The following is a 57,671-nucleotide window of genomic DNA, read 5'->3' as shown; positions in this document are numbered from 1 at the left end:
GGCTTAACGCCTGTTGAATTGAGCGAGATACGCATGATCTCTATGCTGGAACGGATACCTGTTTTGTCAGGCGCAGTGTTTCTGCTGTGCGTTTTTTCGGCCCAGGCCAGCCCCGATCACCCTGATCAGGCCGCCATTGCCAGTCCGCACCCCATCGCGACGGCCGCCGGTCAGGAAATCCTGGTCGACGGCGGCAACGCATTCGATGCCGCAATCGCCATCAGCGCGACCCTCGCCGTCGTGGAGCCCTACGGGTCGGGCCTCGGCGGCGGCGGGTTTTTCCTGCTGCGCCAATCCGGCATCCCCGTTCAGTATCAATTTCTCGACGCGCGCGAAAAGGCGCCGCTCAAATCCAAACCCAAAATGTTCCACCGCAAAGGGATCCTCCAGCCGGACCTATCCCTCAACGGACCTCTGGCGGCCGCGATTCCCGGGCTTCCCGCTGCGCTGGTCGAACTCGCCGAACGCTATGGCCGATTGCCGCTTACGATTTCACTCGCGCCGGCAATCCGGGTCGCCTATCGCGGTTTCAAAGTGGACAGTGTTTATCGCGAACGCGCCAGTTGGCGGCTGTTCGCGCTGCGTAATGACAAGGAGAGTGCGCGCCTGTTTCTGCGCAACAACGATGTGCCAAATCTGGGTGACGTCATCACCCAGCCGGAACTGGCGCAGACGCTGGAGCGCCTTGCCGACAATGGCCGCGCAGGGTTCTACAGCGGTCTGGTGGCGCAGGCGATGGTCAGCGGCGTTCGCCGCGCAGGGGGCATCTGGAATTACCACGATTTCGAAGAATATGAAGTCGTCACGCGCACGCCTTTGCGCGTTCAGATGGCCGATCAACGGGAGCTGATCAGCGCACCTCCGCCCTCGGCAGGTGGCATCGCTCTGGCGCAAAGCCTGTTCATGCTGCAACAACTGCCGTGGCGGGAGTCAGGGAAAATCCAGCGGGCGCACTTGGTGATCGAGGCACTGCGCCGCGCTTACCGTGATCGCGTATTGCTGGGGGACCCTGACTTCGTGCCCAATCCGGTGGCTCAACTGCTCTCCCCCGACTACCTGCTGCAACTCACCACCAGCATCGACCCCCACCGCGCCACGCCCAACAACATCCTGCCACCCGCCCCGCGCTGGCGTGAGGGCGATAACACCAGCCATTTCGCGGTCCTGGATAACGAGGGCAACGCCGTCACGGCGACACTCTCGCTGAATCTGCCCTTCGGCTCCGCGTTCACCGTGCCTGGCACTGGGATCATCCTCAACGATGAAATGGACGACTTTGCCATCGACCCCAAAGGCCAAAGCACCTCGGCGGCGGCAGGCGGTCACGCCAACGCCATTGAGCCGGGCAAGCGGCCCCTCTCCAGCATGAGCCCGAGTTTCATAGAAGGCCCGCAGTCCCTCGCAGCCTTCGGCACCCCGGGCGGCAGCCGTATCCCCAGCATGGTGCTGCTGTCGATACTGCAATACCTTGATGATCAGCCGATTGCCAACTGGGCATCAACGCCGCGCTATCACCACCAGTACACGCCGGATGTGGTCGAGTACGAGCCGGGGACTTTCACTGAGCAGGAACTGGCTGACCTGCGCGAGCGCGGTTACACGCTGAAAGAGACGGCGAAGGATTTTGGCAACCAGCAGGTGTTGTTGTGGCACAAGAACAGTGCCCGGGTTGAAGCGGCCAGTGATCCACGCGGCATCGGCGTTTCGACGATATTCAAACCCGATGGCGCGCTGAAGCTGATGCGCGCCTGCGCCGATCAGTCCTGCTTGCCGTAACCATCGCCGGTGCAACCCAGGCAGCGGACAAATGCCGCCTTGCCCGGATCCACGACAAGGGCCTTGCCGGTGCGGCCAATGCCGCCACCGGCGGCGGTAAACGGCAATGCAACCACAAACAACCCGGCGCCAATGACGGTGGCAACGATGAGAATCGGCCGCGCAATCAGCAGGTCGCCGATCATCGCGTAGGCAGGAGGACTTTCGATTTCGTAGACGGGATCACCACTGCCTGTCGCGTCCTGAGCCAGCGCAGGCGTGAATTGCAAGCCGAAGAACACGGCCAACGTGGCAGCAAGCATGCGAAACGGGCTCATGGCATGGTCCTTCAGGCTAAGGCAGATATGAAGCTGTTCACTATAAACAGGGCGCGGGCTTACGCAAGGGGCGGCGTGTCTCACTGACGACACACGCCCTGTAGGAGACGTCGGATAAACCCTGGCGACCAAGCGGCGGTCAGTACTTCCTGTCGCTGTCGGGAATTATTTCTGGCACTTCGGGCAGTAAACGCTGGCCCGCTGACCCAGCTTCACTTCTCGCAGCGTGGTCCCGCAGACCTTGCACGGCTGCTCGCCGCGGCCGTACGCGAACAGTTCCTGCTGGAAGTAGCCGGGCTGGCCGTCGCCGCCGATGAAATCCCGCAGCGTCGTCCCGCCTCGCTCGATGGCGGCGGCCAGGATGCGTTTGATTTCAATGGCCAGCTTTATATAGCGCGCCTTGGAAACACTCCCGGCGGTACGGCGCGGATCGATTCCGGCGGCAAACAGGGCTTCGGTCGCATAGATGTTGCCGACGCCCACCACGATTGCGTTGTCCATGATGAAAGGCTTGACTGCCATCGCCCGGCCGCGAGAAAGCTCGAACAGACGCAAACCATCGAACACCTCGGTCAGCGGTTCCGGCCCCAGGCGCGCGAGCAGCTCGTGGTTGAGCGGATCAAGGCTCCAGAGCATGGCGCCGAAACGACGGGGGTCGGTGTAGCGCAAGGCCAGGCCGGACTCGAGTTCGATGTCGACGTGCTCATGCTTGAGCGGCGGCAGACCGGCATCCACCAGGCGAAGATTGCCCGACATGCCGAGGTGGCTGATCAAGGTGCCGACCTCCGCCTGGATCAGCAGATACTTGGCGCGGCGCTCGACGGCCACGATTTTCTGCCCAGACAGGCGCACGTCGAGGTCTTCGGGGATCGGCCAGCGCAGGCGACGATCGCGCACGATCACCCGGCTGACGCGCTGGCCCACCAGATGCGGTGCGATGCCCCGACGAGTGGTTTCGACTTCAGGTAATTCAGGCATGGGGCCGCTCGATGAAGGGTGAGGTCAGGTGCGCAGGGTCAGTGCGCACTCAGCTCACGAATACTTTCTTTGAGGTTTTCGAAGTCATAGTCAGAGAAGCCGACGTAGTCGAGCACCAGAGGACCAATGCTGTTCCACTCGTGGTCGACGGGCTCGTTGCCCAGGACGCGGTGAGATTCGCACACATGCTCGGCCATTTTCAGCACGGCCAGCATGTTTTTCAGTGGCGCGTTGCGACCCGAGTCGTCCTGAAAAATCGCCAGCGCGTTGTGGTGATTGGCAATGGCGTTGCTCACATGTTCAGGCAAACGCCAGGACTTGGCGGTGAAATAACCGACAACGGCGTGGTTGGTGTTCAGCAGCCTGTTCTCGGTGTCGACGACGCGGCACTCGGCGGTGGCGTTGGAATACGCTTCTTCGAGCACGCTCATGTAATCGGGGAAACGCTTGATCATTAGCGGCACGCCGCAGTCATGAAACAGACCCAGCGCGTAGGATTCGTCCACGGTTTGTGAGCCGATGCGCTTGGCGATCGTCAGACTGGTCATCGCAACGTCCTGGGCGGTGTCCCAGAAACGGTTGAGCACGACGATGGTTTCGTCGCTCATCTCGCCCTTGATCGACTGCGCGTTGATCAGGTTGATGACCGAGCGACTGCCGAGCAGATTCACCGCCCGCTGAATCGAAGCGATTTTATTGCTCAGGCCGTAATGGCTGGAATTGACGATTTTCAGCAGCGCGCCGGAAAGCCCCGGATCCTGGGCGATCAACCGGGCGATGGCACCCAGGTCAGGGTCGGGCATGTACTGCTCCATCTGCAAATCCACCATGATTTGCGGCTGGGGCGGGACGCTGATGCCTTGTAACGCCTGCTGGATCTGCTCGGACGTAAGCTCTTGGGACATAACTTCACACTCGGGGTCAGGCCACGATTCTAACCCCTCGCGGCCATGGGTCGACAACTGGATGACGATTCAACGGATCCGACGGACAGCCAGACGGTAACAGAGCACGGCGCGCCCGCCAGCCGACTGACGCGCTATACTCCCGCTCTTTTTTCCGGAGCGACGTCATGTCCCTGCCTAGCTTGCGCCTCAAGCCCAACGCCGATCGCCGCCTGCGCGCCGGTCATTTGTGGGTCTACAGCAACGAAATCGACGTCGCTGCCACCCCGCTCAACGGCTTTGCTCCTGGCGCTCAAGCCATTCTCGAAGCCGCGGGTGGCAAGCCGCTGGGCATCGTCGCGATGAGCCCGCAAAACCTGATCTGCGCACGGTTGCTGTCCCGCGACGTCAAGCTGCCACTGGACAAGTCGCTGCTCGTTCATCGCCTGAACGTCTGCCTGTCGCTGCGCGAGCGTCTGTTCGACAAGCCGTTTTATCGCCTGGTCTATGGCGACTCCGACCTGCTGCCGGGTCTGGTTGTAGATCGTTTCGGCGACATTCTGGTGGTGCAGCTGGCGTCAGCCGCCATGGAGCAACTGAAACACGACGTGCTGGCTGCGCTGATTCAAGTGATCAAACCGAGCGGCATTCTGCTCAAGAACGACTCCGCCGCGCGCGACGCCGAAGGGCTGAACCGCTACGTTGAAACCGCGTTCGGCCTGGTGCCGGAGTGGGTCGCGCTGGAAGAGAACGGCGTGAAATTCGAAGCGCCGGTGATGGAAGGCCAGAAGACCGGCTGGTTCTACGACCATCGCATGAACCGCGCGCGCCTGGCGCCTTACGCCAAGGGCAAGCGTGTGCTGGACCTGTTCAGTTATATCGGCGGCTGGGGCATCCAGGCCGGTGCGTTCGGCGCCAGCGAAGTGTTCTGCGTGGATGCGTCTGCCTTTGCGCTGGACGGTGTAGAGCGTAACGCGGCGCTGAATGGCTTCGCGGAGAAGGTCACCTGCATCGAAGGCGACGTGTTTGAAGCGCTGAAGGAGCTGAAAGCCGCTGAAGAGCGTTTCGACGTGATCATCGCCGACCCGCCTGCGTTCATCAAACGCAAGAAAGACATGAAAAACGGCGAAGGCGCCTACCGCCGCCTGAACGAGCAAGCCATGCGCCTGCTCAGCAAGGACGGCATTCTGGTCAGCGCTTCCTGCTCGATGCACCTGCCGGAAGACGACCTGCAAAACATCCTGCTGACCAGCGCCCGCCATCTGGACCGCAACATCCAGCTGCTCGAGCGCGGAGGCCAGGGCCCGGACCACCCGGTCCACCCTGCGATCCCAGAGACCCGCTACATCAAAAGCATAACCTGCCGGTTGCTGCCGAACAGCTGATGGCTGTGGCGTAACGAGATCGCCCATTTATGCAGATCCCGCGCGGATCTGAAGGCGATTGCTCCCTGTGGGAGTGAGCTTGCTCACGAAGACGGCGTTGCACCCGCTGAAGCTTTAGCGAATGTACCGCCACCTTCGTGAGCAAGCTCACTCCCACAGTTGCGTTTGTCTGCAGATACATCTGTGTTATCAGACCGATGAATCCGCAGCCCCACTTCCCGCCATTCCCTCCCGCCCTCACAGGTGTAGAATCAGCGCTATTCATCGCCAGTCATCCCCCGGCGGGTTTATGAGCTCAGGCTGGGCGTACGGTGATCCCGTATCGTTCGGTTTCTTCGCTGCATCCGGTCACTGCCTTTTGCACACGACGTCACTAGAAGCTCACTCCCTTCCTTATTCAGCCGATTAGCCGGAGTGTTCCAATGCCTGATTACCGTTCGAAAACGTCCACCCACGGCCGCAATATGGCCGGCGCCCGCGCCTTGTGGCGTGCCACGGGCATGAAGGACGACGATTTCAAGAAGCCGATCATCGCCATCGCCAACTCGTTCACCCAGTTCGTACCGGGCCACGTCCACTTGAAGGACATGGGTCAGCTGGTGGCGCGCGAGATCGAAAGAGCAGGCGGCGTGGCCAAGGAATTCAACACCATCGCGGTGGATGACGGCATCGCCATGGGCCATGACGGCATGCTGTATTCGCTGCCAAGCCGCGAGATCATTGCCGACTCGGTCGAGTACATGGTCAACGCCCACTGCGCCGATGCCATTGTCTGCATCTCCAACTGCGACAAGATCACCCCCGGCATGCTGATGGCTGCGTTGCGCCTGAACATCCCGGTGGTCTTCGTCTCCGGCGGTCCGATGGAAGCCGGCAAGACCAAGCTTGCCAGCCACGGCCTGGACCTGGTCGACGCCATGGTCATCGCTGCCGACTCCACCGCGTCCGACGAAAAAGTCGCTGAATACGAGCGCAGCGCCTGCCCGACGTGCGGTTCGTGCTCCGGGATGTTCACCGCCAACTCGATGAACTGCCTGACCGAAGCCCTGGGCCTTGCGCTGCCGGGCAACGGCTCGACGCTGGCGACCCACTCCGACCGCGAACAGCTGTTCCTGCAGGCCGGCCGCACCATCGTCGACCTGTGCAAAACCTATTACAAAGACAATGACGACTCGGTGCTGCCGCGCAACATCGCCAACTTCAAGGCCTTTGAAAACGCGATGACCCTCGACATTGCCATGGGCGGCTCGACCAACACCATCCTGCATTTGCTGGCCGCTGCCCAGGAAGCCGAGATTCCGTTCGACCTGCGCGACATCGATCGCCTGTCGCGCCGCGTGCCGCAACTGTGCAAGGTCGCGCCGAATATCCAGAAGTACCACATGGAAGACGTCCACCGCGCCGGCGGCATCTTCAGCATTCTGGGCTCGCTGGCCCGTGGCGGACTGCTGCACACCGACCTGCCGACCGTGCACAGCAAATCCATGGAAGAAGCCATCGCCAAGTGGGACATCACCCAGACTGACGACGAAGCGGTGCATCACTTCTTCAAAGCGGGCCCTGCCGGTATTCCGACCCAGACGGCCTTCAGCCAGTCGACCCGTTGGGAAACCCTGGACGACGACCGCGAGAACGGCTGCATCCGCAGCGTCGAGCACGCCTACTCGCAAGAAGGCGGCCTGGCCGTGCTGTACGGCAACATCGCGCTCGACGGCTGCGTGGTAAAAACCGCCGGCGTGGACGAATCGATTCATGTGTTCGAAGGCAACGCCAAGATTTTCGAAAGCCAGGACAGCGCCGTTCGCGGCATTCTGGCGGACGAGGTGAAGGCCGGGGACATCGTGATCATCCGTTACGAAGGTCCGAAAGGCGGCCCGGGCATGCAGGAAATGCTGTACCCGACGTCATACCTGAAATCCAAAGGCCTGGGCAAAGACTGTGCGCTGCTGACCGACGGACGTTTCTCGGGCGGGACCTCTGGCCTGTCCATCGGCCACGCTTCTCCTGAAGCCGCAGCCGGCGGCGCGATCGGTCTGGTTCGTGACGGCGACAAAGTGCTGATCGACATTCCGAATCGCTCGATCAACCTGATGATCGACGACGCGGAAATGGCCGAACGTCGCGCCGAGCAGGAAAAGAAAGGCTGGAAGCCGGTTGAGTCCCGCCCGCGCAAGGTGACCACCGCCCTCAAGGCCTACGCCCTGCTGGCGACCAGCGCCGACAAAGGTGCTGTGCGTGACAAGGCCCTGCTGGACAAGCTGGTGCCGTAAGCATCACCCCGCACTGAAAAACACCCCGCCTGTCGGGGTGTTCTTTTGTCTGCCGGCCGCTTTAAAGAGGCAAGGCTCGACCATCCGTCGAACATCCACCCGGGCCCATCAATTTCGCCGGCAACAGATCCAGACACCGGCGATTCATGAGCCAATGGCTACGGTGATCGCACCCAACAGCAGGCAAAGACTGGCGACCAACGTCAGACGCAGACGCATCGGCAAATACCAGGCGGGCAGTGTTGCCGTCTTCACCAGACGCCGGTCCTGCCAGTAATGCGTGACGAAACCTAAAATCAACAGCAAAAGCCCCAGCGGTGCCGGCAATAACAGAGCGGGCCAGGCGATCAGTGCCGGGATGACACTCCAGATGAACCGCTCGCGACATTGATCGGCACTCAACCCTTGCAGGGTCATGGCGAACCCCCAATGCAGCGCGCCCACAAAGCTCAGGATCACCGCCCCGTAAGCAACCAGCGCTTGCGTCAAGAAAGGGCGATATTCGACTGAAAAAAGAATCAGCAACAGCAGCCCAACGAACGGCAGCAACCCCCCATAGCCCAGCAGGGCGACATACCTTGGCGACGAAGACAGCGACAACGCTTTCATTTGAGCCCCTTCCAGTCATTTACTTGAAAGACTATCGCTCAAAAGCGCAATCCTGTTTAGCTTCTCTTCGCTCGAACGGAAAAAGGACCACGCCCTCAAACCAACTGATCAAGGCCTTGATCCCTAGACGCTGAGACCTTCATATGAATACGTTGATCTATTGGTTCCGTCAGGACCTGCGACTTGCCGACAACCCAGCGTTCACTCACGCATGTGAAATTGCTGACACGCTGCTGCCGGTTTACTGCGCACCCGTGACGACTTCGTCGCCATGGGGATTCGAGCGCATCGGCGCCCACCGCCAGTATTTCGAACAATCAGCGGTCAGCGCACTGGCCGAGCAGTTGCGGGCTCACGGCAGTGGGTTGATGCAGATCGAGGGTGATCCGGTGGAGCGGCTTGTCGCCCTGGCCCACGAATGGGGTATCGATACGGTCATCTGCGAACGCATCGCGGCGCCGGAAGAGGAAGCACAGGTGCAGGGCCTTCGCGCAGCGGGATTGACCGTGGAAGATCACTGGCAGTCGACGCTGTTTTCGCTGGATGAGTTGCCGATGGCGGTCGAGGAGTTGCCCGACGTATTCAGCAGCTTTCGTCGTCTTGTGGAAAAAGCCCACACTTCTGCACGCCCCGTCATACCGTCGCCAACGACAATTCCTGCACTGCCCCCAGGTTCGAGCATCAAGCCGGTCACGCTGCAGGCGCCTCCCGCTTTGGACTCCCGCTCGGCGTTTGCTTACCAACAGCAAGCGTTCCACGGTGGCGAGCAGGCAGCCATTGAGCATCTGCAGCAGTATTTCAGCCGCGGATTGGCGAACAGCTATAAAGCCACCCGCAATAACTTGAGCGCTGTGGACGACTCCACCAAGTTTTCGCCCTGGCTTGCACGGGGTTCGCTGTCAGCGCCGCAGATCGATCAGGCTTTGAAGGCTTTCGAGGCCGAACACGGCGCCAACGACAGCACGTACTGGATATATTTCGAATTGCTCTGGCGTGATTACTTTCGCTTGCTGCACCTCAAATACGGCCGGCTTCTCTACCGCGCCAGCGGCCTGAAAGGTGGCAGCGAGCCGGGCCACAACCCACAGGGGTTCGCGCGCTGGTGTCGGGGTGAAACCGGAGAGGCGCTGATTGACGCTGGCATGCGGGAATTGGCAGCAACCGGCTACTTATCCAACCGAATGCGCCAGATCGTCGCCAGTTACCTGATCTTTGACCTCAAGAGCGATTGGCGCGCCGGGGCCGCCTGGTTCGAAGCGCAGCTGGTGGATTACGACGTCTACAGCAATCAGGGCAATTGGCTGTACATCGCCGGCTACGGAACGGACCCCAGGGGCGGTCGGCGCTTCAACACCGCGAAGCAGGCCGACGAGCATGATGCCGACGGCGCCTACCGCAGGCTATGGGCCTGACAGTGCGCGGCACAGCATATCGCCGCGCCGCGCGATGAGACGGGTTACTGAATCTCGTCCGGTTTGACGATCACCCAGTTCTTGTCCGCCGTCACCGGCAATCCCTCTTTGGCCTGAGCTTCGGCGTTGGTCTTTATCATGCCGTTGAGCTGGGTCATGTACTTGTCCTTGCGATTGACCCACAGGTGAACGCCCCCTTTGCTGACGTCGACGCTGTGGAACAGCATGTAGCCGTCGCTGGTAGGGGTGTCGCCGCCGACCAGCACCGGTTTTTTCCACTGATCGATGTAGGTCAGGATCGCCGCCTGCTTGCCGGCCATCCACGTCGCCGGGGTCCACAGGTAAGGCGTCAGCTCAAGACCGAGGTTGGCTTTCTCATCGTACTTGCCGGCGGTGATCTGCTTGCGCGCGGTCGTCAATTCGCCTGTCTCGCGGTTCTTAAGCAGCGTGGTCACGCCGATGACATTCTGCGGCTTCACGTTGTAGCCGTACTTGGGATCGGCGGCGACCATGCGCACCAGCTCTTCGGAGGCCGCGGTCATGACATAGACCTCGATGCCGTTTTCCATCAGCTTGTTGTACAGCTCGGCCTGGCCGGTGAAGACCTTGGGCGGCTGCACTTCGATGGTCTTGACCACGTCGCCTTCGTAATAGGTGCTTGGTACGGGTTTACCCGAGGCCATCAGCTCGTCGACGTAGCCTTTGAGTTCTTTGAGGGTGAAGCCGGAAAACACTTGCGCGACCCATGGATAACAGACCATGTCGTCGATTTCGCAGAGTCGATAGTAGTAACTGAACAGGCTTTCCTTATGGTCAGCGGTGTCCTTGAACGGGATGAGCTTGAGAGAAGGATCGAGTTTGTCGCGGGTGATCAGCCCTTTGTTTTCCATGAACGGCAGCAGTGACTCTTCCAGATCGTAGCGGTAGCTGGTGTTGTCCATGTCGAAAACGGCGAAATTACCTTTGTTGGCGTTCGCCGCAATCATGGCGTTGAGCTGCTTGGCGGCAGGCGCAGGCCAGTGGGTCAGCTCGGTGGCGAGTGCCTGTCCGGCCAGGCCCAGGCACAGCGCGGTGGCCAATAATGTTGGTACGAATTTCATGGTGATCCCCTCCCCTTTTTTGGTTCGAGGAGGACCGTAACAAAAAGCCATGACTGTTTCGATGCGTCAGCGACAGCGTCCGTTCTCACCGCGTCACCTCAGGCGCCATTCGCGACAGATGACATGAAAACGACGTTTTTGTGACAACGCTTGAGCTGCTTAAACTTGTGGGAGCGAGCTTGCTCGCGAATAGGCCGGTACATCCCCTAAATCTTCACCGGCTGAAATGCCATCTTCGTGAGCAAGCTCACTCCCACCGTTGACCGCACTCCCCTGTAGGAGTGAGCTTGCTCGCGATAGCGATATCAGGCCCGCTCCCAAACCTCGAAACTGTACGCAGGCTTGTCATCCAGTGCCGGGTTTGGCGTGTCGGAAACCAGTTTCCACTGCGCCAGATCGAATTCCGGAAACCACGCATCGCCTTCGGGACTCAACGCAACGCGGGTGAGGTACAGGCGGTCAGCGTGCTCGAGGGCCTGGCCGTAAAGCTGGGCGCCGCCGATCAGCATCACTTCGCTGACACCTTGCTCGCGCGCCCACTCTTCCGCGCGATGCACCGCCGCGTCCAGAGAGGTAAATACTTCGGCGCCTTCAAGCTGCAAATCCTGCTGGCGCGTGACCACCAGATTCAACCGACCCGGCAGCGGACGGCCCAGGGAATCCCAGGTCTTGCGCCCCATGATGATCGGCTTGCCCAGCGTGGTCGCCTTAAAATATTTGAAATCGCCCGGGAGGTGCCAGGGCATAGAGTTATTCCAGCCGATAACGCGGTTTTCACCGATAGCTGCAATCAGGCTGAGTGGGAGAGAGTTTTTCATGGCGGCGAGGATACCAGAGGCGCCTGTTTTGCTGAACTGACAAAGTGAAAGGCGTTTCATAGCGGCAGTTTTCGTTTCGCTCTCTCCACCGGTTATGCTCACCCACGACTTTACCGACGAGACGCCGCGTGACTGCACTGACTCCCCTTGATGAACTCTGGCTGACCGAAGCCGTGCGCCTGCGTGAAGAACACGCTGGCGCGCTCGAAGATGAAGAAGCCAATCGCCGCGCTCGTGCCGCTGCGGGCGACCTGCAAACCCGGATCAAACACCGCGCCCTGTGGCTTGCCGAACGTGACGGCATGCGCAAGGCCCTGCACCACTGGAAACAAGGCGCGCGGCTGGCGCTGATCGTGCTGGCGGTGTTCACGGTGGTCAGCGGCGCCGGACTGGCTTTCGCCGCATTGGGCGACGGACAAACGCCTGTCAATGTGTTCTGGGCGCTGGGCAGCCTGCTCGGGCTTAACCTGATTCTGCTGACAAGCTGGGCGATGGGCCTGCTCTTCGTCGGGGAAAATACCGCCGGCCTCGGTCGCCTCTGGATGTGGCTCAGCGAGAAGCTGGCACGCGATGCCCAGGCCGCGCAGCTCGCGCCGGCGTTGATATTTCTGCTGCAACGCAAGCGTCTGAACCGATGGGTGCTGGGCATCTGCGTCAATGGCCTGTGGCTGCTCGCCCTGCTCAGCGCTCTGACGCTGCTGCTGTTACTGATGGCGACGCGGCGCTACGGCTTCGTCTGGGAAACGACCATTTTGGGCAGTGACACTTTTGTCAGCCTGACCCGAGGCCTGGGGGCGATTCCGTCGTTGCTGGGTTTCAGCGTGCCGACCGAATCGATGATTCGCGCCAGCGGCGACAACGCCCTCGCCATCGAAAACGCCCGTCAGGCCTGGGCCGGATGGCTGGTCGGCGTGCTGGTGGTGTTCGGTATTGTGCCGCGTCTTCTGCTGACGGTGCTGTGTTACCTGCGTTGGCGCGTGGGTCGACAAGGGTTGGCGCTGGATCTGAATCACCCCGGCTTCGTCGAACTGCGCGAGCGCTTGATGCCCAGCAGTGAACGGCTGGGCATCAACGATGCAGCGCCTCCTGAGCTTCACGCGGTAATCACCGGTCCTTCGGCGAGCGAAAGCCAAGGTGCGCTGCTCGTCGCCATCGAGCTGGACAATCAGCAGCCGTGGCCGCCCGAGCTTCCCGACAACGTAGTCAACGCCGGCGTTCTCGACTCCCGGGAATCACGGCGCACACTGCTTGACCAACTGACACGCTATCCGCCCGCGCGCCTTGCCATTGCCTGCGACCCACGTCGCTCGCCAGACCGCGGCAGCCTGGCGTTGATTGCAGAACTCGCGCGCTGCGCCACGGCGACGCGCATCTGGCTGTTGCCGGCCCCCACCGGACAGGCGCTGGACGCCGACCGACTGGAGGATTGGCACACGGCGTTGCAGCAGCTTGAACTGAACTGGACCGACAGCGCGCCAGTGAACTGGCTGGAGAGCGGACATGACTGACAAGGACGCAATTCGACCGCTGAAACTGGCCGTGGTTGGCCATACCAACGTCGGCAAAACCTCGCTGTTGCGCACGCTGACCCGCGATGTCGGCTTCGGCGAAGTCTCCCATCGTCCGAGCACCACCCGGCACGTCGAAGGCGCGCGGTTGTCGGTGGATGGCGAGGCGCTACTTGAGCTGTACGACACGCCTGGCCTGGAAGACGCCATCGCCCTGCTGGATTATCTCGAGCGGCTGGACAGACCCGGCGAACGGCTCGACGGCCCGGCGCGGCTCGGGCGCTTTCTGGAGGGCAGCGAGGCGCGCCAGCGTTTCGAACAGGAGGCAAAGGTGCTGCGTCAGTTGCTCGCCTCCGACGCCGGCTTGTACGTGATCGACGCGCGAGAGCCGGTGCTCGCCAAATATCGCGACGAGCTGGCGGTCCTCGCCAGTTGCGGCAAACCCTTGCTGCCCGTGCTCAATTTTGTCAGCAGTGCGCAGCAGCGCGAACCGGACTGGCGTGAAGCGCTGGCGCGTCTCGGACTGCATGCGCTGGTGCGTTTTGACAGCGTCGCCCCACCGGAAGATGGCGAACGCCGTCTGTATGAAAGCCTCGCCCTGCTGCTGGAAACATCACGGGGAAGACTTGAGCGTCTTATCGCAGACCAGCAGGCCCAGCGTGAAGCTCGCAAGCAGAGCGCAGCCAGGCTGATCGCCGAACTGTTGCTGGACTGCGCAGCCTGTCGCCGAAGTGTGGCAACGGATTCCGGTCAGGTGCAGGCGGCGATCGATGACCTGCGCAAGGCCGTGCGCCAGCGCGAACAACGTTGCGTCGAGTCGCTGCTCAAGCTCTACGCCTTTCGTCGCGAAGACGCCTCGGCCAGCGATTTACCCTTGATGGATGGCCGTTGGGGCGATGACCTGTTCAATCCCGAAACCCTGAAATTGCTGGGCGTGCGCGTGGGTGGCGGTATCGCTGCGGGCGCGGCCGCAGGTGCTGGCGTGGATTTGCTGGTTGGCGGCATCACGCTGGGTGCGGCGGCACTGGTCGGCGCGATTGCCGGCGGCGCCCTGCAAACAGCGCGCAGTTATGGCGGCCGGTTGATGGACAAATTCAAGGGGCAGCGCGAACTGACGGTCGACGATGCCGTGCTCCGGCTGCTGGCGCTGCGCCAACGGCAACTGCTGCAAGCCTTGGAGGTGCGGGGTCATGCCGCGATAGAGAGCATCAAATTGACAGCCCCTCTCGACAAAACCTGGCGCGAAGGCAAGCTGCCAGAGGCGCTGCATAAGGCGCGGGCGCACCCGCAATGGTCGTCGCTAAATCCGGGGGCGAAGCTGAATCAGAACGAGCGGCAGGAGCAAGTCGAGGCGTTGGCGAAGACCGTGCTCGTCTGAAATGAGCCACACGACTGATCGGGCGGCAAGCTGCCGACAGTCGCTTCAATCATTTTGCGGTAGGGGAATTGCGCGCGGACCGGTATGATCGCGCGCCCGATACACCCGGAAGCACACGCGCATGAAACCCACCTTGATCGCCGCTGCAGAACTCGACCGCATCGAGACCTGGCAGAAATACTCCAGCTATATGTGCGGGGGCTGCGTTTCCAGCTGCTGCACGCTGCCTGTGGAAGTGAAGATCAAGGACCTGATCCGCATCGGCATCGTTGACGAGTTCGAACAAGGGGATAACCCGAAGAACATCGCCAAGCGGTTGCAGAAGGACGGGATCGTCGAGCGCTTCAACCAGAAGTCCGGGATCTTCACCCTCCAGCGCATGAGCAACAACGATTGCCTGTACCTGGATCGCAAGAGCCGGCTGTGCACGATCTACGACAAGCGCCCCGACACCTGCCGCAATCACCCGAAGATCGGCCCTCGCCCGGGTTATTGCGCGTACAAGCCGAAAGAAGTCGTGCGTGAAAGCACCGGCACGCTGAACTCGAACTCCGGCCGTGTGCCGTTGAAGTTCTAAGCCCCTACAGAGTTCGCGCACGCGTTCCCGGCTAAAGCCGGTCCTACCAAAGGCGCGCGGGCTTTAGTGGGACCGGCTTTAGCCGGGAAGGGGCCGGATTGAGCAACATCGACCTCACATCGACACCGGCCAAACCAAACCCCAGACAAACAAAAACGCCCCCGGCCTTTCGACCGGGGGCGTTTTCGTTCAGCCGGGGCTAGTTACGCCTTGGCTTTCTTGGCAGCACGGGTACGCTCGCCTTCGTCGAGGATCTTCTTGCGAAGACGGATCGACTTAGGGGTAACTTCGCACAGCTCGTCGTCCTGGATGAATTCCAGAGCCTGTTCCAGGGTGAAGCGAACAGGTGGAACCAGAGCGATGGTCTCGTCCTTGCCCGAAGCACGCATGTTATCGAGCTTCTTGCCTTTGGTTGGGTTGACGCCCATGTCGTTGTCGCGGCTGTTCAAGCCAACGATCTGACCGTTGTAGATCTCCTGACCGTGCTCGACGAACAGCTTGCCGCGCGCCTGCAGGGTTTCCAGGGAGTAGGTCAGTGCCTTACCGGTTTCAACCGATACCAGAACGCCGTTCTGACGACCGGACATGTCGCCGGACTTCATGGTGTCGTAGCGGTCGAAGATCGAGGTCAGGATGCCAGCACCGTTGGTCAGGGTCAGGAACTGGTTACGGAAACCAATCAGGCCACGAGCAGGGATGTTGTATTCCAGACGCACACGGCCTTTGCCATCCGGCACCATGTTGGTCAGGTCGCCCTTACGCAGACCCATCTCTTCCATGACCTTGCCCTGGGATTCTTCCGGGGTATCGATGGTCACGTTTTCAAACGGTTCCTGCTTCACGCCGTCTACCTGACGGATGATCACTTCAGGACGACCGACACCCATTTCGAAGCCTTCGCGACGCATGGTTTCGATCAGTACCGACAAGTGCAGCTCACCACGGCCCGAGACCTTGAACTTGTCAGCCGAGTCGCCTTCTTCAACGCGCAGAGCAACGTTGTACAGCAGCTCTTTGTCCAGACGCTCCTTGATGTTACGGGAGGTCACGAACTTGCCTTCTTTACCGCAGAACGGCGAGTCGTTGACCTGGAAGGTCATCGAAACGGTCGGTTCGTCAACGGTCAGCGGCTTCATCGCTTCAACTGCGTCCGGGTGGCACAGAGTGTCGGAGATGAACAGCGAGTCCATACCGCTGATGCAGACGATGTCGCCAGCGGCAGCTTCTTCTACGTCGATGCGGTGCAGACCGTGGTGACCCATCAGTTTCAGGATACGGCCGTTGCGGCGCTTGCCGTCAGCACCGATCGCGACAACCGGGGTGTTCGGCTTGACGCGGCCACGAGCGATACGGCCAACACCGATGACGCCCAGAAAGCTGTTGTAGTCCAGTGCCGAGATTTGCATCTGGAACGGACCATCACGGTCGACTTTCGGCGCAGGTACGTTGTCGACGATCGACTGGTACAGCGGGGTCATGTCTTCAGCCATGTCGGTGTGATCCAGACCGGCAATGCCGTTCAGGGCCGAGGCGTAAACGACTTTGAAGTCCAGCTGTTCTTCGGTAGCACCGAGGTTGTCGAACAGGTCGAAGATCTGGTCCAGAACCCAGTCCGGACGCGCGCCTGGACGGTCAACCTTGTTGATGCACACGATCGGACGCAGGCCGGCTTCGAAAGCCTTCTTGGTCACGAAACGGGTTTGCGGCATAGGGCCGTCTTGAGCGTCGACCAGCAGCAGAACGGAGTCAACCATCGACATCACGCGCTCTACTTCACCACCGAAGTCGGCGTGGCCCGGGGTGTCAACGATGTTGATGTGGTAGCCATTCCAGTTGATCGCGGTGTTCTTCGCGAGAATGGTAATACCGCGCTCTTTTTCCTGGTCGTTGGAGTCCATCACGCGTTCGTCGTTGAGCTCGTTGCGCTCAAGGGTGCCGGACTGGCGCAGAAGCTTGTCGACGAGGGTAGTTTTACCGTGGTCAACGTGAGCAATGATGGCGATGTTGCGTAGATTTTCGATCACTTGTGTATCTCGATCAGAGGATTCGGTCAGCTGTCTGATTGTAGGCAGCTATGAACGGTGGAGCCGGCGAAAGCCGTTACGGCTGACGACTGGTGTCGGGGGGCCGGTGACGCAAGCCACAGGCAAACAGCCCCGGGCACTTAGCTCGGTCGATAAACGCGCACATTGGCATGCCCCTCACTGAGCAGATGATGAGCATGCAGGCGACTCATGACGCCTTTGTCGCAATAGAGCAGGTACTGGCGCGTGTCATCCAGTTCCTTGAAACGGCTGTTCAATGCAAAGAACGGCAGCGTTTGTACTTCGACGCCAGTCAGCGCCAGCGGGCGGTCTTCTGCTTCATCCGGGTGACGGATGTCGATGACCACTTGCCCCGCCAGCGCCTGACTGACTTCTTCAATCTGAACGTCCTGGCCCAATTCCTCGATCACGCGATCGATCGGTACCAGACGAGCGTTTTCCAGCGCACGTTCGAGCACGGCCATGTCGAACGATTTTTCTTCGTGCTCGACCCGATTGCGCTTGGCGGCGGTCTTCGGATTCACCGAAATCACACCGCAGTATTCGGGCATGTGCCGGGCAAAATCGCCGGTGCCGATCTGATCGGCCAGGTCGATGATGTCCTGCTTGTGACTGGCGATCAGCGGTCGCAGGACCAGCTTCTCCGTCACGCAATCAATGACCGAAAGGTTGGGCAGCGTCTGGCTGGACACCTGGGAAATCGCCTCGCCGGTCACCAGCGCGTCGATTTCCAGCCGGTCGGCAATGTTGGTCGCAGCGCGCAACATCATACGCTTCAATACTACGCCCATATGACTGTTATCGACTTTTCCGAGAATTTCTCCCAGAACTTCCTCGAACGGTACGCTCACGAACAGCACCCGCTGAGAGCTGCCGTACTTCTTCCAGATGAAGTGCGCGACTTCCATCACGCCCAGCTCGTGAGCACGTCCGCCCAGATTGAAGAAGCAGAAATGGCTCATCAGGCCGCGACGCATGATCTGGTACGCGGCCACGGTTGAGTCAAAGCCACCGGACATCAGGATCAGGGTCTGTTCAAGCGAACCCAGCGGATAACCGCCGATGCCGTTGTGCTGGCTGTGGATCACGAACAGGCGCTGGTCCCGAATCTCGATTCTGACCTCGACTTCCGGGGCTTTCAGCGAAATGCCGGCGGCGTTGCATTCACGACGCAGTTTGCTGCCGACGTACTTCTCGACGTCCATGGAGCTGAAGTCATGATGGCCCGCACGCTTGCAGCGCACCCCGAAAATCTTGCCGGGGAGCGCGTCGCCGAAGTGCAGCTTGCACTTCTCGTAGATGTCTTCCATGTCGCCCAGCGGATACTGGTCAACCTGCAGAAAGTGCGTGATGCCGGGCATGCAGCTGAGCCGCTCGGTCATCTCGCGCAGGACTTTGGCATCCTCGACCCTGGTTTCGACCTCAAGGTTGTCCCACACACCATCCACCACCAACGCCGGGTCCAGATCGCGGAGCACCGTACGGATGTTCTTGGCCAGCTGTTTGATGAAGCGCTTGCGCACAGGCCGGCTTTTGATAGTGATTTCTGGGAAGACTTTGACGATTAATTTCATGAAAACAGCGCGCTAGGTCCCGGTCGAAAAAGGGGGGCGCGGATTATAGCGGAAATTGCTCAAGGTTTAACCAGTTATCGTACGGCCAATCGTCCGCGCACCAAAACGGCCCTGTATACAATTACTTGGCACCATAAGGGTGCGCCGGTTTTCGAATATGCGACGTTTAACGCGCTTAAAGTCAGCTATTCCCGCGGAAAACCCAACACAGGGCACTGGCATGCAAATTGCTCCCTTGTGAGGCAGGTTGCCTTGGTCGAGTATCGCGCCCGGCATCACCCAAATTGAAGGGCCAACCACTACTCAGGCCCTAATCCACCCCGGAGGACAACATGTCGAAGTCGGTTCAACTCATCAAAGATCATGACGTTAAGTGGATTGATCTGCGCTTCACGGACACCAAAGGCACTCAGCACCACGTGACCATGCCGGCCCGCGATGCGCTGGAAGACGACTTCTTCGAAGTCGGCAAAATGTTCGACGGTTCCTCCATCTCGGGCTGGAAAGGTATTGAAGCCTCCGACATGATCCTGCTGCCGGACGACGAAACCGCCGTGCTGGATCCGTTCACCGAAGAGCCTACCCTGATCCTGGTTTGCGACATCATCGAACCTTCGACCATGCAAGGTTATGATCGCGACCCACGCGCCATTGCTCACCGCGCCGAGGAATACCTGAAGTCGACCGGTATCGGTGACACTGTATTCGCCGGCCCTGAGCCAGAATTCTTCATCTTCGACGAAGTGAAATTCAAGTCCGACATCTCCGGCTCCATGTTCAAAATCTACTCCGAACAAGGTTCGTGGATGTCCGACGCCGACATCGAAGGCGGTAACAAAGGTCACCGTCCAGGCATCAAAGGCGGCTACTTCCCGGTTCCACCGTTCGACCACGACCACGAAATCCGCACCGCAATGTGCAACGCCCTGGAAGAAATGGGCCAGGTCGTCGAAGTTCACCACCACGAAGTGGCAACCGCAGGCCAGAACGAAATCGGCGTGAAATTCAACACGCTGGTTAAAAAGGCTGACGAAGTTCAGACCCTGAAATACGTCGTGCACAACGTTGCCGACGCTTACGGCCGCACCGCTACCTTCATGCCCAAGCCTCTCTACGGCGATAACGGTTCGGGTATGCACGTTCACATGTCCATCTCCAAAGATGGCAAGAACACCTTCGCAGGCGAAGGTTATGCCGGCCTGTCCGACACCGCTCTGTACTTCATCGGCGGCATCATCAAACACGGCAAGGCCTTGAACGGCTTCACCAACCCGGCAACCAACTCGTACAAGCGTCTGGTTCCAGGCTTCGAAGCGCCGGTCATGCTGGCCTACTCGGCTCGTAACCGTTCGGCGTCGATCCGTATTCCTTACGTCAACAGCCCTAAGGGCCGTCGTATCGAAGCACGTTTCCCGGACCCGGCAGCCAACCCGTACCTGGCCTTCGCTGCCCTGTTGATGGCTGGCCTGGACGGCATCCAGAACAAGATCCACCCTGGCGATGCGGCTGACAAAAACCTGTACGACCTGCCGCCTGAAGAGGCGAAAGAGATCCCGCAAGTTTGCGGCAGCCTGAAGGAAGCCCTGGAAGAGCTGGACAAAGGTCGTGCGTTCCTGACCAAAGGCGGCGTATTCAGCGACGACTTCATCGACGCTTACATCGCGTTGAAATCCGAAGAAGAAATCAAAGTGCGCACGTTCGTACACCCACTGGAATACGAGCTGTACTACAGCTGCTGATCCAGTCGCGCCGGCGAGAGCCGCGTGAACAAGAGGCCTCCTTCGGGAGGCCTTTTTTGTGCTCGTCTTTCGCCGCGTTACGTACATACATATGTAACGCAGTTGAGATCACCCGTTGAGGCAATATAGTCAGCACTCCGACTTTTCCGAACACGTGCCTCGACGATCGCGAGCCAGAGTACTCATGCGAGAACACACCCTTATGCCCAAGCTGATTCAGATCACCCTCTTCGCGCTGGCCGTGTTTGCGCCAGGCCTTTATGCAGCGAACACTCAGCAGCCTCCCGCACAGCTTCAACCGCTCATCGCAGCCATGGAGCAACGCTTGGAAATCGCCAATGACGTGGCGCGCAGCAAATGGCACAGCGGCAAGCCGGTTCAGGACAGTGAGCGCGAGCGCCAGGTGATTCAGAACGCCGAGTCACGGGCGAGTGAATTCAAGCTGGGCGCCGACGACGTACGCGATTTCATGACCGCCCAGATGGAAGCCAACAAGATGGTGCAATACGCGCGTATCGAGCAGTGGCGCGAAACCGGCCACTCCCCGGAGAAGCCAGACGTCAACCTGACCGATGGCATCCGGGGTCGGCTGGATACGCTGCTGCCGGTGTTGATGCAAAGTTACTCGGCGTTTCAGCCTTACCGCAGCGATGCCAAATGCGCTGGCTGGGTGCAGTCGGAAATCCAGCGACAGGCAAGTGATCCCGTCATTGAGACCGCGCTGCAACGGGCGGGAGGCGACCTCTGCCGGACCACACCAAGCGCGTGAGCGGGTGCGCAGGTCCGCTTCTCGAATGACACCGTCGATCAGTATTCCTCTATGCTGACCCGTGCCGCGTCATGGATTTAGCGCGGCACCATTGTTGGTTGTCCTGATCGCTACACTGGAGTGTTCATGCGTCAATGTCTTGCCCTTCTGTTGCTGGTATTTGCGCTGCCCGCTGCCGCGCAGATTTACAAATACACCGATGCCTCCGGCAATACGGCGTACAGCAACCAGCCGCCGAACGGGACCAAAGCCGAAACCGTCGAGCTGCCGCCACTCAACAGTGTCGAGACCGTCGTCCCTGCACCGCCGCCGCCACTGCCCGCGACGCAGAACCAGAACCAGAACCAAACCCGGGACCAGCAAAGCGCCGCCGCCTATCAGGTGCTCGCGCTGAAAGACCTGCCCCAGGACGAAGCGCTTCGTGCCAATAACGGCTCGTTCACTGTTGGCGTGGCCATAGAGCCCCGTTTGCAGCCTGGGCATTTGTTGCAGTTGGTGGTGGACGGCGCACCCTATGGCCAGCCCACGAATATTCCTCGGCTGCAGGTCATGGAGCTTGATCGGGGCGAACACAGCTTTTCCGTTCAGGTGCTGGAAAATCAGCGTTCGATCCAGCAAAGCGAGACGGTCAATCTGACAGTGCAGCGAGTCCATGTTGGCCGGCCTTAAATACGTCTACCAGTTGGCCGTCGCTTTGTGCCTGCTGTCCAGCGTGAGCCAGGCCGTTTTGGCGGAGGTGTATACCTACGTCGATGCAGACGGCAATCGGGTCTTCACCGATCAGCCTCACCGCAATGCTAAGAAGGTCGACATAGCGCCGACCAACCGGGTCGATCAGCCCACGAAGGCGCCCAGTCGGGCATCCACACCGAAGCCAGCGGCGAGACCCATCTTCCATTATCAGTTGCTGCGCATTCTGGCGCCGGAACCCGACAGCACGATCCGCGACATTGAAGGCAATCTGAATGTCACCGTCAGCAATGATCCCGAGTTGCAGCCGGATCACTTGTACCGGTTACTGCTCGACAGCAAACCCTACGGCGAGCCGACGCGCAGCCCGGTTTTCCCGCTGACGAACATCGACCGTGGCACTCACCAGCTGTCCGTAGAGATCATTGATCAGTACGGGCGAGTGCTGGAGCGAACCCCCAATCAACCCTTTCACCTGATACGCATCTCTCTGGCCCAGAAGCGGCTCGCACAGCCCTGTAAAAACGATGATTACGGTGCGCGCCCCGAATGCCCTATCAAGGACAAGCCGGAAGAAGAATCGAGTTTCTTTTCGTTCTTCCGCTAAACCCTGCCCGACCGGCTATGCTCTATTATGGTGCACAACCTGAACGAGCTTTCGCGTAAAAAGCCCATTTTGGTTCGGCGCTCAGGAATCCATGCACTGTCGCCGGGCCAGCCGTCCAAAAAACGTTCGTAATTCCTCAATCCGCGCTTCTTTTCGGAGCCTTGGTTTGGTTTTTGCATTTTGTAATGAATGCGCGAGCACACCACACGTTCTAGCGGTTCCATACGCTGGCAAAGACCAATCAGAGCCTGCACTCACGGCCCAGCCCGAGTGCATAGAGCCAAAAGAGGTCACCGGGATTCATGACTATCAGCGATGCGTTGCATCGGTTGTTACTCGACAACCTGACCACTGCCACGATTCTGCTCAACTCGGACCTGCGCCTCGAGTACATGAATCCTGCCGCTGAAATGCTGCTGGCCATCAGTGGTCAGCGCAGCCACGGCCAATTCATCAGCGAGCTGTTCACCGAATCTGCCGAAGCGCTCAGTTCGCTTCGTCAGGCAGTGGAGCAGGCGCACCCGTTCACGAAACGTGAAGCGATGCTGACCGCATTGACCGGCCAGACGTTGACGGTCGACTACGCTGTCACGCCGATTCTTTCCCAGGCCGAGACCATGCTGCTGCTGGAAGTCCACCCCCGTGATCGCTTGCTGCGGATCACCAAGGAAGAGGCTCAGCTGTCCAAGCAGGAGACCACCAAAATGCTGGTGCGTGGCCTGGCCCATGAAATCAAGAACCCCCTTGGCGGGATTCGCGGCGCCGCGCAGTTGCTGGCACGCGAGCTGCCGGAGGAGAGCCTCAAGGACTACACCAACGTCATCATCGAAGAAGCCGACCGCCTGCGTAATCTGGTCGATCGCATGCTGGGCTCGAACAAGCTGCCGATGCTGGCGATGACCAACGTGCATGAAGTGCTCGAGCGCGTGTGCAGCCTGGTCGAAGCCGAAAGCCAGGGATGCATCACCATCGTGCGCGACTACGACCCGAGCATTCCCGATGTGCTGATTGACCGCGAGCAGATGATTCAGGCCGTGCTCAATATCGTGCGCAACGCCATGCAGGCCATCAGCAGCCAGAACGAGCTGCGTCTGGGCCGCATCAGCCTGCGCACCCGCGCCATGCGCCAGTTCACCATCGGCCATGTGCGCCATCGTCTGGTCAGCAAGATCGAAATCATCGACAACGGCCCCGGCATTCCGCCGGAGCTGCAAGAAACCATTTTTTACCCCATGGTCAGCGGCCGCCCGGATGGCACCGGGCTGGGCCTTGCCATTACCCAGAACATCATCAGTCAGCACCAGGGGCTGATCGAGTGTGATAGCCACCCTGGCCATACAACATTCTCGATCTTCCTGCCGCTGGAACAAGGAGCAGCGTCGACATGAGCCGTAGTGAAACTGTCTGGATCGTCGATGACGACCGTTCCATCCGCTGGGTACTGGAGAAAGCCCTGCAGCAAGAGGGCATGACCACGCAGAGTTTCGACAGCGCCGATGGCGTGATGAGCCGCCTGGCCCGTCAGCAACCGGACGTGATCATTTCCGACATCCGCATGCCCGGCGCCAGCGGCCTGGACTTGCTGGCGCGCATTCGCGAACAGCATCCACGCCTGCCGGTCATCATCATGACCGCTCACTCGGACCTCGACAGCGCCGTGGCGTCCTATCAGGGCGGTGCGTTCGAGTACCTGCCCAAGCCGTTCGACGTTGACGAAGCCGTTTCGCTGGTCAAACGCGCCAATCAGCACGCTCAGGAGCAGCAGGGCCTGGCCGTTCCGCCAACCTTGACCCGCACCCCGGAAATAATCGGCGAAGCGCCGGCGATGCAGGAGGTGTTTCGCGCCATCGGCCGTTTGAGCCACTCCAACATCACCGTGCTGATCAACGGCGAGTCCGGGACCGGTAAAGAGCTGGTTGCCCACGCCCTGCACCGCCACAGCCCACGCTCGGCTTCGCCGTTCATTGCGCTGAACATGGCAGCGATTCCGAAAGACTTGATGGAGTCCGAGCTGTTCGGCCACGAAAAAGGCGCGTTCACCGGCGCGGCGAACCTGCGTCGTGGGCGTTTCGAGCAAGCCGACGGCGGCACCCTGTTTCTCGATGAAATCGGCGACATGCCAGCCGATACCCAGACCCGACTGCTGCGCGTATTGGCTGACGGCGAGTTCTACCGGGTGGGCGGCCACGTGCCGGTCAAAGTCGACGTGCGCATCATTGCGGCGACCCACCAGAATCTGGAAACCCTGGTCCAGGCCGGCAAGTTCCGCGAGGACTTGTTCCACCGCCTGAACGTGATCCGCATCCATATTCCGCGCATGTCCGATCGTCGCGAAGACATCCCGACGCTGGCACGCCACTTCCTCAGCCGCGCTGCGCAGGAACTGGCTGTTGAGCCCAAGCTGCTGAAGGCGGAAACCGAGGAATACCTCAAGCACCTGCCGTGGCCGGGCAACGTCCGTCAGCTGGAAAACACCTGTCGCTGGATCACGGTAATGGCGTCGGGCCGCGAAGTGCATGTCAGCGATCTGCCACCTGAACTGCTGAGTCTGCCCCAGGACGCTGCCCCGGTGACCAACTGGGAACAAGCGCTGCGCCAATGGGCCGATCAGGCACTGGCCCGGGGTCAGTCCAGCCTGCTGGACAGTGCCGTGCCGACGTTCGAACGCATCATGATCGAGACCGCGCTCAAGCACACCGCCGGCCGTCGTCGCGACGCCGCCGTGCTGCTGGGCTGGGGCCGCAATACCTTGACCCGCAAGATCAAGGAGTTGGGCATGAAGATCGATGGCGGGGATGACGACGAGGGTGACGAGGGCTAAGCCCTGCGATAGGCAGCAGCGCCTGCCTGCGATGGCGTCAGTTGAAAGACGGATTCGCCGCAGGCAGGACGCCATCGCGGGCAAGAGCGCCCACGATGGCTGCGGGTTTACTCAGCCGAAGATGGCTTCTCCCACAGATTAATCCCGCCTTCCACCGCAAACCGGTCGATCTCGGCCAGTTCTTCCTGACTGAACTCAAGATTGTCGAGGGCGCCGACGTTCTCGATGATCTGCTCCGGACGGCTTGCGCCGATCAGTGCGGACGTGACGCGAGGATCGCGCAGTGTCCAGGCCAGTGCCATCTGCGCCAGGCTCTGACCGCGACGCTTGGCGATCTCGTTCAGCGCGCGCACGTGCTCGATGTTCTGCTCCGACAAATGCCCCGCCTGTAGCGACCCGCCACCGGGACGGTTGACCCGTGCGTCTTTTGGAATGCCGTTCAGGTATTTGTCCGACAGCAGCCCCTGGGCCAGCGCGGTGAATGCAATGACGCCCGAGCCGAGTTCTTCGGTGGTGTCCAGCAGGTCTTTTTCCACCCAGCGATTGAGCAGGTTATAGGCCGGCTGATGAATCAGCAGCGGCACTTTCCACTCTTTCAGCAGGCCTGCGATTTCGCGGGTTTTGGCGCCCGAATACGACGAAATCCCGATATACAGTGCTTTGCCCTGCTGCACAGCGGTGGCCAGTGCGCTCGCGGTTTCTTCCAGCGGGGTATCAGGGTCGAAGCGGTGGGAATAGAAAATATCGACGTAGTCCAGGCCCATGCGCTGCAGGCTCTGGTCGAGGCTGGCGAGCACGTATTTGCGCGATCCGCCGCCCTGACCGTAAGGCCCTGGCCACATGTCCCAGCCGGCTTTGCTGGAGATAATCAGTTCGTCGCGGTATTGCTTGAAGTCTTCCTTGAGCAGGCGACCGAAGTTGATTTCGGCACTGCCGTACGGCGGGCCATAGTTATTGGCGAGGTCGAAGTGGTTGATACCCAGATCGAAGGCCGTGCGCAGCATCGCACGCTGGGTGTCGATCGGCGTGCTGTCACCAAAGTTGTGCCACAGACCCATGGAGAGCGCTGGCAGCACCAGGCCACTGCGGCCTACGCGACGATAGGGAATGCGTTCATAACGGTTTTCGGCAGCGATGTAAGTCATCCAGTCCTCTCTTTCTTGTATGGAAGTCAGTCACAAAACGAACCTGCGAGATTACTCGGATTTCTCTGCGGCGAGGGGGTTCAAGAGAGTGGACGAACGCTACGCTCCAGCGCTGAAGGAAAGCGACGGCCATTGCATTGTTCGCTGCAGCAGAACAATGAAGGCGTTTCTGCGGCGTTTATCAGCGCGGTCTGCCATGTGAAGCTGCACTCACTTTCAAATGAATCGGAGCCTCACCATGACGCAGTCCACTCCACACATCCCCCGTCCGGTCGCCATCGTCACCGGCGCCTCCCGTGGTATCGGCGCGGAAATCGCCCGGCGCTTGAGCCACGATGGTTTCGCGGTGGTCGTGAATTACGCCAGCAGCGCGGCAGAAGCGGACGCCCTGGTTGCGCAGCTCAACGACGAGGGCGGTCAGGCCATCGCGATCAAAGCCGACGTTGCCAAGGCTGACGAGGTCCACGAACTGTTCGAGCAAACGGAAGCGAAGCTGGGCAAGGTCAATGTGCTGGTCAATAACGCCGGCGTCATGAAGGCACTGCCGCTGGCAGACACCAGCGATGAGCAATTCGATCAGGCGTTCAACATCAACACCCGAGGCACCTTCAACACGTTGCGCGAGGCCAGCGCGCGGATGAACGACGGCGGTCGCATCATCAACTTCTCCACCACTGCGCTGGCGCTGAACCTGCCGGGCTATGCCATCTATAACGCGACCAAGGCGGCCGTCGAAGCCTTCACCCATGTATTTGCCAAGGAGCTGCGCGGGCGGAATATCACGGTGAATGCCGTCGCGCCGGGGCCGGTGGCGACCGAGCTGTTCCTGCAAGGCAAAACCGAAGAGCAAATCCAGCAATTTGCCAACATGCCGCCGTTGCAGCGCCTGGGGCAGCCGGAAGATATCGCCAGCGTCGTGTCCTTTCTGGCCGGCCCGGATTCAGGCTGGGTGAATGGGCAGGTGCTGCGGGCCAATGGTGGCTTGGCTTAGGTAGAAATCGAAGGTGTAAAAGCAAGCGTGCCCGCAAGGGCGTCGTGTCCGTCCCCGGTGGGGTGACTGACACGACGCCCTTGCGGGCACGTGTTTTTTCTACAAAAGAAAGAGTCTTAACGCACCAGGTGCAGGAACTGCAGGTGGCGCTCGTACTGGTCGAGGATGTCGTTGATGACCTGTTCCTTGGTGTAGCCCACCAGGTCGTAGTCCTGACTGCCCTCGCTCAAGTGCACTTCGGCGCGGTAATAACGGCGGTTGTTCAGCTGTTTGGAGCCCATGCCGCCGCGTGCGAAGGACGGTGTGAAATAGCCACGCATGGTCACCTGGTACACAAACGGACGCTCTTCACCGTGGCCGATTTCCAGGCCCACCGTGTCGTTGGCCGGATCCGGCTGAGTCACGACGGTCAGGCCCTTCTCGACGAACACTGCCGTCACTTCTTCAATCGCCGGGCGTACGGTCTGGTCGAGGAAGCGGTAAACCTCATCACGGGACGGGAACGCCACGGCCTGAGTCAGACGCTGACGCCAGCCACCACGCCGGGATCCGGAGACCGGTGCCAGTGAATACAGCTGGGCGATCTGGCGCTGGGACTCCATGTAGAACGCCTTGTGCAGCCCCCACATCATCAGCAGCAGAATCAGCGAGAACGGCAACGAAGTCAGTACCACCGCCGACTTCAGCGCATCGATGCTGCCCGAGAACAGCAAGCCGCTGGTGATCAGCGCCGTCATCACGCCCCAGAACACACGCAGCCATTTCGGGCCATCTTCGTCCGGGCTGCCGCCTTTGGCAGAAAGCGTCGACAGCACCACGGTGCCGGAGTCGGCCGAAGTCACGAAGAACACGAAGCTGATGAACACCGTCACGGCAATGACCGTCCGGCTCCATGGGTACGTCTGCAGCATCAGGTAAAGGGTCATCGACGGATCGTCGATAGCCGATTGGCCCAACGCAGCCATGCCGTGGTTCAGCACCAGGTCGATGGCGCTGTTACCGAAAATCGACATCCACGCGAGGGTGAAGCCCAGCGGGATCAGCAGCACGCCGCAGACGAATTCACGAATGGTGCGACCACGGGAGATACGCGCGATGAACAGACCCACGAACGGCGACCAGGCAATCCACCACGCCCAATAGAACACGGTCCAGCCACCCAGCCAGTCGCTCGGGCCATCGTACGCATAGACGTCGAAGCTCTTGACCGGCAACGCGCCGAGGTAATCGCCGATGTTCTGCACCAGCGTATTGAGCAGGTGCTGAGTGGGTCCGGCAAACAACACGAACAGCAGCAGCGCGCAGGCCAGCAGCATGTTGATGTCGGACATGACCCGCACGCCCTTGTCGACGCCCGCAATGGCTACGAGGATTGCCGCGCCCATCATCAGAGTGATTAAACCGACCTGAATCCATTGGGTGTGCGGCACGTTGAACAGGTAGTCGAGCCCTGAATTCAGGTGCAGTACACCAAACCCCATGTCAGCACCGAGGCCGAAGATGGTGGCGATGATGCCGAAACCGTCGACTGCGTAACCGATCGGGCCGTTGATGCGCTTGCCGATCAACGGATACAGCGCCGAACGCAACGCCAGCGGCAGGTTATGGCGATAGGCGAAGTAGGCCAGCGCCATACCGACGAAGGCGAAAACGCCCCACCCATGCAGGCCCCAATGCAGAAACAGCAGCTGCATGGCCTGACGTGCCGATTGGGTGGTCCCGCCCTCACCCTGGGGCGGCTGCAGCATGTGGGTCAGCGGCTCGGACACGCAGAAGAAGAACAGCGTGATGCTGATCCCGGCGGCGAACAGCATGCCGGCCCAGGACAGATAGCTGAATTCGGGCTCGTCGTGGTCGGCGCCGAGCTTGATCTTGCCGTAGCCGGACAGCGCAGTGACCACAACGAACAGCAGATACAGGGTCATGGCCAGCATGTAGTACCAGCCAACGGTGTTGGCGGCCCAGTTCTGCGCGGCGAGCAACCAGGCCCCTGAGGCTTCCGGGAAGCCGATCACGACCAGTCCGAAGATGAGGATGAAGCTGGCAGCGAAGTAGAAAACAGGGCCGTTCATGCGAACAGGCGAGCTGTTCGAAGCGCTTGAATTATTCATATGAATACCGCCGCGCGGGCGAGGGGATCGATCATGCAACGTAGATGCGGCAAAGGTAGGCCTCCTGAGATCAGCGGGCAGCGAACCACCGGTTTAACTTGATTGAACGTTCAATTAAAGCACGAATAGACGGCCGGAGACTAATGCACGGTGGCGTGACGCTTAATCAGGCGAGGGTAGGACGGACGACGAAAGCCTTTCGTTCCGTGGGTTCGGTAGGGTTTTCAATGCGCTGGAAAATTATGGAGGCTTGGCGGTATGGCGACCGACGCCTTCCCGGCTAAAGCCGGTCCTACAAAAGCTATGCGGTCAATTAGTAGGACCGGCTTCAGCCGGGAAGAGGCCAGTGTGCTCACCCGAAGATTTGCGACATAACGACTGACGCCTTCCCGGCTAAAGCCGGTCCTACAAGAGCTATGCGGTCAATTAGTGGGGCCGGCTTCAGCCGGGAAGAGGCCAGTGTGCTCACCCTGAAATTTGCGATATGACGGGCTACTTCGGACAGCCATCCTCATGCTGCAGGCTCGCCTGATTGACGTTACTGCCCGCCGGGACGCCGCGCGTGAGCCACACGTTGCCGCCGATGGTCGAGCCCTTGCCGATGGTGATGCGCCCCAGAATCGTGGCGCCGGCATAGATCACTACATCGTCTTCGACGATCGGGTGACGGGCATGGCCCTTGAGCAATTGGCCGTCTTCATCGGAGGGGAAGCGTTTGGCACCGAGGGTAACGGCCTGATAGATGCGCACGCGCTCGCCGATGATCGCGGTCTCGCCGATGACCACGCCGGTCCCGTGATCGATAAAGAAGCTCGGGCCGATCTGCGCACCGGGATGGATATCGATGCCCGTGGCGGAATGGGCCAGTTCGGCGCTGATGCGCGCCAGCAGGGGCAAACCGTTGTGGTACAGATGATGGGCCAGACGATGGTGAATCACCGCCAAAATGCCCGGGTAGCACAACAACACCTCATCAACACTGCGCGCGGCAGGGTCACCGTGGTACGCCGCCAGCACGTCGGTGTCGAGGACGCGGCGAATCGTCGGCAGTGCGCTGGCGAAATCCTGAATCAGCCGTTCCGCATGCACATCCGCGCAGCTGGCATCCTGGCCTTTCTGGCGGGCGGCGTAGCGCAGTTCGAGCCGCGCCTGATCGAGCAGCGAATTCAATGCCACGTCGAGGGTGTAGCCGACGTAGAAGTCCTCGCTCTCTTCGCGCAGGTCCACCGGCCCCAGCCGCATTGGAAACAGCGCGCCGCAGAGCGCATCGAGAATGTCGCGCATGGCCTCGCGGGAAGGCAGCTCGCGGCCGCCCTTCTCCCCGCTGATTCGGCCGTTGCTGGTACGCCAGTCATCACGCGCGGCGCGCAATTCGCCCACAATCCGCTGCAGTTGCCAGTGGCCGGTCACGCCCTCGGCGCAGGATTCCGGGGACAGGTCGGGAATAGTGCTCACGCAGATTTCTCCTCAATTCAACGGCCAGTCAGGCTGTAACGGCCGAAGTGGAATCACTCTACGACATCCCTTCGCGGCAAAAAAATAACTATTTTCGTGGGGCTTCTGTGCAGGGGATGGAGGACGCCGGGCGGTTGCCCTGTGGGAAACGTCTGCCTATAGTCCTGCGACTCAATTGCAGACCTGTCGACGCCACCATGATCAAACAACAGCTCGCCCGTTTTAATCGTCTGGAATTGCTCGGCGGTCCGACGCCCTTTGAAAAGCTCGAACGCCTTTCGAACTGGGCCGGGCGCGACATTTACGTGAAACGCGACGACATCACCCCGCTGGCCATGGGCGGCAACAAGCTGCGCAAGCTGGAATACCTCGCGGCCGATGCCCTGGCTCAGGGCTGTGACACGCTGATCACTGCGGGCGCCATTCAGTCCAACCACGTGCGTCAGACGGCTGCCCTCGCCGCCCGCCTCGGCCTGGGTTGTGTGGCGCTGCTGGAAAACCCGATTGCAACCGACGACAGCAATTACCTGGGCAACGGCAATCGCCTGCTGCTGGATTTGTTCGATACCAAGGTCGAATTGGTCGAGAACCTCGACAACGCCGACGACCAGTTACAAGCCCTGGCCAGCCGACTTCGCCTCAGCGGCAAGAGGCCCTATCTGGTGCCAATCGGCGGTTCGAATGCCCTCGGCGCGCTGGGTTATGTGCAGGCCGGTTTTGAGCTGGCCGAGCAGATCAAGCAAAGCGGCCTGTCATTCGCGGCCGTCGTGCTCGCGTCGGGCAGTGCCGGCACCCACAGCGGCCTGGCGTTGGCGCTGGCGGAAGAACTGCCTGAGCTTCCGGTGATAGGCGTGACCGTATCGCGTCCGGAAGAAACCCAGGCGCCCAAGGTTCAGCGCCTGGCCGAGCAAACCGTCGAACTGCTGGGCGAATCATTGCCCGCCGCATTCAAGGTGCAGCTGTGGGATGAATACTTCGGCCCACGGTACGGCGAGCCGAATGCCGGGACGTTGGCGGCAATCCGGCTGGTGGCCAGCCATGAAGGGCTGTTGCTGGATCCGGTTTACACCGGCAAAGCCATGGCTGGACTGCTCGACGGCATTGGCCGGCAGCGCTTCGAAGACGGCCCGATCGTCTTTCTCCACACCGGCGGCGCGCCAGCTTTGTTTGCGTATCAAGACGTCTTTTCGGCGGGATAGGGCCTTCGTCCCGCTGCCACGCAAACCGTCGCGTGAACGCCATATTCCAGAAACTGATAACCGATCCGCTTTTTATTATTTTTCATCGTTGGGCTCGAGTCTTATGATCGCCGCCAGCCGGCGTGCAGAGCGTTGCAGGCGACTGAAAAAGCTGGATAAACGCGTGATGCCAACGTAGCTTCGTCGGGTCTGATACTTGCCTGACATTCCAATTAAAACAGGGGACTTTCATGAACATGTCTGCAATCCGCCGCACCTTTCTGTTGTCGGCCTTTAGCCTGGTGCTGGGCACGGGTCTGGTCAGCCAGGCTGTCGCTGGCGATCAACTGGCAACCATCAAAAAGAACGGAACCCTTAATGTCGGCCTGGAAGGCACTTATCCCCCGTTCAGCTTCGTGGGTGAAGACGGCAAGCTGACCGGTTTCGAAGTGGAGTTCTCCGAAGCACTGGCCAAGGAACTGGGCGTCAAGGTCAAGCTGCAAGCCACGCCGTGGGCCGGCATTCTGGCGGCATTGGAGTCCAAGCGTCTGGATGTCGTGGTCAATCAGGTGACCATCTCCGACGAGCGTAAAAAGAAGTACGACTTCTCCGAACCCTACACCGTGTCGGGCATTCAAGCGCTGGTGCAGACCAAAGACGTCGGCGTGATCAAAACGGCCGCAGACCTGAAAGGCAAGAAAGTGGGCGTCGGCCTGGGCACCAACTACGAAGAATGGCTGAAAGCCAACGTGCCTGATGCCATCGTCAAAACCTACGACGATGATCCGACCAAATACCAGGACCTGCGTGTCGGCCGTATCGACGCCATCCTCGTCGACCGTCTCGCTGCGCTGGAACTGGTCGCCAAGACCAAGGACAAGCTGGCCGTTTCCGGCGAACCGTTCTCCCGTCAGGAATCCGGTATCGCACTGCGCAAGGGCGAGCCTGAACTGCTGGACGCGATCAACAAGGCCATCGACAAGCTGCGCGCCGACGGCACCCTCGCCAAGCTGTCGGACAAGTACTTCAAGGCTGACGTGACCAAATGATTCCAGAGAGCCTTCAGCTCGCGCTGGACTCCGCGCCCTTCCTGCTCAAGGGCGCGTATTACACGGTGGGCTTGAGCCTGGGGTCGATGTTTTTCGGATTGGTGCTGGGCTTCGGCCTGGCACTGATGCGTTTGTCGAAGATCTGGGTCATCAGCGCCGTCGCCAGGGTTTACGTGTCGTTCTTCCGTGGCACGCCGCTGCTCGTCCAGCTGTTCATGATCTATTACGGCTTGCCGGACCTGGGCATTGAACTGGATGCGATCACCGCAGCGCTGATCGGCCTGTCGCTGAACATGGCCGCGTATGCCTGCGAAATCCTTCGGGCCGCGATCGGTTCGGTGGACCGAGGGCAGTGGGAAGCCGCTGCGAGCATTGGTATGACGCGCGCCCAGACCATGCGCCGCGCCATCCTGCCGCAAGCTGCACGCACCGCGTTGCCGCCCTTGGGCAACAGCTTTATTTCACTGGTCAAGGACACGGCGATGGCCGCCACCATTCAGGTGCCGGAAGTGTTCCGCCAGGCGCAGCTGATCTCTTCGCGGACGCTGGAAATTTTCACCATGTATTTCACCGTTGCGGTGATCTATTGGGTGCTGTGCAGCATCCTGGCGCATTTTCAAAATCGCCTGGAAGCACGGGCCAACCGCCACGATGTGGAGTCCTGAGGCATGATCACGGTTGAAAAACTGACCAAGCAATTCAAGGGCAACGAAGTGCTCAAGGGCATTGACCTGACGGTCGAGCCGGGCGAAGTGGTAGCGATCATCGGCCCTAGCGGTTCGGGTAAAACGACGCTGCTGCGCTGCCTGAATCTGCTGGAAGTGCCTACGAGCGGCAGCATTGTCGTGGGCGACATCAAAGTCGATTTGAGCCGCCCGTTGAGCCAGCAGCAGGGTCTTATCCGGCAACTGCGCCAGCATGTCGGGTTCGTCTTTCAGAACTTCAATCTGTTCCCCCACCGCACCGCGCTGGAAAACGTCATCGAAGGCCCTACTGTGGTCAAGAAGATGCCGCGCGAACAGGCCATCGAGCTGGGCCGCACGCTGCTGGCGAAGGTCGGCCTCGCGGGTAAAGAAGACGCTTATCCGCGTCGGTTGTCCGGTGGTCAACAACAGCGGGTGGCGATTGCCCGGGCGCTGGCCATGGAGCCGGAGGTCATTCTGTTTGATGAACCGACGTCGGCGCTCGATCCCGAGCTGGTGGGCGAGGTGCTGAATACCATTCACGCTCTCGCCCTGGAGAAACGCACAATGGTGATCGTGACCCACGAGATGAGCTTCGCGCGGGACGTCGCCAACCGGGTGATCTTCATCGACAAGGGCGTCATCGTTGAACAGGGCGAAGCGAAAGAGCTGTTCGCCAACCCCAAAGAAGAACGCACAAGGCAGTTTCTTGAGCGCAGCAGGAATTAGTCCGACACGTTATGTGTTTAAAACGGCGCCAATAGGCGCCGTTTTCTTTGTCGTTCATATTTAGAAAAGCGTTGACCCACTAAAAGTCCTACTATTTCAACGCCGGCTAGCCGTCATCAATCTATCTGTTTTTTCAATACGAACAGCGCTCACTGTCTCTACTTCCCCGCAACGTTGATTGACCATTTCCTCGCCCACAAATAACTGTCGCTGACACTTTTCATTAGCCTGCTGACTGCGGAATACGGCGCGCCCGGCGGCTCAGGTAGGACCACAGTCGCACCCCCCTCCCCATAAGCAACGCTCAACTGTAGGAAAATTCTGCATTTGCGTTACACACACTTTAAAAACTTAATTACCGTTGACACAAACACCGCAACACAATTAGCTGAAATTGCTCTCGGCTTATTCTTTTTCCAGAACAGCAACCCACTAATTACCACCGTTTGTAATGTTTGCCATGTCTATGCATCCCGGCGTGTACTAGTGCCAGTCGTTTTCACGCTGCAGTTGCAATGAATTAATCACCTGACTTGCCTTGATCCAGGCACGCATTCGAAGAGTATTAAAAGATGATCCGTATCCCTGTAATGACTCAGTCTTTCAAGTTGATGGCGCCGTATCTTCCGCAGTCGAACAAGCATGGGATTGGCGCCCTGGCGGCGGCCGATCTGCGAGTGCACATCGACCCCTGGCCAGAGATGGACTGCGGTGATTTGATCGAATTGTTTTGGGGAGGCTGTTATGCCGCCTCAAAACTTTTATCGGAGTCCGACATCGGGCATACATCCGTCCTACATGTACCCGAAAGTTTTCTTCGAAGTGGAAAAGTGAAAACCTACTATCGCGTTACCAAAATTGGCAGCGAACCCATTAAATCTCCCGGCGCCAAGCTATGGGTCAAACTGGAGATTCCCGGCGGTCAATTGGTCAGCGGCGAGGGCGATGAGAATCAGGGACTGGCACCGGTGACGTTCGCCGAGTCGGTCATGCAGGACGGTTTGACTGCGCGCCACTTCGATGAGGGCGTACAGCTCACCCTCGACGCTTATCCCAACATGGATGCCTACGATGAAATCACCCTTCGCTGGGGCGACATGCGTCTGGATCTGCCAGCGCTCACCCAAGAAGACGTCGGCCTGCCCATCGTGGTTGAAGTACCAGCAGAATTGGTGCGCGAGGCGGGCGATGATCCGCACCTGGAGGTGAGCTATTGCGTGATTGACCGCGTCGGCAATAACTCGCGCTGGGCACCGGCGCGATTGATCAAGGTATCGACCGACATGACCGATGAGGTCGGAGCTTGATATCGACCCCGCTCAAGACGCTGTCGCGGCGCACCCTCGGCGCGCCGCGATACGTCTGCCGCCTGGCGTGCTGCAATCGTGAACGGCGCCACGGATCAGCCACAGAGAAGAAACCTCCCACATCATCTCCATCAGCGTCCTACAGCTTCCCCCTGGATACGCGGGAACGGGCTGCTAGCCTGCGGTGAAACCCCTCACAAGGTGTTCGCCATGCCCTTCAGACATTTGGTCAAGTACATGATTCTGGCGCTGGCCTTCGGTTCATGCCTGACCTACACGCAAGCCACGGCGCTGGCGACAGCAGCCGCCATTTCGCCTTCTATGCTTATTCCTAAATGTGAGTTTATTTAATGTTTATACACGCTTAGGGTATATGCACCGGACCACCGGACCATCGTCAATTTTCCCGCCGCTATCGCGGTATTGATTCGAGGTTCGAATGGTCAAGCACAACGACCCCAGTGCTCGCGCTCGTGAAGGTCACCACCATGACTGATCTGAACGCCCTTTCTGTCCAGCACACCCTGGACGTAGCTCCTCCCCTGCTCCCTGCCAACGTACTGCGCAACGACGCCGATGCCCTTGCCGCGGCCCATGAACTGGCCGCGATCGTGCGCCCGAATGCCGCCACGCGAGACCGCGAGCGGCAACTGCCCTGGTCAGAAATCGAGCTGTTCAGCCGCAGTGGCCTGGGCAGCATCTCGGTACCGCGCGCATACGGTGGGCCGCAGGTATCGTTCGTGACCGTGGCCGAGGTCTTCGCCATCCTCTCGGCGGCTGACCCTGCCGTGGGCCAGATTCCGCAAAACCACTTCGGGATTCTCAACTCGCTGATCGGCAGCGCCACCGAGGCGCAGAAAGAAACCCTGTTCGCCAGCGTGCTCGGCGGCGCACGCATCGGCAACGGCGGCCCCGAACGCGGGACCAAAAACACCCTCGACGTCAGAACGCGAATAACTGCGGACGGTGATCAGTTTTTGCTCAATGGCCGCAAGTTCTACTCGACCGGCGCGCTGTTCGCTCACTGGGTGGCGGTCAAGGCCATCAATGACGACGGCAAACAGGTGCTGGTGTTCGTGCCTCGCGGGACGCCGGGGCTGCACATCATCGACGACTGGTCCGGCTTCGGTCAGCGCACCACCGCCAGCGGCAGCGTGCTGCTGGAAAACGTGCGCGTGAGTGGCGAACTGGTTGTTGATAACTGGAAGCTGGGCCTGTCTCCGAACATTCAGGGCGCGGTCTCGCAACTGATTCAGGCCGCCATCGATGCGGGCATTGCCCGGGAAGCCATCGACGAAAGCATTCGTTTTGTGCGCGAGCGTTCGCGGCCGTGGATCGACGCCAATGTCGAGCGCGCCGGTGACGATCCGTATGTGATCGCTGACATCGGCAAGCTGAAACTCGAGCTGCACGCCGCCGAAGCGCTGCTGCGCAAGGCCGGCCGTGCGCTGGATGGCATCGCCGCCGAACCCATCGACGAACAATCAGCGGCGCGGGCGTCCATCGTGGTCGCCGAAGCCAAGGTACTGACCACGCAAATCGCCCTGCAGGCCAGCGAAAAGCTGTTCGAGCTGTCGGGCAGTCGCGCGACGCTGGCCGAATTCAATCTTGATCGTCACTGGCGCAACGCGCGGGTTCACACCCTCCACGACCCGGTGCGCTGGAAGGTCCACGCCGTCGGCGCCTGGCACCTGAACGGCGCCCTGCCCGCCCGTCACTCCTGGATATAACCAGACCACTGGAAGCACACCTATGAGCCTTCAAACCTTGCCGCGTGAAACGCAGGCGACCGCCGTGACCGCGATCATTCGTGACGACGCCGAGGCGCTGCGTATCGCCCGCACGCTGGCGGAAGATTTCAAACAACAGAGCGCCACCCGTGATCGTGAACGGCGCCTGCCCCATCAGGAACTGGAAGCGTTTTCCCGCTCGGGACTGTGGGGCATCAGCGTGCCAAAGGCCTTTGGCGGCGCTGGCGTGTCCAATGTCACCCTGGCCGAGGTCATTCGGATCATCTCTGCCGCCGACGCCTCTCTGGGGCAAATTCCACAGAACCACTTTTACGCGCTGGAAGTGCTGCGCGTGAATGGCAGCCCGGCGCAGCAGGCGCGTCTGTACGCCGAGGTCCTCGCCGGTCAGCGCTTCGGTAACGCGCTGGCTGAACTGGGTACCAAAACCGCCCACGACCGCACCACCCGACTGAGCCGCGACGGCAACGGCTGGCGCATCAACGGCCGCAAGTTCTACGCCACCGGCGCGCTTTACGCCCAACGCATACCGACCTCGGTGGTCGATGAAAACGGCGTGCAGCAGCTGGCATTCGTGCCAGCCAACGCAACGGGGCTGAGCGTGATCGATGACTGGAGCGGCTTCGGCCAGCGCACCACGGGCAGCGGCTCGGTGGTGTTCGATAACGTGTACGTTGACGCCGACGACGTGGTGCCGTTTCAGACCGCCTTCGAGCGCCCGACCACCGTCGGCCCTCTCGCACAAATCCTCCATGCGGCCATCGACACCGGCATCGCCCGCGCGGCCTTTGAAGACGCGCTGCATTTCGTGCGCACCCGCACGCGGCCCTGGATCGACTCTGGCATCGAAAAAGCCGTCGATGACCCGCTGACGCTGCACAGCTTTGGCAAGCTCGGCATTCGCCTGCACGCCGCCGAAGCCCTGCTCGAACGTTCGGGGGAATTCCTGGATCGAGCCCAGGCCGAGACCACGCCAGAGAATCTGGCCCAGGCATCGATTGCGGTCGCGGAGGCGCGGGCGATCAGCACTGAAATCTCATTGGAAGCCGGCAGCACCTTGTTCGAACTCGCCGGTTCCCAGGCCACGCTGGCAGAGCACGGCCTTGACCGGCACTGGCGCAACGCGCGAGTCCACACGTTGCACGACCCGGTGCGCTGGAAGTATCACGCCATCGGCAACTACTACCTCAATGACGTCAACCCGCCACGCCGGGGGACGATTTGATGAGCAAGAAAAAGATTTTGCTCAACGCGTTCAACATGAACTGCATCGGCCACATCAACCACGGTTTCTGGACACACCCCCGGGACACGTCGACCCAGTACAAGACCCTGGAATACTGGACAGAGCTGGCGCAGTTGCTTGAGCGCGGGCTGTTCGACGGGTTGTTCATCGCGGACATCGTCGGGGTCTATGACGTCTACCAGAAGTCGGTGGATGTAACCCTGAAGGAATCGATCCAGTTGCCGGTGAATGATCCGCTGCTGCTGGTATCGGCCATGGCCGCGGTCACCAAAAACCTCGGCTTCGGCCTGACCGCCAACCTCACCTACGAGGCGCCGTATCTGTTCGCCCGGCGCATGTCGACGCTGGATCACCTGACGCGCGGCCGCGTGGGCTGGAACATCGTCACCGGGTATCTGGACAGCGCCGCGCGCGCGATGGGCCTGACCGAGCAAATCGAACACGACCGCCGCTACGACCAGGCCGATGAATACCTGGAGGTGTTGTACAAGCTGTGGGAAGGCAGTTGGGAGGACGACGCAGTCATCGAGGACCGTCAGGCGCGCATCTACGCCCAGCCGGAAAAAGTCCATTACGTGCGGCACAGCGGCGAGTTCTATCAGGTTGAGGGTTATCACCTGTGCGAGCCGTCGCCGCAGCGCACGCCGGTGCTGTTTCAGGCTGGGAGTTCCGAGCGGGGTTTGCAGTTTGCCGGCAGCAACGCCGAGTGCGTGTTCATCAGCGCGCAGAACAAACCCGCGACCCGCGAGCAGGTCGACAAGGTCCGCGCCAGTGCCGTGGCGGCCGGGCGCAACCCCGATGACATCAAAGTGTTCATGGGCCTCAACGTCATCGTTGGCCCCACCGAAGAAGCGGCGCGAGCCAAGTACGCGGAGTACCTGAACTACGCCAGCGCGGAGGCCGGGCTCGCGCATTTTGCTGCGTCCACCGGCATCGACTTCGCCGACTACGAGCTCGACGAGCCGATCCAGCACGTGAAAGGCAACGCCATTCAGTCAGCCACGAAGATCCTCAAGAACAACGACTGGACCCGCCAAAAGCTGCTCGATCAACACGCCCTCGGCGGCCGTTACATCACGCTGATCGGCTCGCCCGAGCAGGTCGCCGACGAGCTGGAATCGTGGATCGCCGAAACCGGCCTGGACGGCTTCAACCTGACCCGCATCGTCACCCCGGAGAGCTACGAGGATTTCATCGATCTGGTGATCCCCGAGCTGCAACGGCGCGGCTCATACAAGACCGCATACGAGCACGGCACCTTGCGCGAGAAGCTGTTCGAGGGCGGTGACGCAAAACTGCCTGATCGGCATGCGGGGGCGAGCTACAGGGCAAGATCGCAAGCGTGAGTCAGCGATGCATTTATGTCTGAACTGCCCCCTTCGCGAGCAAGCTCGCTCCCACATGGACCGTGTTGCCTGCGCGACAGCGCGGCGCGTAGGCAGCGGAATGAACTCCCACAAAGGCCGCATTTTTATCCACATGACGTGAGCGACTTTGGTTCCTGTGGGAGCGAGCTTGCTCGCGAAGACGGCTTCACAGACACCCAAGTATTCAAACCAGACCACTGACCCGGATTACCCGCCATGACCAAAACCCTCCTCACCCTCGCGCTGTCCCTGGGCCTGTTTGCCGGCGTCACCCACGCTGCCGATCAACCGCTCAAAGTCGGCACCACGGCGGCGTTCGCCATCCCGCTGGAAGCGGCCGTCGCCGAAGCCGATAAACAAGGCCTGAAGGTCGAGCTGGTGGAATTCACCGACTGGATCGCGCCCAACGTCAGCCTCAACGCTGGCGACATTGACGTGAACTACTTCCAGCACATCCCGTTTCTGGAAAACGCCAAAGCGGCGTCGGGTTTTGATCTGGTGCCGTACGCGCCGGGCATCATCAACAATGTCGGGCTGTATTCGAAGAAGTACAAAAGCTTCGATGAGCTGCCAACCGGCGCCACCGTCGCAATCGCCAATGACCCGATCAATAGCGGACGCGGCCTGCAGCTGCTCGCCAAAGCCGGCTTGATTACCCTAAAACCGGGCGTGGGCTACAAGGCCACCGAAGACGACATCACCGCCAACCCGAAGAAGATCAAGCTGATTCAGGTCGAAGCCGTGCAACTGGTGCGCGCCTATGACGATGCCGATCTGGTGCAGGGCTACCCGGCCTACATTCGTCTGTCGAAGACCTTCGATGCCGGCTCGGCGATTCTGTTCGACGGCCTCGATCACCCGGAGTACGTGATTCAGTTCGTCATCAAACCGGACCATAAGGATGACCCGCGTCTGGCCAAGTTCATCGACATCTACCAACACTCGCCGGTCGTGCGAGCCTCGCTGGATAAGGTCAATGGCTCGCTGTATCAGGTTGGCTGGAAGAACTGATCATGACGGCATCCGCGCAACGCACTTTGGCGCTTGAGGGTGCTGCAGCTCCCCATGCCGCCGAGCAAGCCGAACTGCACCCGCAGAAGCAACACGCCCATGTGCGCTTCATCAATCTGGGCAAGGTCTATCAAGGGCCGCAAGGGCCGGTGCCGGCGCTTACGGGCATCGATCTGGATATCCAGCGCGGTGAGGTTTTCGGCATCATCGGCCGCAGCGGCGCAGGCAAATCGTCGCTGATTCGCACCATCAATCGTCTGGAAAAACCCAGCAGCGGACGCGTGCTGATCGATCAGGTGGACATCGGCGACTTCAACGAAGACACGCTGGTGGCGCTGCGCCGACGCATCGGCATGATCTTTCAGCATTTCAATCTGATGTCGGCCAAGACCGTGTGGCAGAACGTCGAGCTGCCGCTGAAGGTGGCGGGCGTGCCGAAGGCGCAGCGTCAGCGCAAAGTCGCCGAGCTGCTGGCATTGGTGGGGCTGGAAGGCAAGCACACCGCCTATCCCGCGCAATTGTCAGGCGGGCAGAAGCAGCGCGTCGGCATCGCCCGGGCGCTGGTTCACGATCCGGCGATTCTACTGTGCGACGAGGCGACCTCGGCCCTCGATCCGGAAACCACGCAATCGATTCTCGGCCTGCTGCGCGAGATCAATCAGCGCCTGGGCCTGACGATCATTTTGATCACCCACGAGATGGCGGTGATCCGGGAGATCTGTGACCGGGTGGTGGTGCTGGAAAAAGGTGAAGTGGTCGAGCAAGGCCCGGTCTGGCAGGTGTTCGGCAATCCACAACATGAGGTGAGCAAGACGCTGCTGGCGCCGCTGCAACATGCGCTGCCGGAGGATTTGCAGGCGCGCTTGCAGCCGCAGCCATCCGAACAACACGTCAGCGTTGTGCTGGACCTGCAATTCACCGGCAGCGACGGCAAGGAGCCTGATTTGTCGGCACTGTTCAATGCATTTGGCGGGCGGGTGAGCCTGCTGCATGGCGGCGTCGAACGCATTCAGGGGCGTGCGCTGGGTCACCTGCTGCTGGCGGTAAGTCATTCGCCGCTGTCGGCGGACGAATTGCTCAATCGTGCCCGCAAACACGCGCAGCACGCGGAGGTATTGGGTTATGTGGCTTGATCGTCTGTGGCAGGGCGTCATCGACACCTTTCTGATGGTGGGCGTGTCGTCGCTGATTGCGTTGATTCTGGGCATTCCACTGGCGGTGATTCTGGTCACCAGCGGCAAGGGAGGCATTTTTGAGGCGCCCAATGTGAACCGGGTGCTGGGCGCGTTCGTGAATATTTTTCGTTCGGTGCCGTTCCTGATTCTGATGGTCGCGCTGATTCCGTTCACGCGGCTGATCGTCGGCACGACCTACGGCGTGTGGGCGGCGGTGGTGCCGCTGACCATCGCGTCGACGCCATTCTTCGCGCGTATTGCGGAAGTCAGCCTGCGCGAGGTGGACCACGGCCTGATCGAAGCGGCACAAGCGATGGGCTGCCGCCGGTGGCACATCGTCTGGCACGTGCTGTTGCCCGAAGCGCTGCCGGGCATCGTCGGCGGATTTACCATCACCATTGTGACAATGATCAATTCGTCGGCCATGGCCGGTGCCATCGGCGCGGGCGGCCTGGGCGACATCGCTTATCGCTACGGTTATCAGCGGTTTGATACGCAGGTGATGCTCACCGTGATCGTGTTGCTCGTGATCCTGGTAGCGGTGATTCAGTTGGGCGGGGATCGATTGGCATTGCGACTGAACAAGCGCTGATCAAAGGGCGCCTTCCCTGCAGGACTGGCTGAATCCGGTCCCACTATCGGCATGCGTTCATTCAGTAGGACTGGCTTTAGCCGGGAAAGCGTCAGGCGCCACCCTGCAGAATTGATGGCGCTGCCACGGGCCTCTTCCCGGCTGAAGCCGGTCCTACCAACGGCATGCAGTCCCGCCAGGAGATTGCAATTCGGGAGCGGGGTATATTGGCGGCCTTATTCGCCCAGACAACCACCTCATGAAACTTGATCAAACCGACCTCGCCCAGATCACGGCCACTACCCTCGGCAACTACAACGATGTCGCCGAGGGTTTTCGCGAAGGGACCCGCGACCATGATGTGAGCCAGAACATTGATGCGCTGCTGCGCAATATCACAGGCCCGGCGCCGTTTCAGATTCTGGATTTCGGCTGCGGGCCTGGCCGTGATCTGCAGACCTTCACTGCCATGGGCCACATCGCCACTGGCCTGGATGGCTCCGAACGCTTTGCCGAGATGGCCCGCGCCGACAGCGGCTGCGAGGTGCTGCACCAGAACTTCCTGGAACTTGATCTGCCCGCAGAACGCTTCGACGGCATCTTCGCCAACGCCTCGCTGTTCCACGTACCGCGTCAGGAATTGCCTCGGGTGCTGCGTGAGTTGCGCGCCGCACTCAAGCCCGGCGGCGTGCTGTTCAGCTCCAATCCCCGAGGTGACAATCAGGAAGGCTGGAAAGGCGAGCGCTATGGCGCGTTCCATGATCTGGAGTCGTGGAGCGCGTTACTGACCGAGGCCGGGTTTACCGAAGTCGAGCATTACTACCGACCGCCGGGATTACCGAGAGATCAACAGCCATGGCTGGCGAGCGTGTGGCGCAAGGTCTGACCGCTGCAGGTCTCCCGTAGCGAGACTCGGAAAACCTGGCGCATCAGCCGCCCTCGCCTGTTGCGTGATAGACGCTGACCGCTCCGTCAGGCGCAACCGCCGTCACGCTATGCCCTGCATACCGGGTCGTCCCTACCTCACGGGTCCCACCATCGAAGTTCGCCACCAGTCTGGTTCCGTCCGTGAAGGTGGTCTGCTGAACCAGTCGATCAAGCGTCAGCCAACTGAACGCCGTCATTGTCTGGGTACCAAGGCGCTCATGCAGTGGCCGGAAAAACCGGTCCTGACGCTGCATCACCGGCAACCGTTCGCCCAGCGTCGCGCTGCTCAGGTGATACAGCGGCGGCACGTTGTAGAGCAACTGGGCGAGCTCGTTCTCCTGCCTGACATTGACCAGTTTCAGGCTGTCGAAAAGCCAGTGGTGAGTTGTGATGACCGATCCATGGAACACGGTCTGATAGAGCGGCAGGCGGGTCGTCCGATTGAAGTGAATGGTGCGATAAGGCTCCTTGATCGGTACCGGTTTGAAGAACACGTCCGGCTGCTCCGGCGGGTACCAACTGCCCAGATACCAGCGGGAGGACTTGTGCTGGCTGAGCTCCGGATCACCCCATCCGATCACCGGCGTCTGCATGCCGTGGGCGAAAAGGATGCCTTGGGCGGCGACGGCATTGCCGTCCTCGGAACCTGAGGGCAGCGCTCGGGCTTCAGCCACCCACTGCGAAGCACTGACATTAGCGGCGGCGTTTTGCATCTCGGTCATGGCCGCGCCGAGCCGATAGCTGTCGAACAGCATCCCCGTGGCATAGGCATCCAGAAACCAGCTGTTGAAACCGGCAGCGGCCTGGACAGCCGTAACCCGCGCCTCCATTAACGGCCGGACACAACGCGGATCGGTGTAATGCCCGGACTGTTGAAAACCGGCTTTGAACGTTCCGTCCTTCAGCACGATGGCGCATTGACGGTGTGCGTCGCTGCCCAGGTGAGCGGTCACCCAGTCCGGGTTTTCATGGGTCGCCAGAGCCGTTTCGTAGGAGTCATAGGGCGCAATCAGATACCCCGCCTGCACAGCGGCGCGAACGGCTTCGGGATGCCAGAGACCACCCTCCCAACCTTCGCCGAGCCCCAGCCACAGTCGTGGCAAACCAGATGCTTGCAGGCTCTCGATACCCTTGAGGGACAGCGCGCCGCCCCATGTCGACGGGTCATCCGCGAGGGCGCCGGCAAACAGACGGGCGACTTCCCCGTGAAGCTCACCGTAACGCGACGTCAACCGCGACACGTCGGGCTGGGCATCACGTTGCCATGCTTGTCTTGCGACAGAGTTGAACGCCCTGTTGAGACTGCGCAGCAGCGCGACTTGTTGCCAGCGCTGCAATTGTCCCTGGCTGCCACTCAGCAAAACCAGCGCTTCTTTATCCAGCCGGTTGCGCAACTGCACAGCCAGTGGGTCGTCGGACGCAAGTACCTGAGTCAGACGCCCCCAGGACTGAATATCATCAAGGGCCAACAGGTCGTTGCCCCACAGATACAGGTGAGCGGCGCCGAGCAGCTTGCGCCCCTCTGGGGTTTTCTCGAACTTGCTTTCCAGCGTCTGATAGTCGCCATTGTCGATGAGCCACTGCCGGTAACGCCTTGCGCCAGCGAGCGGATCGGCGGCATCCAGCGACAGGCGAAAGGTCATTGGCGTGCTGACATCCAGCGCCGTGAACTCATGTCGGGCGGACAAACCCAGGGCGTCACCTTGGGGATGCAAACGAAGGCGGTTGTTGAATGGATGGGTCAACAGCCAGGTCAGGGTGAATGCGCCGTGGTCCATGCCCCACAGCGGCAGGCTCAAGTCCTGTGTGGTGTTGATCTCGCCCTGGGTCGCAAGAAACTGCTGCCAGACAGTGTTCCCCCGAGGGACATAATGCCCCTCGGCCATCGGCCAGATCAGCGCTTTGCCCATGGCGTCGCCTGGCTGATTCAGGAACTCCAGTACCCCCGTATTCCGGGCCTTGATGGTCAGCAAGAGGTCACGTTGCTGCAGCCGGACTTCGAGATGCCAGGCGCCCTCGTCCCACTGCCACGCGAGGTAGTTCTGCGAAGTCTTGAGCTCACTGACGCGATGCGCCTTGACCCCGCTTGACGCTTGCAAAGCAGATTGCCCGCTCGGCGAGACGCGGACCGCGAGTGTGTGCGGATCAACGTCCACCCGCCAGAAGTCGTTTTCCAACGTTTCAGCCGAACTGCCGAATGGGAGCATCCAGCCCAACAAGAGGCAGACACACAAGCGTACCAAGGGAAAAGACATGTCGAGCCCCGCGAAGCGATTCAGCGGGGCACAGTAAGGCAGGGACCGACGAGTGTCTGTCGGACCGTTCCTAAATCACGACTGGCCTTGCCCCACCTCGCAAATGCTCGCTCAATTGACGGGGGTCCGGGACTGTCATTTCTGACAGTAGCCCCTTCCTGTCCCCGCGCACACACTGGACCCGCGCCATGAGTGCCAACCACGATCCGGTTGCCTGATGAACACAGGCTGCCAATCGCCAATCAGCAAGGGAATGACGATGAGTAATTTATTGGAAAACAGTGACTTCGCATCGGGCGAATTAGAACCCTGGACCATCACCCCCACTGAGGTCACTGGGGAGATCAAGAAAGAGGGGGCGGTTTACTACGTGCAGCTGGCAAAGGCAGCCGGTCTGTCCCAGTCCCTCCCGGAGGGCAATTATAAACCCAGCCAATTTAGTTTTTATGTGCGGGCCGGGGAAATTATAAAGCCCGGCGATTCCATAGTATTCAGTTATGGGGTGCTGATCAGTACGGTCGGGAGCGCCGAGGCGTTTGGTGACATTTCGGTAGCAACCGAGGAGTGGACGGAAGTCACTCTCGAGATGAACCGCAAACCGATCCCTGCCACTACGGTGACCGTGCAGGTACACACCGTCTCCAATTCGTCAAAGCTGAGAGCTCAGGCAGGGCAGGTGCATTTCAAAGATTTCAAGCTGACCTGACAACCCCCCTCACCGGTGCGCCGATAAAAAGCGGAAGTGGCCACCCGACCGCTTCCGCCTGAACCATAGGTATTAATGCGCGGGAGAGGACGCGCCGTCGTCCGTATCGTCATCACGGCGGTGTTGCTCTTCCTGCTGGCGTTCCTGATGTTTGCGCCGCTCCTCCTCACTCGGCTCCTTGATCTTGTACCAGGCCACGTACAGCGCCGGCAGGAACAGCAACGTCAGCAGGGTCGCGATGATGATCCCGCCGATCATCGCGTAAGCCATTGGCCCCCAGAACACTTCGCGGGCGATCGGGATCATGCCCAGGCTCGCCGCCGCAGCGGTCAGCAGGATCGGACGGCGCCGGTGTTCCGTGGCTTCCGCCACCGCATCCCACGGCAGATAGCCCGCCACCTCGTACTCATGAATCTGGGTCACCAGAATCACCGAGTTGCGGATGATGATGCCGATCAGCGCCAGAATCCCGAGGATTGCCACAAACCCCATCGGCGTCCCGGTCGGCACCAGCGCGAGCACAACGCCGATCAATCCCAACGGCGCAACGCTGGCGACGATGAACATCTTCTGCACGCTGTGCAGCTGAATCATCAGGAACGTGGCCATCAGGAAGATCATCAACGGCACAACCTTGGCGATCGGCCCCTGCGCCTTGCCGCTCTCCTCCACCGTGCCGCCCGTGGCGACCTTGTAGCCCACCGGCAAACCGGCGGCGAATTTGTCGATCTCGGGCTTGAGTTCCTTGACCAGGTCAGTCGGCTGCATGTCGTCGCTCACGGCGGCCTTGAGCGTGATCGTCGGTTTGCGATCGCGACGCCACACCAGCGGCTGTTCCAGTTCGTAGCGCACATTGGCGAAGGCCAGCAGCGGAATCGACGTGCCTTGGGGCGTGACGATCTGCAGGTTTTGCAGGGTTTCCGGTGACCCTCGCTCGGCATCCACCGCGCGACCAACGACGTTGATCAGGTAGATGTCATCGCGCACCTGGGTCACCGCCGAGCCGGTTACGACGCTGTTCATCAACTGCGCAACGTCCTCGGACGACAAGCCCAGCTGCCGCGCCTTGTCCTGGTTGATGTCGATGCGCAGGACTTTGCCGGGCTCGTTCCAGTCGTAGATCATCTCGCCGATGTGCTGGTTTTTGTCCAACAGCGTGGCGAGTTCGATGGCGTGCTGACGCACTTCATCAATGTTCTCGCCGCTGACCCGGTACTGAATCGGACGACCCACCGGCGGCCCCATTTCCAGCGCCTGCACATAAGTGCCGATGCCGACGAAGTCGTCACGCAAGCGTTTTTGCAAGCGCTCGGTCAACGCGCCGCGCTCTTCCAGCCCTTTGCTGACGATCACCAACTGTGCGTAATACGGGTTTTCCAGCTGCTGATCCAGCGGCAGGTAGAAACGCACCGCGCCTTCGCCGATGTAGGTGCTCCAGCTGACGATGTCCGGATCGTCCTTGAGGGTCGCCTCGAGCTTGTCCACCGCGCGGCGCGTCTCGTTGATCGATGCGTTCTGCGGCAGGTTGAGGTCGACCAGAATCTCCGGGCGGTCCGATGACGGGAAGAATTGGTTCTGCACGAAGCGCATGCAGAACAGCGACGTGGCAAATAGCAAAATCGTGATGATGATGGTCAGCCAGCGATGGCGCATGGCCCAGAACATCGAGCCGTTGAAGGCTCTGGCGATGCGTCCGGGCTTGGCGTTTTCGTCGTGCTTCTTCACGTTTTCGCTAAGGATGTGCACGCCGATCACCGGGGCGAACAGCACGGCAACGACCCACGACACCAGCATGGCGACGGCAATCACCGCGAACAGGGTGAAGGTGTATTCCCCCGCCGAGCTGGCGTTCAGGCCGATCGGCACGAAGCCCGCAACCGTCACCAGCGTACCGGTGAGCATCGGGAAGGCCGTCGAGGTGTAGGCGTAGGTCGCGGCCTGGGCTTTGGTTTCGCCTTTTTCAAGGCGCGACACCATCATCTCCACCGTGATCATCGCGTCATCGACCAACAGGCCAAGGGCAATAATCAGGGCGCCCAGGGAAATACGCTGCATGGTGATGCCGCTGTACTCCATGAACACGAAGACCATCGCCAGCACCAACGGAATCGAGCAGGCCACCACCAGCCCCGCACGCATGCCAAGGCTGATGAAGCTGACGATCAGCACGATCACCACCGCTTCAAACAGCGCGCTGGTGAAGCCGCCGACGGCCTTCTCGACCACCTGCGCCTGATCGGACACCACATGCACGCCGACGCCAATCGGCAGGTCGGCGGTCGCGGCGCTCATGCGTTCGTGCAGCTGTTTGCCGAACTCCTGAACGTTGCCGCCCTTCTTCATGGCGATGGCCAGGCCGATGGCAGGCTTGCCGTCGAAGCGGAACAACGGCTTGGGCGGATCCACATAGCCGCGGGTGATTTCGGCGATGTCGCTCAAGCGATAGAAGCGATCGTTGAGGCGCAGGTTGACGTTTTCGAGGTCTTTTTCCGAGGCGAACTGGCCGGAGGTGCGCACGGAAATGCGCTCCGGACCGGCCTCGATAACCCCGGCGGGCGTCACGGTGTTTTGCGATTGCAGGCTCTGCACGACCTGGCGCTGATCAAGGCCCAGTGCCGCCAGTTTGCGAGTGGAGAAGTTCAGGTACAGCACTTCGTCCTGCTCGCCGATCATTTCGACTTTGCCCAGACCCGGCACGTCGCGAATCTGGACGCGCACTTGTTCCACGTAGTCGCGTAACTGGCGCAGGGTCAGGCCGTCGGAGGTGAAGGCGTAAATCGATCCGTAAACGTCGCCGAACTCATCGTTGAACGCCGGGCCCTGAATACCTTGGGGGAACTGCCCGCGAATGTCATCGATCTTCTTGCGAACCTGGTACCAGATTTCGGGAATGGCCTCAGCGCTGGTGGTGTCGCGCAGGTAAACCATAACAGTGGACTCGCCCGGCCGGGTGTAGCTCTTCACGTAATCGAGGGAGTCGAGCTCTTCGAGCTTTTTCTCGATGCGGTCGGTGACCTGCTCCAGGGTTTCATCCACGGTCGCGCCCGGCCAGCGGGTTTGTATGACCATGGTCTTGATGGTGAACGAAGGGTCTTCTTCACGACCCAGGTTCATGTAGGAAAACACGCCCATCAGCAGGCCGACGAACATCAGGTACCAAACGAAAGACTGATGCTTGATCGCCCAATCGGAGAGGTTGAACTTCCCTTTCATCGCGGGCTTTCCTTATCGACTTTGATTTTCTGCCCCGGCTTGAGGCTATTGACCCCGGCGGTCACAACTCGATCGCCGTTGTTGACCCCACCGGCCAGTACCACTGAATCATCACTGCGGCTGACGACTGTGACGACGCGTGGGGAAACGGTCTGGTTCTGCACGTCGATGACCCAGATCTGCGTCTTGCCGTCGATCTCCTGAACGGTCGTGGCGGGCAATTCGATGCGCGGTTTGATCGCCGAGCTCAGGGTGACGCTGATCGCTGTGCCCAGACGGAAGGCCGCCGGCGTATCCGCCAGGGTCAAACGTGCGCGACGGGTGCGAGTGGTGCTTTCGGCCTGGGGCTCGAGTTCTCTCACGGTTGCGGTGGTGTTGATCTCCGGCTCCAGCTGGCTGGCGACTTTGAACACGACGTCGCTGGACAGTTGATCACCCAGTTGCGCCGGCAGGTCAATGACCGCCTCTTTGATGTCCGGGCGCGCCAGTGTCACCACCTGCTCACCTGCGCTGACAACCTGGCCGGCTTCGACCTTCCATTCGGTGACGACGGCATCGTGATCGGCGCGCAGCTCGCTGTAGCTCAGCTGATCCTTGGCCTGTTGCATCGCGGCCTTGGCCTGATCGTAGGAAGATTGAGTGGTCTTCAGGTCGGTGACTGCGACATCCAGCGCGGCCTGGGCGCCAACGCCGCGATCAAACAACTCTTGTTGCCGACGGGCGTTGGCCTGGGCGTTGATCAACTGGGCTTCGACCCGGGCCAGATCGCCTTGGGTCGAGCGCACTTGGTTCTGTTGGTCCGTCGGGTCGAGCACGGCGAGCATGTCGCCCTTCTTGACCTGTGCGCCGACGTCGACGCTGCGCTGGGCAATGCGACCCGAGACGCGAAAGCCCAGAGTGCTTTCATAGCGCGCGGCGATGTTGCCGGCGAAACGACCCAGGCTTTCCTGAGCCTGGGGTTTCACCTCAATGAACAGCACCGGCCGAACCGGCTCGGGTGCCGGCTCTTCCTTGCTGCATGCGCTCAACAACAGGCCCGCCAGCACAACCCCCGACAAGCGCTTCATTGCTGGGCTCCTGTCAGCTGTTTCGAGGCATCGGGGTACACGTCGGCGAGCTCCACCTGCATGTCCGGGTGCAGCAACTGGTTACCGGCAACGACCACTTTTTCACCATTCTTCAAACCGTCGACAATGATCACTTTGCCGGTCAGGTAGCGCCCGACCGTGACGCTGCGCAGGCTGACCTTGTTATCCCCATCGACCACCCACACCGCCGGCTTGCCGAGCTGATCGCCCAGGCCTTTGGTCAGCGCGGACCACGGCAGCTCGACGCTGGTCCTGGCCGGCACGCTCAGCGCGGCACTGACCACCGAACCCAGATCCATGCCCGGCGGCAGCGAGGTGAGGGCGATCTTCACTTGCAGCGTGCCGGTTTGCGCCGATACGGCTGGCGTGACTTCGCGCACCTTGCCGACGGCCTTGACCTTCGGGTTGTCCAGCAGCGTCACTTCGACCGGCTGGTCGGTCGGCGGGTTGACGAACAGCGACTCGTAGACGTTGAACACGGCATCGCGCTCGCCATCGCGGGCCAGGCTGAAGATCGGCGCGGTGGGCTGTACGACCTGCCCGACTTCGGCCTGCCGCGCGGTAATGATGCCCGGCGCATCGGCGATCAATGCGGTGTAACCCAGTTGCTCGCGGGCGTTGGCCAACTGCGCCTGGGCGGCTTTGAGCGCGCTCTGGCTGCCACGAAGCTGGGCTTGGGCGGAATCGTATTCACTGCGGCTGGTGTAGCCCTTGGGCAAGAGCTTTTCCTGACGCACGAAGGCGGCGGAAGTCTGTTTCACGCGCGCCTGCTCGGCGGCAACGGCAGCGAGGGCGGAATCGACATTGGTCTGCAGGTCTTTGGGGTCGAGTTTGGCCAGCACTTGTTTGGCCGACACCCGATCGCCCACGTCGACCGTGCGCTGAATGATCTTGCCGCCCACCCGGAATGAAAGCTGGGTCTGCACCCGCGCCTGGACATCGCCGGTCAGCGCGACGTCCGCAGCGAAATCGGCCGTCTTGACCTCCTGGGCCTGCACGCGTGCGCGCACCGGTTCCTGGGGCTTTTCCTTCCCGCAGCCAGCAAGCACGGCCAGGCACAGACCGAGGGAAAGAACGGTCAGACGACCATGAAAAAAAAGGGGTTGGGCGGGCATGCAAGCTCCTTGTGCCAATGCCGTTGCGACACCGCGCCGCCGGACGCCGTTGCGATGTGATCATGCGACTGTGAGCTTACATCAGGGTTCCTTGAGGCACCGAACTCTGCCGGCATCTACAGCGCACGCCAATCTACGCTAGAGCACGCCTGTTCGCGATGGGGGAGTCTGTGACATCGATGTTGGCAGACACACTGGCTTCGTGAGCGAGATCATTCTCATGAACATGACAACGCCGCAGTTCTACCTGTGGACACAAAAATGGTGGGAGCGAGCTTGCTCGCGAAGGGGTCGAGACACCCCGCTGCATCTCTAGCGCCTGAATCGCCGCCTTCGCGAGCAATCTCGCTCCCACAGGGGGTGTGTTTGATGCCAGACAGCGCGTCGTCTGGACGACGGGATATGCCACAGGTTCGCGGCGCGCCAAATATCTGGGTCGCACGCAAATCCACTGTAGGAGCAATCGGAGGTTACGACGGTCGCGAAGGCGGTGTGGCTGACACACCGCCCCCCATCAGGCCGGTCTAAACAGCCCGACCAACGTTGAGGATCAGCTTCCCGCGCCACCGTGGGCTTCTTCGAAGAAGAAGTCCTTCCAGCTGTCAGCCTTGTTTTTCAGCACACCCAGCTCGTGGAGCTTTTCGGCGTAGATGAACGTGCGCTGGGGCACGACGGTGAAGTCGATTTCCGGGTCGGAGACGATCTTCTCCACCAGCGGCAACGGCAGTTTGGATTTCTCGACGTCGATGTAGGTCTTCGCCGCCGCAGGCTTGTCGGCCTTGATGATTTTTTCGGCCTCCGCCAGTGCGTCGTAAAACGCTTTGTAGGTCTTCGGATTTTCGTCGTGAAATTTCTGGGTGGTGTAGAGGACGTTGAACGTCGCCTGGCCGCCCAGCACATCGTAAGAACTCAGCACTTTATGCACGTTGGGATTTTCCAGCTCCTGGTACTGAAACGGAGGACTGGAGAAGTGCGCGCTGATTTCAGAACCGCCGGCAATCAGCGCCGACGTGGCGTCCGGGTGCGGCAGGCTGACGGAGATGTTGTCGAATTTCTTGAAATTGTCGTTCCCGAACAGCTTGGCGGTTTCGATCTGCAACGTACGCGACTGGAACCCTACGCCCGCCGCCGGCACCGCGATGCGGTCCTTTTCAGTGAAGTCGTTGAGGGTCTTCACGTTGGGGTTGTTGCTGAGCAGGTAATTGGGCATCGAGCCCAGCGAGGCGATGGCCTTGACGTTCTGCTTGCCCTTGGTCCGGTCCCAGATGGTCAGCATCGGCGGTACGCCCGCCGACACCACGTCCAGCGCGCCAGCCAGCAGGGCTTCATTCATCGCGGTGGCGCCGGAGATGCTGTTCCAGTCGACCTTGATGTCCAGGCCCTGCTCCTTGCCGTGTTTCTCGATCAGCTTCTGCTGCTGAACGACGTCCAGAATCAGATAACCGATGCCGAACTGCTGGGCGATGCTGATCTTGCCTTCAGCGTGAGCGCCGCTGCTCAACAACGCGCCAGCCAGACTCAGGGCGGCGGCGAGCGCGGTCAGTGTCGGGCGCTTGAAAGGTGCAGCTGTTTTCAGAAATTCCATACATTTCTCACGATGAAGGCGAAAGGGGTGACGGACTCATGGCCCATTCAGCGGCCACAAGGCGGAGCGTTCGTTTGATAAAGCAGATCAGCGCTGCATGCCCCACCGCTTCACGGTCAGGCGCTCGACGTTACTGAACAGCAGGTTTTCCACCAGCAGACCAATGATGATCACCGCCGCCAGACCCGCGAATACCTTGTCGGTGTACAGCTCGTTGCGGTTCTGGAAGATGTACCAGCCCAGACCGCCCTTGCCCGAGGACGCGCCGAACACCAGCTCTGCGGCAATGAGGGTTCGCCACGCAAAGGCCCAGCCGATTTTCAGGCCCGCGAGAATCGAAGGCAGCGCCGCCGGAATCAGGATGTACCAGACGAACCGCAGGCCCTTGAGCCCGTAATTGCGCCCGGCCATGCGCTGGGTTTCCGAAACACCGAGAAACCCCGCGTACGTGTTCAATGCCAACGCCCAGAGCACCGAATGCACCAGCACGAAAATCAGGCTGTTTTCACCGAGGCCAAACCACAGCAGCGACAGCGGCAGCAGCGCGATGGCCGGCAACGGGTTGAACATCGCCGTCAGCGTGCCGAGCAGGTCGCGACCCAGTTGGGTCGACACCGCCAGCGTGGTCAGACCAAACGCCAGGACGATGCCGATCAGGTAGCCCTTGACCAGGACCGTCAGGGAGATCCAGACCTTGGTCAGCAATTCGCCACTGGCGATGCCGTCGATAAACGCCGAAGCGGTTTGCAGAAAGCTCGGCAGCAGCAGGTCGTTGCCCTGAATGCGCGCGGCGATTTCCCAGATGATCGCCAGGGCGACAAGGATGACGGCTTTACGCACCCAGCTCACCTGCCAGATGCGTTGCGCGAGGGGAATGTCGCGGGCCAGATCTTCCTGAGTGAAAGGCTCCAGCACGACTTCGTATTCTTCCCGCAGAGGGGGTGAAAGGCTCATGGGTGCAATCTCTTGAGGGGGCAGCTCGGCGAACCGCGATCAGTAGGCAATACGAACATCCTGAAACCGCAGATCCGGCTCGACCGCAGGCGCTTCGCCCTCGTCGAACAGCAGCCGGTGAATCCGCTGGGCAGACGCCTGGAACTCGACGCCGCCGAGGCTTTTCAAGTTGTACTGATGGCTGTTGATCTCGGCGCGCACGCGGCCCGGATGGGGCGACAACAGCAGAATCCGATTGCCGACCACCAGCGCTTCCTCGATGGAGTGGGTCACGAACAGCAGCGTGAAGCGCACCTCTTCCCACAGCTCCAGCAGCTCTTCCTGCATCTTGCGGCGGGTCAACGCGTCGAGCGCGGCGAAGGGCTCATCCATCAACAGGATCTTGGGCTGCATCGCCAGCGCCCGGGCAATCGCCACGCGCGCCTTCATGCCGCCGGACAAGGTGTGCGGGTAAGCGTCAGCGAAAGCGCTCAGGCCGACTTTCTCCAGGTAATACCGCGCACGCTCCTCGGCTTCACGACGCTTGAGGGTGCGCGAGGCCAGCAGCGGAAACATGACGTTCTGGATCACCGTCTTCCACGGCGGCAACTGGTCGAATTCCTGAAACACCACAATGCGGTCCGGCCCCGGCTCCCTGACCTGCTGACCGGCTAGGCGAATCTGCCCTTCGCTGGGCTGAATGAACCCGGCCACGGCCTTGAGCAGCGTTGACTTGCCGCAGCCCGACGGGCCGAGCAGGACAAAACGGTCGGCAGGATCGATTTCAAAACTGACTTGATGGGTCGCCCGCACCACGCGTTCCGGCGTGCGGTATTCAAGGCTGACGCCTTGTACTTGCAGCAGCGCTTCAGCGGTGGGCTGATTGGCCTGGTGCGCGTTCAAGCGATCGCTAGCCGTGTGGCTTTGCAGAACAGCATTCATGGAGCTCTCCTGGATCAGAACGGCGCATCGCCCTGAATGGTGGTGCGGTGCAAGCGACGGCGCAGGTGATCGGGCGTGCCGCCGGCCAGATGAATCAGCGAGCGGTTGTCCCAGAACACCATGTCGTTCTCCTGCCACTTGTGGCGGTAAACGCCTTCCGGGCGAACGCTGTGGGCGTACAGCTCTGTGAGAATTGCCTGACTCTCGTCTTCCGGCAGGCCGACGATGTGGGTGGTGAAGCCTTCGCTGACAAACAGCGCCTTGCGCCCGTTTTCCGGGTGGGTGCGCACGATCGGATGGCTGACCACTGCGACTTGGGCCAACTGTTCAGCGCTCAGGGTCGGGCGCCAGTTATCAGCGTTATGCCCATGGCTGTAGCGGGACGTATAGCTGTGCACCGCATTGCGACCTTCGACGGCTTTGCGCAGATGCTCGGGCAGCGTGTCCCAGGCCAAATGCATGTCAGCGAACAGGGTGTCACCGCCTTCGCTTGGCAGCTCCTGGGCGTAGAGCATCGAGCCCAGGCTCGGCAGTTCTTTGTAGGACAGGTCCGAGTGCCAGTATTTGCCGGCATCGCCCAGCCCGACCGGCTGGCCGTTCTCGACGATATTGGAGACGATCAAAATCTCGGGATGATTGGCGAGCAGGAATTGCTTGAGCACATGAATCTGCAGGACGCCAAAACGGCGACTGAAATCGATCTGCTGCTGCGGGGTGATGTGCTGATCGCGGAAAACAACCACGTGGTAATCGAGATGCGCTTGATGCACACGGGCAAAATCGGCGTCGTTGAGCGGACGGGACAGATCCAGACCGACGATTTCCGCGCCCACCTTTTCGGCGAATGGACGCACATCGAACTGCTGACCGGGCGCTTGCGCGGACGAAGCGTGGGAGGCTGCTGGCATGAGAACTCCGACTCCAAAAGGTGTGGCTGAGGAGGGAGGACTTTAAAGCTATAAGAAGCGAATTTTAAATATCGTTAGAGCATATGCATAGCGCCGAACGACCTAGCGACGGCCGTTGGCCATTACTGATCAGCGAGGCAGCTAAAAGCCGACTTATGCACAGGCGCTACGCTCGAAACGCAAAAACGCACTTGCCCGCCGTCACTTCCATGCACCCGATGACAGTACGTCAGCGGAGCGGGAGCAACGGCGGGCAAGCGCGTTTTGTATACGAATGCGCTGCAATCGCGCATTCAAGCCTTCATCAGAACGCCGGGATAACTGCGCCGTCGTACTTCTTGTTGATGAAGTCTTTGACCTGCTGGCTGGTCAGCGCCTTGGACAGCTTCTCGATCGCGTCGGTGTGAGCGTTGTCGGTGCGGGTGACCAGGTAGTTCACGTACGGCGAGTCGGAGCCTTCCAGAATCAGCGCATCCTTTTTAGGGCTGAGCTTGGCTTCCAGCGCGTAGTTGGTGTTGATCAGATCCAGGTCGACCTGATCCAGCGCGCGGGGCAGCAGAGCCGATTCCAGTTCGCGGAACTTCAGTTTCTTCGGATTGGTGGCGATGTCTTTCGGCGTCGACAGGGCGTTGGTCGGGTCTTTCAGGGTGATCAGGCCGTTCTTCTGCAACAGCAGCAGAGCGCGACCGGCGTTGCTGCCTTCGTTCGGAATGGCAACGGTTGCGCCTTCTGGCAACTGGTCAATGGACTTCCACTTCTTCGAGTAGCCGCCGAACGGTTCGACGTGTACGCCGACGCCGGTCACCAGGGTAGCGCCCTTGCCTTTGTTGAAGCCGTCCAGGTAAGGCTTGGTCTGGAAGTAGTTGGCGTCCAGACGCTTCTCGTTCAGTTGCACGTTCGGCTGCACGTAGTCGGTGAAGACCTTGATTTGCAGGTCCACGCCTTCTTTGGCCAGTTCAGGCTTGATCAGCTCGAG

At 60.5% G+C, this 57,671-nt stretch carries 48 protein-coding genes (1 of these 48 only partly in view); 28 read left to right on the top strand and 20 right to left on the bottom strand.

Annotated elements, in window-relative coordinates; translation table 11 throughout:
* Positions 1 to 42 precede the first annotated feature (42 nt).
* Positions 43 to 1,776: a gamma-glutamyltransferase gene (gene ggt, locus IFT47_RS13260; RefSeq protein ID WP_244655955.1), complete on the top strand. Its 1,734-nt coding sequence runs from the start codon at positions 43 to 45 to the stop codon at positions 1,774 to 1,776.
* Here ggt and IFT47_RS13255 read toward each other — a convergent pair.
* The 3 genes from IFT47_RS13255 to IFT47_RS13245 form a co-directional block, all read right to left on the bottom strand.
* Positions 1,758 to 2,093 (bottom strand): multidrug transporter, encoded by a 336-nt coding sequence (locus tag IFT47_RS13255; RefSeq protein ID WP_192173001.1) that lies wholly within the window; start codon positions 2,091 to 2,093, stop codon positions 1,758 to 1,760. The genes ggt and IFT47_RS13255 overlap by 19 nt on opposite strands.
* Before the next feature lie 165 nt (positions 2,094 to 2,258).
* Complete coding sequence (mutM, locus tag IFT47_RS13250) at positions 2,259 to 3,071, bottom strand: bifunctional DNA-formamidopyrimidine glycosylase/DNA-(apurinic or apyrimidinic site) lyase (RefSeq protein ID WP_192173002.1); 813 nt, start codon at positions 3,069 to 3,071, stop codon at positions 2,259 to 2,261.
* A 38-nt stretch (positions 3,072 to 3,109) separates the two neighbouring features.
* On the bottom strand, positions 3,110 to 3,976 hold the full coding sequence (locus tag IFT47_RS13245; protein WP_192173003.1) for an HDOD domain-containing protein: 867 nt from the start codon (positions 3,974 to 3,976) through the stop codon (positions 3,110 to 3,112).
* A 167-nt stretch (positions 3,977 to 4,143) separates the two neighbouring features.
* Between IFT47_RS13245 and IFT47_RS13240 the strand changes: the two genes are divergently transcribed.
* Complete coding sequence (locus tag IFT47_RS13240; RefSeq protein ID WP_192173004.1) at positions 4,144 to 5,340, top strand: class I SAM-dependent rRNA methyltransferase; 1,197 nt, start codon at positions 4,144 to 4,146, stop codon at positions 5,338 to 5,340.
* A 422-nt stretch (positions 5,341 to 5,762) separates the two neighbouring features.
* The gene (gene ilvD / locus IFT47_RS13235) at positions 5,763 to 7,610 is read left to right on the top strand and encodes a dihydroxy-acid dehydratase (RefSeq protein ID WP_192173005.1); all 1,848 of its coding nucleotides are present in this window, start codon (positions 5,763 to 5,765) and stop codon (positions 7,608 to 7,610) included.
* Between the two features lie 144 nt (positions 7,611 to 7,754).
* Here ilvD and IFT47_RS13230 read toward each other — a convergent pair whose 3' ends face one another.
* A complete protein-coding gene (locus IFT47_RS13230; RefSeq protein ID WP_192173006.1) occupies positions 7,755 to 8,219 on the bottom strand; it encodes a DUF3429 domain-containing protein in 465 nt (154 codons plus the stop codon).
* A 143-nt stretch (positions 8,220 to 8,362) separates the two neighbouring features.
* Between IFT47_RS13230 and IFT47_RS13225 the strand changes: the two genes are divergently transcribed.
* On the top strand, positions 8,363 to 9,631 hold the full coding sequence (locus tag IFT47_RS13225) for a DASH family cryptochrome (RefSeq protein WP_192173007.1): 1,269 nt from the start codon (positions 8,363 to 8,365) through the stop codon (positions 9,629 to 9,631).
* Positions 9,632 to 9,675: 44 nt separating this feature from the next.
* Here IFT47_RS13225 and IFT47_RS13220 read toward each other — a convergent pair whose 3' ends face one another.
* Positions 9,676 to 10,731: a haloacid dehalogenase-like hydrolase gene (locus IFT47_RS13220; RefSeq protein WP_192173008.1), complete on the bottom strand. Its 1,056-nt coding sequence runs from the start codon at positions 10,729 to 10,731 to the stop codon at positions 9,676 to 9,678.
* Positions 10,732 to 11,036: 305 nt separating this feature from the next.
* Positions 11,037 to 11,549 carry a dihydrofolate reductase gene (locus IFT47_RS13215; protein WP_192173230.1) on the bottom strand — a complete coding sequence of 171 codons (513 nt, stop codon included), beginning with the start codon at positions 11,547 to 11,549 and terminating at the stop codon, positions 11,037 to 11,039.
* A gap of 128 nt (positions 11,550 to 11,677) precedes the next feature.
* Between IFT47_RS13215 and IFT47_RS13210 the strand changes: the two genes are divergently transcribed.
* The 3 genes from IFT47_RS13210 to IFT47_RS13200 all read left to right on the top strand — a co-directional run bounded on the left by IFT47_RS13210 (position 11,678) and on the right by IFT47_RS13200 (position 15,012).
* Positions 11,678 to 13,057 carry a DUF2868 domain-containing protein gene (locus IFT47_RS13210; RefSeq protein WP_192173009.1) on the top strand — a complete coding sequence of 460 codons (1,380 nt, stop codon included), beginning with the start codon at positions 11,678 to 11,680 and terminating at the stop codon, positions 13,055 to 13,057.
* On the top strand, positions 13,050 to 14,435 hold the full coding sequence (locus IFT47_RS13205) for a GTPase/DUF3482 domain-containing protein (RefSeq protein ID WP_192173010.1): 1,386 nt from the start codon (positions 13,050 to 13,052) through the stop codon (positions 14,433 to 14,435). Before IFT47_RS13210 ends, IFT47_RS13205 begins: the two co-directional genes overlap by 8 nt.
* Positions 14,436 to 14,556: 121 nt before the next feature.
* Positions 14,557 to 15,012, top strand: a complete 456-nt coding sequence (locus tag IFT47_RS13200; RefSeq protein ID WP_074890161.1) for a YkgJ family cysteine cluster protein — start codon at positions 14,557 to 14,559, stop codon at positions 15,010 to 15,012.
* A 203-nt stretch (positions 15,013 to 15,215) separates the two neighbouring features.
* Here IFT47_RS13200 and typA read toward each other — a convergent pair whose 3' ends face one another.
* Positions 15,216 to 17,036 carry a translational GTPase TypA gene (typA, locus tag IFT47_RS13195; protein ID WP_122536774.1) on the bottom strand — a complete coding sequence of 607 codons (1,821 nt, stop codon included), beginning with the start codon at positions 17,034 to 17,036 and terminating at the stop codon, positions 15,216 to 15,218.
* Positions 17,037 to 17,176: 140 nt separating this feature from the next.
* Complete coding sequence (gene thiI / locus IFT47_RS13190) at positions 17,177 to 18,631, bottom strand: tRNA uracil 4-sulfurtransferase ThiI (RefSeq protein ID WP_122624387.1); 1,455 nt, start codon at positions 18,629 to 18,631, stop codon at positions 17,177 to 17,179.
* 332 nt (positions 18,632 to 18,963) lie between these two features.
* On the opposite strand from thiI, the gene glnA reads away from it, so the two are divergent.
* The 6 genes from glnA to ntrC all read left to right on the top strand — a co-directional run bounded on the left by glnA (position 18,964) and on the right by ntrC (position 25,257).
* On the top strand, positions 18,964 to 20,370 hold the full coding sequence (gene glnA / locus IFT47_RS13185; RefSeq protein ID WP_037018763.1) for a glutamate--ammonia ligase: 1,407 nt from the start codon (positions 18,964 to 18,966) through the stop codon (positions 20,368 to 20,370).
* Between the two features lie 202 nt (positions 20,371 to 20,572).
* Positions 20,573 to 21,139, top strand: a complete 567-nt coding sequence (locus IFT47_RS13180; protein WP_192173011.1) for a chorismate mutase — start codon at positions 20,573 to 20,575, stop codon at positions 21,137 to 21,139.
* Positions 21,140 to 21,265: 126 nt separating this feature from the next.
* Positions 21,266 to 21,808, top strand: coding sequence for a DUF4124 domain-containing protein (locus IFT47_RS13175; protein WP_192173012.1), 543 nt, complete (start codon positions 21,266 to 21,268; stop codon positions 21,806 to 21,808).
* Positions 21,792 to 22,436 carry a DUF4124 domain-containing protein gene (locus IFT47_RS13170; protein WP_192173013.1) on the top strand — a complete coding sequence of 215 codons (645 nt, stop codon included), beginning with the start codon at positions 21,792 to 21,794 and terminating at the stop codon, positions 22,434 to 22,436. Before IFT47_RS13175 ends, IFT47_RS13170 begins: the two co-directional genes overlap by 17 nt.
* 302 nt (positions 22,437 to 22,738) lie before the next feature.
* Entirely contained in the window at positions 22,739 to 23,824 is a 1,086-nt protein-coding gene (glnL, locus tag IFT47_RS13165; protein ID WP_074890143.1) for a nitrogen regulation protein NR(II), read from the top strand.
* Positions 23,821 to 25,257, top strand: coding sequence for a nitrogen regulation protein NR(I) (gene ntrC / locus IFT47_RS13160; protein WP_074890141.1), 1,437 nt, complete (start codon positions 23,821 to 23,823; stop codon positions 25,255 to 25,257). Before glnL ends, ntrC begins: the two co-directional genes overlap by 4 nt.
* 107 nt (positions 25,258 to 25,364) lie before the next feature.
* Here the strand turns inward: ntrC and mgrA are convergent, their stop codons facing one another.
* The gene (gene mgrA / locus IFT47_RS13155) at positions 25,365 to 26,402 is read right to left on the bottom strand and encodes an L-glyceraldehyde 3-phosphate reductase (RefSeq protein ID WP_192173014.1); all 1,038 of its coding nucleotides are present in this window, start codon (positions 26,400 to 26,402) and stop codon (positions 25,365 to 25,367) included.
* Between the two features lie 238 nt (positions 26,403 to 26,640).
* Between mgrA and IFT47_RS13150 the strand changes: the two genes are divergently transcribed.
* Positions 26,641 to 27,393: an SDR family oxidoreductase gene (locus tag IFT47_RS13150; RefSeq protein ID WP_192173015.1), complete on the top strand. Its 753-nt coding sequence runs from the start codon at positions 26,641 to 26,643 to the stop codon at positions 27,391 to 27,393.
* A gap of 116 nt (positions 27,394 to 27,509) precedes the next feature.
* On the opposite strand, the gene betT is transcribed toward IFT47_RS13150, so the two are convergent.
* Positions 27,510 to 29,504, bottom strand: a complete 1,995-nt coding sequence (betT, locus tag IFT47_RS13145) for a choline transporter BetT (RefSeq protein ID WP_192173016.1) — start codon at positions 29,502 to 29,504, stop codon at positions 27,510 to 27,512.
* Between the two features lie 492 nt (positions 29,505 to 29,996).
* Positions 29,997 to 30,941 (bottom strand): serine O-acetyltransferase EpsC, encoded by a 945-nt coding sequence (epsC, locus tag IFT47_RS13140; RefSeq protein ID WP_197983925.1) that lies wholly within the window; start codon positions 30,939 to 30,941, stop codon positions 29,997 to 29,999.
* Positions 30,942 to 31,156: 215 nt separating this feature from the next.
* Here epsC and IFT47_RS13135 point away from each other — a divergent pair, with 215 nt between their 5' ends.
* From IFT47_RS13135 to IFT47_RS13075, 13 genes are all read left to right on the top strand, one after another.
* Entirely contained in the window at positions 31,157 to 32,158 is a 1,002-nt protein-coding gene (locus IFT47_RS13135) for a D-cysteine desulfhydrase (protein WP_192173017.1), read from the top strand.
* A gap of 230 nt (positions 32,159 to 32,388) precedes the next feature.
* Positions 32,389 to 33,186: a cystine ABC transporter substrate-binding protein gene (gene tcyJ, locus IFT47_RS13130; RefSeq protein WP_192173018.1), complete on the top strand. Its 798-nt coding sequence runs from the start codon at positions 32,389 to 32,391 to the stop codon at positions 33,184 to 33,186.
* Positions 33,183 to 33,851: a cystine ABC transporter permease gene (gene tcyL, locus IFT47_RS13125; protein ID WP_133775647.1), complete on the top strand. Its 669-nt coding sequence runs from the start codon at positions 33,183 to 33,185 to the stop codon at positions 33,849 to 33,851. The genes tcyJ and tcyL overlap by 4 nt, the downstream gene beginning before the upstream one ends.
* A 3-nt stretch (positions 33,852 to 33,854) precedes the next feature.
* The gene (gene tcyN / locus IFT47_RS13120) at positions 33,855 to 34,598 is read left to right on the top strand and encodes an L-cystine ABC transporter ATP-binding protein TcyN (RefSeq protein ID WP_192173019.1); all 744 of its coding nucleotides are present in this window, start codon (positions 33,855 to 33,857) and stop codon (positions 34,596 to 34,598) included.
* A 572-nt stretch (positions 34,599 to 35,170) separates the two neighbouring features.
* Positions 35,171 to 35,905: a hypothetical protein gene (locus tag IFT47_RS13115; RefSeq protein ID WP_192173020.1), complete on the top strand. Its 735-nt coding sequence runs from the start codon at positions 35,171 to 35,173 to the stop codon at positions 35,903 to 35,905.
* A gap of 210 nt (positions 35,906 to 36,115) precedes the next feature.
* Entirely contained in the window at positions 36,116 to 36,256 is a 141-nt protein-coding gene (locus IFT47_RS13110) for a hypothetical protein (RefSeq protein WP_192173021.1), read from the top strand.
* Between the two features lie 137 nt (positions 36,257 to 36,393).
* Positions 36,394 to 37,635: an SfnB family sulfur acquisition oxidoreductase gene (locus IFT47_RS13105; protein ID WP_192173022.1), complete on the top strand. Its 1,242-nt coding sequence runs from the start codon at positions 36,394 to 36,396 to the stop codon at positions 37,633 to 37,635.
* A 37-nt stretch (positions 37,636 to 37,672) separates the two neighbouring features.
* Complete coding sequence (locus IFT47_RS13100; RefSeq protein WP_407073236.1) at positions 37,673 to 38,878, top strand: SfnB family sulfur acquisition oxidoreductase; 1,206 nt, start codon at positions 37,673 to 37,675, stop codon at positions 38,876 to 38,878.
* Positions 38,878 to 40,245 carry an LLM class flavin-dependent oxidoreductase gene (locus IFT47_RS13095; RefSeq protein ID WP_192173024.1) on the top strand — a complete coding sequence of 456 codons (1,368 nt, stop codon included), beginning with the start codon at positions 38,878 to 38,880 and terminating at the stop codon, positions 40,243 to 40,245. The genes IFT47_RS13100 and IFT47_RS13095 overlap by 1 nt, the downstream gene beginning before the upstream one ends.
* Positions 40,246 to 40,482: 237 nt before the next feature.
* Entirely contained in the window at positions 40,483 to 41,277 is a 795-nt protein-coding gene (locus tag IFT47_RS13090) for a MetQ/NlpA family ABC transporter substrate-binding protein (protein ID WP_192173025.1), read from the top strand.
* Between the two features lie 2 nt (positions 41,278 to 41,279).
* On the top strand, positions 41,280 to 42,410 hold the full coding sequence (locus IFT47_RS13085; RefSeq protein WP_192173026.1) for a methionine ABC transporter ATP-binding protein: 1,131 nt from the start codon (positions 41,280 to 41,282) through the stop codon (positions 42,408 to 42,410).
* Positions 42,400 to 43,044, top strand: a complete 645-nt coding sequence (locus tag IFT47_RS13080) for a methionine ABC transporter permease (RefSeq protein WP_122536756.1) — start codon at positions 42,400 to 42,402, stop codon at positions 43,042 to 43,044. The genes IFT47_RS13085 and IFT47_RS13080 overlap by 11 nt, the downstream gene beginning before the upstream one ends.
* A gap of 238 nt (positions 43,045 to 43,282) precedes the next feature.
* A complete protein-coding gene (locus IFT47_RS13075; protein ID WP_192173027.1) occupies positions 43,283 to 43,909 on the top strand; it encodes a class I SAM-dependent methyltransferase in 627 nt (208 codons plus the stop codon).
* A gap of 43 nt (positions 43,910 to 43,952) precedes the next feature.
* On the opposite strand, the gene IFT47_RS13070 is transcribed toward IFT47_RS13075, so the two are convergent.
* Positions 43,953 to 46,205, bottom strand: coding sequence for a glycoside hydrolase (locus IFT47_RS13070; protein ID WP_192173028.1), 2,253 nt, complete (start codon positions 46,203 to 46,205; stop codon positions 43,953 to 43,955).
* A gap of 259 nt (positions 46,206 to 46,464) precedes the next feature.
* Here IFT47_RS13070 and IFT47_RS13065 point away from each other — a divergent pair, with 259 nt between their 5' ends.
* The gene (locus IFT47_RS13065) at positions 46,465 to 46,911 is read left to right on the top strand and encodes a hypothetical protein (protein WP_192173029.1); all 447 of its coding nucleotides are present in this window, start codon (positions 46,465 to 46,467) and stop codon (positions 46,909 to 46,911) included.
* Positions 46,912 to 46,983: 72 nt separating this feature from the next.
* On the opposite strand, the gene IFT47_RS13060 is transcribed toward IFT47_RS13065, so the two are convergent.
* From IFT47_RS13060 to IFT47_RS13025, 8 genes are all read right to left on the bottom strand, one after another.
* Positions 46,984 to 50,124, bottom strand: coding sequence for an efflux RND transporter permease subunit (locus IFT47_RS13060; RefSeq protein ID WP_192173030.1), 3,141 nt, complete (start codon positions 50,122 to 50,124; stop codon positions 46,984 to 46,986).
* Complete coding sequence (locus IFT47_RS13055; protein ID WP_192173031.1) at positions 50,121 to 51,191, bottom strand: efflux RND transporter periplasmic adaptor subunit; 1,071 nt, start codon at positions 51,189 to 51,191, stop codon at positions 50,121 to 50,123. Before IFT47_RS13055 ends, IFT47_RS13060 begins: the two co-directional genes overlap by 4 nt.
* On the bottom strand, positions 51,188 to 52,327 hold the full coding sequence (locus tag IFT47_RS13050; protein WP_192173032.1) for an efflux RND transporter periplasmic adaptor subunit: 1,140 nt from the start codon (positions 52,325 to 52,327) through the stop codon (positions 51,188 to 51,190). The genes IFT47_RS13055 and IFT47_RS13050 overlap by 4 nt, the downstream gene beginning before the upstream one ends.
* Before the next feature lie 550 nt (positions 52,328 to 52,877).
* Entirely contained in the window at positions 52,878 to 53,912 is a 1,035-nt protein-coding gene (locus IFT47_RS13045) for an ABC transporter substrate-binding protein (protein WP_192173033.1), read from the bottom strand.
* A gap of 87 nt (positions 53,913 to 53,999) precedes the next feature.
* Positions 54,000 to 54,866: an ABC transporter permease gene (locus IFT47_RS13040; protein WP_122536747.1), complete on the bottom strand. Its 867-nt coding sequence runs from the start codon at positions 54,864 to 54,866 to the stop codon at positions 54,000 to 54,002.
* A gap of 39 nt (positions 54,867 to 54,905) precedes the next feature.
* A complete protein-coding gene (locus IFT47_RS13035) occupies positions 54,906 to 55,787 on the bottom strand; it encodes an ABC transporter ATP-binding protein (protein WP_407073235.1) in 882 nt (293 codons plus the stop codon).
* A gap of 14 nt (positions 55,788 to 55,801) precedes the next feature.
* The gene (locus IFT47_RS13030) at positions 55,802 to 56,695 is read right to left on the bottom strand and encodes a TauD/TfdA dioxygenase family protein (RefSeq protein WP_192173034.1); all 894 of its coding nucleotides are present in this window, start codon (positions 56,693 to 56,695) and stop codon (positions 55,802 to 55,804) included.
* Between the two features lie 304 nt (positions 56,696 to 56,999).
* On the bottom strand, positions 57,000 to 57,671 hold the 3' portion of the coding sequence (locus IFT47_RS13025; RefSeq protein ID WP_192173035.1) for a MetQ/NlpA family ABC transporter substrate-binding protein. Its footprint extends 117 nt past the window's final position; 672 of the gene's 789 nt are visible here — the last part of the coding sequence; the start codon falls outside the window, past its right edge — the gene reads right to left on this strand; it ends in the stop codon at positions 57,000 to 57,002.

This window comes from Pseudomonas sp. CFBP 13711, from assembly GCF_014842265.1.
Taxonomy (GTDB): Bacteria; Pseudomonadota; Gammaproteobacteria; order Pseudomonadales; family Pseudomonadaceae; genus Aquipseudomonas.
The sequence above is the reverse complement of the archived record's forward strand: the minus strand, read 5'-3'. Positions and strand labels throughout refer to the sequence as shown.

Bases quoted from the DNA above. Each gene is read 5' to 3' on its own strand.
- IFT47_RS13070 (WP_192173028.1), bottom strand. From the start codon at position 46,205: ATGTCTTTTCCCTTGGTACGCTTGTGTGTCTGCCTCTTGTTGGGCTGG.
- IFT47_RS13245 (WP_192173003.1), bottom strand. From the start codon at position 3,976: ATGTCCCAAGAGCTTACGTCCGAGCAGATCCAGCAGGCGTTACAAGGC.
- IFT47_RS13030 (WP_192173034.1), bottom strand. From the start codon at position 56,695: ATGCCAGCAGCCTCCCACGCTTCGTCCGCGCAAGCGCCCGGTCAGCAG.
- IFT47_RS13215 (WP_192173230.1), bottom strand. From the start codon at position 11,549: ATGAAAAACTCTCTCCCACTCAGCCTGATTGCAGCTATCGGTGAAAAC.
- IFT47_RS13150 (WP_192173015.1), top strand. From the start codon at position 26,641: ATGACGCAGTCCACTCCACACATCCCCCGTCCGGTCGCCATCGTCACC.
- IFT47_RS13035 (WP_407073235.1), bottom strand. From the start codon at position 55,787: ATGAATGCTGTTCTGCAAAGCCACACGGCTAGCGATCGCTTGAACGCG.
- IFT47_RS13205 (WP_192173010.1), top strand. From the start codon at position 13,050: ATGACTGACAAGGACGCAATTCGACCGCTGAAACTGGCCGTGGTTGGC.
- glnA (WP_037018763.1), top strand. From the start codon at position 18,964: ATGTCGAAGTCGGTTCAACTCATCAAAGATCATGACGTTAAGTGGATT.
- IFT47_RS13075 (WP_192173027.1), top strand. From the start codon at position 43,283: ATGAAACTTGATCAAACCGACCTCGCCCAGATCACGGCCACTACCCTC.
- thiI (WP_122624387.1), bottom strand. From the start codon at position 18,631: ATGAAATTAATCGTCAAAGTCTTCCCAGAAATCACTATCAAAAGCCGG.
- glnL (WP_074890143.1), top strand. From the start codon at position 22,739: ATGACTATCAGCGATGCGTTGCATCGGTTGTTACTCGACAACCTGACC.
- IFT47_RS13170 (WP_192173013.1), top strand. From the start codon at position 21,792: ATGTTGGCCGGCCTTAAATACGTCTACCAGTTGGCCGTCGCTTTGTGC.
- ggt (WP_244655955.1), top strand. From the start codon at position 43: ATGCTGGAACGGATACCTGTTTTGTCAGGCGCAGTGTTTCTGCTGTGC.
- IFT47_RS13090 (WP_192173025.1), top strand. From the start codon at position 40,483: ATGACCAAAACCCTCCTCACCCTCGCGCTGTCCCTGGGCCTGTTTGCC.
- IFT47_RS13255 (WP_192173001.1), bottom strand. From the start codon at position 2,093: ATGAGCCCGTTTCGCATGCTTGCTGCCACGTTGGCCGTGTTCTTCGGC.
- ntrC (WP_074890141.1), top strand. From the start codon at position 23,821: ATGAGCCGTAGTGAAACTGTCTGGATCGTCGATGACGACCGTTCCATC.
- betT (WP_192173016.1), bottom strand. From the start codon at position 29,504: ATGAATAATTCAAGCGCTTCGAACAGCTCGCCTGTTCGCATGAACGGC.
- tcyJ (WP_192173018.1), top strand. From the start codon at position 32,389: ATGAACATGTCTGCAATCCGCCGCACCTTTCTGTTGTCGGCCTTTAGC.
- tcyL (WP_133775647.1), top strand. From the start codon at position 33,183: ATGATTCCAGAGAGCCTTCAGCTCGCGCTGGACTCCGCGCCCTTCCTG.
- IFT47_RS13050 (WP_192173032.1), bottom strand. From the start codon at position 52,327: ATGCCCGCCCAACCCCTTTTTTTTCATGGTCGTCTGACCGTTCTTTCC.
- IFT47_RS13240 (WP_192173004.1), top strand. From the start codon at position 4,144: ATGTCCCTGCCTAGCTTGCGCCTCAAGCCCAACGCCGATCGCCGCCTG.
- IFT47_RS13060 (WP_192173030.1), bottom strand. From the start codon at position 50,124: ATGAAAGGGAAGTTCAACCTCTCCGATTGGGCGATCAAGCATCAGTCT.
- IFT47_RS13220 (WP_192173008.1), bottom strand. From the start codon at position 10,731: ATGAAATTCGTACCAACATTATTGGCCACCGCGCTGTGCCTGGGCCTG.
- tcyN (WP_192173019.1), top strand. From the start codon at position 33,855: ATGATCACGGTTGAAAAACTGACCAAGCAATTCAAGGGCAACGAAGTG.
- IFT47_RS13135 (WP_192173017.1), top strand. From the start codon at position 31,157: ATGATCAAACAACAGCTCGCCCGTTTTAATCGTCTGGAATTGCTCGGC.
- IFT47_RS13110 (WP_192173021.1), top strand. From the start codon at position 36,116: ATGCCCTTCAGACATTTGGTCAAGTACATGATTCTGGCGCTGGCCTTC.
- mgrA (WP_192173014.1), bottom strand. From the start codon at position 26,402: ATGACTTACATCGCTGCCGAAAACCGTTATGAACGCATTCCCTATCGT.
- IFT47_RS13180 (WP_192173011.1), top strand. From the start codon at position 20,573: ATGCCCAAGCTGATTCAGATCACCCTCTTCGCGCTGGCCGTGTTTGCG.
- IFT47_RS13095 (WP_192173024.1), top strand. From the start codon at position 38,878: ATGAGCAAGAAAAAGATTTTGCTCAACGCGTTCAACATGAACTGCATC.
- IFT47_RS13080 (WP_122536756.1), top strand. From the start codon at position 42,400: ATGTGGCTTGATCGTCTGTGGCAGGGCGTCATCGACACCTTTCTGATG.
- ilvD (WP_192173005.1), top strand. From the start codon at position 5,763: ATGCCTGATTACCGTTCGAAAACGTCCACCCACGGCCGCAATATGGCC.
- IFT47_RS13105 (WP_192173022.1), top strand. From the start codon at position 36,394: ATGACTGATCTGAACGCCCTTTCTGTCCAGCACACCCTGGACGTAGCT.
- IFT47_RS13045 (WP_192173033.1), bottom strand. From the start codon at position 53,912: ATGGAATTTCTGAAAACAGCTGCACCTTTCAAGCGCCCGACACTGACC.
- IFT47_RS13085 (WP_192173026.1), top strand. From the start codon at position 41,280: ATGACGGCATCCGCGCAACGCACTTTGGCGCTTGAGGGTGCTGCAGCT.
- IFT47_RS13200 (WP_074890161.1), top strand. From the start codon at position 14,557: ATGAAACCCACCTTGATCGCCGCTGCAGAACTCGACCGCATCGAGACC.
- IFT47_RS13175 (WP_192173012.1), top strand. From the start codon at position 21,266: ATGCGTCAATGTCTTGCCCTTCTGTTGCTGGTATTTGCGCTGCCCGCT.
- IFT47_RS13230 (WP_192173006.1), bottom strand. From the start codon at position 8,219: ATGAAAGCGTTGTCGCTGTCTTCGTCGCCAAGGTATGTCGCCCTGCTG.
- IFT47_RS13040 (WP_122536747.1), bottom strand. From the start codon at position 54,866: ATGAGCCTTTCACCCCCTCTGCGGGAAGAATACGAAGTCGTGCTGGAG.
- mutM (WP_192173002.1), bottom strand. From the start codon at position 3,071: ATGCCTGAATTACCTGAAGTCGAAACCACTCGTCGGGGCATCGCACCG.
- IFT47_RS13225 (WP_192173007.1), top strand. From the start codon at position 8,363: ATGAATACGTTGATCTATTGGTTCCGTCAGGACCTGCGACTTGCCGAC.
- IFT47_RS13065 (WP_192173029.1), top strand. From the start codon at position 46,465: ATGAGTAATTTATTGGAAAACAGTGACTTCGCATCGGGCGAATTAGAA.
- IFT47_RS13055 (WP_192173031.1), bottom strand. From the start codon at position 51,191: ATGAAGCGCTTGTCGGGGGTTGTGCTGGCGGGCCTGTTGTTGAGCGCA.
- IFT47_RS13115 (WP_192173020.1), top strand. From the start codon at position 35,171: ATGATCCGTATCCCTGTAATGACTCAGTCTTTCAAGTTGATGGCGCCG.